The organism is Sphingobium limneticum (assembly GCF_008710165.1).
Taxonomy (GTDB): Bacteria; Pseudomonadota; Alphaproteobacteria; order Sphingomonadales; family Sphingomonadaceae; genus Sphingobium; species Sphingobium limneticum.
Genome location: NZ_VYQA01000022.1, coordinates 1 through 54410, shown reverse-complemented (window position 1 = coordinate 54410; position 54410 = coordinate 1). Strand labels below are relative to the sequence as shown.

Annotated in this window: 54 protein-coding genes and 1 pseudogene; 30 read left to right on the top strand and 25 right to left on the bottom strand. The window is 65.0% G+C overall.

The window, feature by feature from the left end; translation table 11 throughout:
- Positions 1-149: 149 nt before the first annotated feature.
- The 7 genes from F4U95_RS21190 to F4U95_RS21160 all read right to left on the bottom strand — a co-directional run bounded on the left by F4U95_RS21190 (position 150) and on the right by F4U95_RS21160 (position 8745).
- A complete protein-coding gene (locus tag F4U95_RS21190; protein WP_007683327.1) occupies positions 150-1412 on the bottom strand; it encodes a hypothetical protein in 1263 nt (420 codons plus the stop codon).
- Positions 1413-1693: 281 nt separating this feature from the next.
- Complete coding sequence (locus tag F4U95_RS21185; RefSeq protein WP_007406376.1) at positions 1694-2098, bottom strand: copper-binding protein; 405 nt, start codon at positions 2096-2098, stop codon at positions 1694-1696.
- Positions 2095-5238 (bottom strand): efflux RND transporter permease subunit, encoded by a 3144-nt coding sequence (locus tag F4U95_RS21180; RefSeq protein WP_016746446.1) that lies wholly within the window; start codon positions 5236-5238, stop codon positions 2095-2097. The genes F4U95_RS21185 and F4U95_RS21180 overlap by 4 nt, the downstream gene beginning before the upstream one ends.
- The gene (locus tag F4U95_RS21175) at positions 5235-6725 is read right to left on the bottom strand and encodes an efflux RND transporter periplasmic adaptor subunit (protein WP_007406384.1); all 1491 of its coding nucleotides are present in this window, start codon (positions 6723-6725) and stop codon (positions 5235-5237) included. The genes F4U95_RS21180 and F4U95_RS21175 overlap by 4 nt, the downstream gene beginning before the upstream one ends.
- Positions 6722-7984: a TolC family protein gene (locus F4U95_RS21170; RefSeq protein ID WP_029548875.1), complete on the bottom strand. Its 1263-nt coding sequence runs from the start codon at positions 7982-7984 to the stop codon at positions 6722-6724. Before F4U95_RS21170 ends, F4U95_RS21175 begins: the two co-directional genes overlap by 4 nt.
- Positions 7985-8047: 63 nt before the next feature.
- Complete coding sequence (locus tag F4U95_RS21165; RefSeq protein WP_007683334.1) at positions 8048-8305, bottom strand: hypothetical protein; 258 nt, start codon at positions 8303-8305, stop codon at positions 8048-8050.
- Positions 8306-8382: 77 nt separating this feature from the next.
- Complete coding sequence (locus tag F4U95_RS21160; RefSeq protein ID WP_007406428.1) at positions 8383-8745, bottom strand: hypothetical protein; 363 nt, start codon at positions 8743-8745, stop codon at positions 8383-8385.
- Positions 8746-9006: 261 nt separating this feature from the next.
- On the opposite strand from F4U95_RS21160, the gene F4U95_RS21155 reads away from it, so the two are divergent.
- From F4U95_RS21155 to hutC, 20 genes are all read left to right on the top strand, one after another.
- Positions 9007-9345, top strand: a complete 339-nt coding sequence (locus F4U95_RS21155; RefSeq protein WP_007406371.1) for a hypothetical protein — start codon at positions 9007-9009, stop codon at positions 9343-9345.
- 140 nt (positions 9346-9485) lie between these two features.
- Positions 9486-9965 (top strand): heavy metal-responsive transcriptional regulator, encoded by a 480-nt coding sequence (locus F4U95_RS21150; RefSeq protein WP_007406417.1) that lies wholly within the window; start codon positions 9486-9488, stop codon positions 9963-9965.
- On the top strand, positions 9962-10183 hold the full coding sequence (locus tag F4U95_RS21145; RefSeq protein WP_007406426.1) for a hypothetical protein: 222 nt from the start codon (positions 9962-9964) through the stop codon (positions 10181-10183). Before F4U95_RS21150 ends, F4U95_RS21145 begins: the two co-directional genes overlap by 4 nt.
- A 59-nt stretch (positions 10184-10242) precedes the next feature.
- Complete coding sequence (locus F4U95_RS21140) at positions 10243-10563, top strand: hypothetical protein (RefSeq protein ID WP_007406382.1); 321 nt, start codon at positions 10243-10245, stop codon at positions 10561-10563.
- Between the two features lie 23 nt (positions 10564-10586).
- Positions 10587-12497, top strand: a complete 1911-nt coding sequence (locus F4U95_RS21135; RefSeq protein WP_030089529.1) for a 2Fe-2S iron-sulfur cluster-binding protein — start codon at positions 10587-10589, stop codon at positions 12495-12497.
- Positions 12497-13225, top strand: coding sequence for a hypothetical protein (locus tag F4U95_RS21130; protein WP_007406424.1), 729 nt, complete (start codon positions 12497-12499; stop codon positions 13223-13225). The genes F4U95_RS21135 and F4U95_RS21130 overlap by 1 nt, the downstream gene beginning before the upstream one ends.
- Complete coding sequence (locus F4U95_RS21125; protein ID WP_007406380.1) at positions 13222-13944, top strand: hypothetical protein; 723 nt, start codon at positions 13222-13224, stop codon at positions 13942-13944. Before F4U95_RS21130 ends, F4U95_RS21125 begins: the two co-directional genes overlap by 4 nt.
- The gene (locus tag F4U95_RS21120; RefSeq protein ID WP_007406411.1) at positions 13931-14374 is read left to right on the top strand and encodes a DUF1622 domain-containing protein; all 444 of its coding nucleotides are present in this window, start codon (positions 13931-13933) and stop codon (positions 14372-14374) included. The genes F4U95_RS21125 and F4U95_RS21120 overlap by 14 nt, the downstream gene beginning before the upstream one ends.
- Positions 14375-14388: 14 nt before the next feature.
- Complete coding sequence (locus tag F4U95_RS21115) at positions 14389-14829, top strand: four-helix bundle copper-binding protein (RefSeq protein WP_015449267.1); 441 nt, start codon at positions 14389-14391, stop codon at positions 14827-14829.
- A 254-nt stretch (positions 14830-15083) separates the two neighbouring features.
- Positions 15084-16385, top strand: coding sequence for a glycoside hydrolase family 130 protein (locus F4U95_RS21110; RefSeq protein WP_438830636.1), 1302 nt, complete (start codon positions 15084-15086; stop codon positions 16383-16385).
- A gap of 228 nt (positions 16386-16613) precedes the next feature.
- Positions 16614-16904 carry a hypothetical protein gene (locus F4U95_RS21105; RefSeq protein ID WP_007406388.1) on the top strand — a complete coding sequence of 97 codons (291 nt, stop codon included), beginning with the start codon at positions 16614-16616 and terminating at the stop codon, positions 16902-16904.
- A gap of 318 nt (positions 16905-17222) precedes the next feature.
- Positions 17223-17624: a hypothetical protein gene (locus F4U95_RS24975; RefSeq protein WP_015449265.1), complete on the top strand. Its 402-nt coding sequence runs from the start codon at positions 17223-17225 to the stop codon at positions 17622-17624.
- 147 nt (positions 17625-17771) lie between these two features.
- Positions 17772-18101 carry a hypothetical protein gene (locus F4U95_RS21095; protein ID WP_004212674.1) on the top strand — a complete coding sequence of 110 codons (330 nt, stop codon included), beginning with the start codon at positions 17772-17774 and terminating at the stop codon, positions 18099-18101.
- A 252-nt stretch (positions 18102-18353) separates the two neighbouring features.
- On the top strand, positions 18354-19874 hold the full coding sequence (locus tag F4U95_RS21090) for an aldehyde dehydrogenase family protein (protein ID WP_015449264.1): 1521 nt from the start codon (positions 18354-18356) through the stop codon (positions 19872-19874).
- A gap of 26 nt (positions 19875-19900) precedes the next feature.
- On the top strand, positions 19901-20926 hold the full coding sequence (gene adhP / locus F4U95_RS21085; protein ID WP_004212676.1) for an alcohol dehydrogenase AdhP: 1026 nt from the start codon (positions 19901-19903) through the stop codon (positions 20924-20926).
- Positions 20927-20951: 25 nt separating this feature from the next.
- On the top strand, positions 20952-22658 hold the full coding sequence (locus F4U95_RS21080; RefSeq protein ID WP_037486761.1) for a copper resistance system multicopper oxidase: 1707 nt from the start codon (positions 20952-20954) through the stop codon (positions 22656-22658).
- Complete coding sequence (locus F4U95_RS21075) at positions 22655-23641, top strand: copper resistance protein B (RefSeq protein WP_191225256.1); 987 nt, start codon at positions 22655-22657, stop codon at positions 23639-23641. The genes F4U95_RS21080 and F4U95_RS21075 overlap by 4 nt, the downstream gene beginning before the upstream one ends.
- Positions 23635-24876, top strand: coding sequence for an MFS transporter (locus F4U95_RS21070; RefSeq protein ID WP_015449261.1), 1242 nt, complete (start codon positions 23635-23637; stop codon positions 24874-24876). Before F4U95_RS21075 ends, F4U95_RS21070 begins: the two co-directional genes overlap by 7 nt.
- 68 nt (positions 24877-24944) lie before the next feature.
- Entirely contained in the window at positions 24945-25382 is a 438-nt protein-coding gene (locus F4U95_RS21065; protein ID WP_004213035.1) for a DUF411 domain-containing protein, read from the top strand.
- 191 nt (positions 25383-25573) lie between these two features.
- On the top strand, positions 25574-26263 hold the full coding sequence (hutC, locus tag F4U95_RS21060) for a histidine utilization transcriptional repressor HutC (protein WP_230588639.1): 690 nt from the start codon (positions 25574-25576) through the stop codon (positions 26261-26263).
- 3 nt (positions 26264-26266) lie between these two features.
- Here the strand turns inward: hutC and F4U95_RS21055 are convergent, their stop codons facing one another.
- The 4 genes from F4U95_RS21055 to F4U95_RS21040 all read right to left on the bottom strand — a co-directional run bounded on the left by F4U95_RS21055 (position 26267) and on the right by F4U95_RS21040 (position 31720).
- Positions 26267-27001: a PepSY domain-containing protein gene (locus F4U95_RS21055; protein WP_004213137.1), complete on the bottom strand. Its 735-nt coding sequence runs from the start codon at positions 26999-27001 to the stop codon at positions 26267-26269.
- Positions 26998-27702 carry a PepSY domain-containing protein gene (locus tag F4U95_RS21050; protein ID WP_004213138.1) on the bottom strand — a complete coding sequence of 235 codons (705 nt, stop codon included), beginning with the start codon at positions 27700-27702 and terminating at the stop codon, positions 26998-27000. The genes F4U95_RS21055 and F4U95_RS21050 overlap by 4 nt, the downstream gene beginning before the upstream one ends.
- Before the next feature lie 10 nt (positions 27703-27712).
- Positions 27713-30415 (bottom strand): TonB-dependent receptor domain-containing protein, encoded by a 2703-nt coding sequence (locus F4U95_RS21045; RefSeq protein WP_070936263.1) that lies wholly within the window; start codon positions 30413-30415, stop codon positions 27713-27715.
- A 738-nt stretch (positions 30416-31153) separates the two neighbouring features.
- Positions 31154-31720 carry a TetR/AcrR family transcriptional regulator gene (locus F4U95_RS21040; RefSeq protein ID WP_015449258.1) on the bottom strand — a complete coding sequence of 189 codons (567 nt, stop codon included), beginning with the start codon at positions 31718-31720 and terminating at the stop codon, positions 31154-31156.
- Positions 31721-31789: 69 nt separating this feature from the next.
- On the opposite strand from F4U95_RS21040, the gene F4U95_RS21035 reads away from it, so the two are divergent.
- Together F4U95_RS21035 and F4U95_RS25565 are read left to right on the top strand one after the other, a co-directional pair.
- Positions 31790-32620 carry an SDR family oxidoreductase gene (locus F4U95_RS21035; protein ID WP_015449257.1) on the top strand — a complete coding sequence of 277 codons (831 nt, stop codon included), beginning with the start codon at positions 31790-31792 and terminating at the stop codon, positions 32618-32620.
- Between the two features lie 611 nt (positions 32621-33231).
- Positions 33232-33534 (top strand): annotated as a pseudogene (locus F4U95_RS25565) (CorA family divalent cation transporter); the annotation flags it as partial.
- 62 nt (positions 33535-33596) lie between these two features.
- On the opposite strand, the gene F4U95_RS21025 reads toward F4U95_RS25565, so the two are convergent.
- From F4U95_RS21025 to F4U95_RS20985, 9 genes are all read right to left on the bottom strand, one after another.
- Positions 33597-34004 carry a response regulator gene (locus F4U95_RS21025; RefSeq protein WP_016743851.1) on the bottom strand — a complete coding sequence of 136 codons (408 nt, stop codon included), beginning with the start codon at positions 34002-34004 and terminating at the stop codon, positions 33597-33599.
- 81 nt (positions 34005-34085) lie between these two features.
- On the bottom strand, positions 34086-34709 hold the full coding sequence (locus tag F4U95_RS21020) for a response regulator transcription factor (protein ID WP_015449255.1): 624 nt from the start codon (positions 34707-34709) through the stop codon (positions 34086-34088).
- On the bottom strand, positions 34699-36234 hold the full coding sequence (locus tag F4U95_RS21015) for a PAS domain-containing sensor histidine kinase (RefSeq protein WP_030089528.1): 1536 nt from the start codon (positions 36232-36234) through the stop codon (positions 34699-34701). The genes F4U95_RS21020 and F4U95_RS21015 overlap by 11 nt, the downstream gene beginning before the upstream one ends.
- Before the next feature lie 58 nt (positions 36235-36292).
- Entirely contained in the window at positions 36293-36766 is a 474-nt protein-coding gene (locus F4U95_RS21010) for a DUF305 domain-containing protein (protein WP_015449253.1), read from the bottom strand.
- A 90-nt stretch (positions 36767-36856) separates the two neighbouring features.
- On the bottom strand, positions 36857-38044 hold the full coding sequence (locus F4U95_RS21005) for a copper resistance protein B (RefSeq protein WP_015449252.1): 1188 nt from the start codon (positions 38042-38044) through the stop codon (positions 36857-36859).
- Positions 38041-39993, bottom strand: coding sequence for a copper resistance system multicopper oxidase (locus F4U95_RS21000; RefSeq protein WP_015449251.1), 1953 nt, complete (start codon positions 39991-39993; stop codon positions 38041-38043). Before F4U95_RS21000 ends, F4U95_RS21005 begins: the two co-directional genes overlap by 4 nt.
- Before the next feature lie 67 nt (positions 39994-40060).
- Positions 40061-40627 (bottom strand): RNA polymerase sigma factor, encoded by a 567-nt coding sequence (locus F4U95_RS20995; RefSeq protein WP_015449250.1) that lies wholly within the window; start codon positions 40625-40627, stop codon positions 40061-40063.
- Entirely contained in the window at positions 40624-41064 is a 441-nt protein-coding gene (locus F4U95_RS20990) for a periplasmic heavy metal sensor (protein WP_007683368.1), read from the bottom strand. The genes F4U95_RS20995 and F4U95_RS20990 overlap by 4 nt, the downstream gene beginning before the upstream one ends.
- Positions 41064-41336, bottom strand: a complete 273-nt coding sequence (locus F4U95_RS20985; RefSeq protein WP_004212738.1) for a hypothetical protein — start codon at positions 41334-41336, stop codon at positions 41064-41066. The genes F4U95_RS20990 and F4U95_RS20985 overlap by 1 nt, the downstream gene beginning before the upstream one ends.
- 133 nt (positions 41337-41469) lie before the next feature.
- Between F4U95_RS20985 and copC the strand changes: the two genes are divergently transcribed.
- The 4 genes from copC (at position 41470) to cueR (ending at position 45943) form a co-directional block, all read left to right on the top strand.
- Entirely contained in the window at positions 41470-41847 is a 378-nt protein-coding gene (copC, locus tag F4U95_RS20980) for a copper homeostasis periplasmic binding protein CopC (RefSeq protein ID WP_007683372.1), read from the top strand.
- 4 nt (positions 41848-41851) lie between these two features.
- Entirely contained in the window at positions 41852-42796 is a 945-nt protein-coding gene (gene copD / locus F4U95_RS20975) for a copper homeostasis membrane protein CopD (RefSeq protein ID WP_015449248.1), read from the top strand.
- 394 nt (positions 42797-43190) lie between these two features.
- Positions 43191-45548 (top strand): heavy metal translocating P-type ATPase, encoded by a 2358-nt coding sequence (locus F4U95_RS20965; RefSeq protein ID WP_030089527.1) that lies wholly within the window; start codon positions 43191-43193, stop codon positions 45546-45548.
- Positions 45545-45943: a Cu(I)-responsive transcriptional regulator gene (gene cueR, locus F4U95_RS20960; protein ID WP_004212744.1), complete on the top strand. Its 399-nt coding sequence runs from the start codon at positions 45545-45547 to the stop codon at positions 45941-45943. Before F4U95_RS20965 ends, cueR begins: the two co-directional genes overlap by 4 nt.
- A 26-nt stretch (positions 45944-45969) precedes the next feature.
- On the opposite strand, the gene F4U95_RS20955 is transcribed toward cueR, so the two are convergent.
- From F4U95_RS20955 to F4U95_RS20935, 4 genes are all read right to left on the bottom strand, one after another.
- Positions 45970-46605: a response regulator transcription factor gene (locus tag F4U95_RS20955; protein WP_007683376.1), complete on the bottom strand. Its 636-nt coding sequence runs from the start codon at positions 46603-46605 to the stop codon at positions 45970-45972.
- Positions 46606-47167: 562 nt separating this feature from the next.
- Positions 47168-48076 (bottom strand): ribose-phosphate pyrophosphokinase, encoded by a 909-nt coding sequence (locus F4U95_RS20945; RefSeq protein WP_150426830.1) that lies wholly within the window; start codon positions 48074-48076, stop codon positions 47168-47170.
- A complete protein-coding gene (locus F4U95_RS20940; RefSeq protein WP_004212749.1) occupies positions 48073-49611 on the bottom strand; it encodes a thymidine phosphorylase family protein in 1539 nt (512 codons plus the stop codon). Before F4U95_RS20940 ends, F4U95_RS20945 begins: the two co-directional genes overlap by 4 nt.
- The gene (locus tag F4U95_RS20935; RefSeq protein WP_031304554.1) at positions 49608-51056 is read right to left on the bottom strand and encodes an MBL fold metallo-hydrolase RNA specificity domain-containing protein; all 1449 of its coding nucleotides are present in this window, start codon (positions 51054-51056) and stop codon (positions 49608-49610) included. The genes F4U95_RS20940 and F4U95_RS20935 overlap by 4 nt, the downstream gene beginning before the upstream one ends.
- A gap of 252 nt (positions 51057-51308) precedes the next feature.
- Between F4U95_RS20935 and F4U95_RS20930 the strand changes: the two genes are divergently transcribed.
- Both F4U95_RS20930 and F4U95_RS20925 read left to right on the top strand, forming a co-directional pair.
- On the top strand, positions 51309-51572 hold the full coding sequence (locus tag F4U95_RS20930; protein ID WP_007683380.1) for a DUF2933 domain-containing protein: 264 nt from the start codon (positions 51309-51311) through the stop codon (positions 51570-51572).
- A complete protein-coding gene (locus tag F4U95_RS20925) occupies positions 51569-52249 on the top strand; it encodes a methyltransferase family protein (protein WP_004212753.1) in 681 nt (226 codons plus the stop codon). The genes F4U95_RS20930 and F4U95_RS20925 overlap by 4 nt, the downstream gene beginning before the upstream one ends.
- Positions 52250-52358: 109 nt before the next feature.
- Here the strand turns inward: F4U95_RS20925 and F4U95_RS20920 are convergent, their stop codons facing one another.
- Entirely contained in the window at positions 52359-52928 is a 570-nt protein-coding gene (locus F4U95_RS20920) for a hypothetical protein (protein WP_004212754.1), read from the bottom strand.
- 221 nt (positions 52929-53149) lie between these two features.
- Here F4U95_RS20920 and F4U95_RS20915 point away from each other — a divergent pair, with 221 nt between their 5' ends.
- Complete coding sequence (locus F4U95_RS20915) at positions 53150-53911, top strand: helix-turn-helix transcriptional regulator (RefSeq protein ID WP_004212755.1); 762 nt, start codon at positions 53150-53152, stop codon at positions 53909-53911.
- 13 nt (positions 53912-53924) lie between these two features.
- Positions 53925-54263 carry an autoinducer binding domain-containing protein gene (locus F4U95_RS20910; RefSeq protein ID WP_246171671.1) on the top strand — a complete coding sequence of 113 codons (339 nt, stop codon included), beginning with the start codon at positions 53925-53927 and terminating at the stop codon, positions 54261-54263.
- The last annotated feature ends 147 nt before the right edge of the window (positions 54264-54410 follow it).

Below are 54410 nucleotides of genomic sequence, written 5' to 3'. Positions count from 1 at the left end.
ACACCTTCAAAATGCGTAGCCATCGCCGGATAGAACTGAGCCGTCGCCTTTCTGGCGCGACCGTAGAAGGCAGCAACAAGTAAGATCTCGCGCCGGCTATCTGGGCGAGCTTGGCGTAGGATTCCGCCCCCTCCCGCAAACGCCCCCTTTCAGGGAAGGGGGCTTGAGATCGCCTTGATGGCCTTCAATCCCGTTCCAAAACGAGCGATCGCGTCCCTGTTTCTCTCCAGCTCGCCATAGGGCAGATAGGCGAAGTCGAGATCGGCAATACGGCTGAAAGCCGGGCGACGGAGTTGCGCGCGAACGTCCTGCTCGCGCGCATTCGGTGCGACCAGGAATAGCCCGGCGGCAGCGTGCAGATCGCTCCCCGACAGCGCCAGATCGAGCATGCGCACGATCCCCGAGTAGATCGAGGTCGAATGTTCAACCTCGAACGCGGCGGCGACGCCGTCGCCACCCTTCGCCAGCCACAACACGTCGATGAGGCGGATCGAGTCCGCTCCGGGAGAGGTCGCAATTGCGTCTGGAAGGCGCTCGAGGCATCCCTGTCCAAGCGGGCAGCCAGCGTGAAGTCGACCGCGGTCATTGGCGGCGATCCACACATCGTAACCGAGGGCATGGCCGAGGTCGCGCAGCCAGGCCTGGATTTCGGCGTGCGTGCGATCGGTTTCGCCCTGCGCGGCGGCTGTCTTGTCGAGCCGGCTTGCCTCCGCTCTGGCATGTTCCAATCTGCCGAGCCAGTCGTCGGCCGCCGTTGCGTCATCCTCCAGCGGTGGCGCGGGATAGCGGCCCGAGCCAATGTCGAACAACAGTCCGCCGATCGCGCCGAGATCGTTGGAGAGCAACTCGCGGTAACGGTCGTTGAGGTCGAGGATGCCGGCGCGCATGGCGAGAAAATGATCCCATGACCCGAGCTTCACCTTGGCGCCGGTGACGGCATTGTAGCCCTTGACGATCGCGGTATTGAAGGGCGGCACCAGCGTCGGGTGAAGGAAATAGAGCAGGTTGGCCGCCGCCGGCCCCAGCCCCTTGATCTTGAGCGCGTCTATGCTGCGGATGTGGCTGATGATCTCCTCGGCGGTATCGCAGCACGAGCAATTGTCGAGCAGGCGACCGAACGCCCGCTGGTTGTCCGGGCTTTCGTAGATGTCTGGAATGCGCAGCTTGGGCTTCCACAGCCAGGCATGGTCGGCGCCCTTGAAGATCTGCCGCTGTTCGGCGATCGAGTGGACAACCGTTTCCAGTGACGAGCCGCGATAGGCGACGCCGAACCGCCCACTTTCGATTTCTGCGACCACCTGCTGCAGCCCGCGACGGATGGAGCGGAAGTTTTTCAGCCGTTCGTCCCACAGAAACCAGGAGCGATAGGTGGCGCCGGGATCGTCTCGCCAACGACGGACAAGCTCGCTCACGAGATCATGATGTGTCGCGGGTAACAAGGTCATACTGGCTGGGTCATCTAAACTGGGCTCCTTGCCGTTCAGGCTATCGCGAGCAAGGGCGGCTTGCACGTTCAATGTGCGATCCGCGAAGCGTGCTCAAATTGTCGGTGATCGCGCAGGGAAACGCCGCTGGCATTGGGCGTTGCCGGTCGCAACCGTCGACCGGGCGCACAGCCAGGCAGACGGCCGGCACGGGCGTCGCCGCCCGGGAGCGGCGACGCAACCAGCTTTTTCCGGTCGAACTTAGCGGATCACTGCTTTGCGATCGCGGTGACCTCGCCATCGCTGCCCTTGAGCGAGAGGTCGAAATCGACCTTGTCGCCGACCTTGACCGCATCGGTGATCGACGGCGCGGCCTTGAACGCCATCGTCATCGCGGGCCACTTGGCCTCCGGGATCGGACCATGATCGAGCGTGATCGTGCCTGCCGCCTTGTCGATCGCGGTGACGGTGCCATGGCCCTTGGCCTTGATCGCGGCGTTCGCGTCAGGCGCCATCGACATGTTGCCCATGTCGCCGCTCATGGTCGCGGCGGGCGCCGCCTCGTTGGTCTCAGTCGCAACGGGGGCCTCCGCCTTCTTGCCGCACGCGGCAGTCAGGGCGGCGAGGCCGAGGGCAATGGTCAGTCGTGCATGGTTCATCGTCTTCTCCTTCATGATGAAACGGGTTGAGGGATGGGATCGGTCTTGGGCCGGCGCAACAGCAGATAGGCGGCGGGCAGGACGAACATTGAGAGCAAGGGCGCGGTCAGCATGCCGCCGATCATCGGCGCGGCAATCCGGCTCATGACCTCCGAACCCGCGCCTGATCCCAGCAGGATCGGCAGCAGGCCGGCCAGGATCACCGCCACCGTCATCGCCTTGGGACGGACGCGCAGCAGCGCGCCTTCGCGCACGGCGGCCTCGACTTCGGCGGCGTCCGGATTTGCGGTGTGCTCCGCCAGCGCGTTCTTGAGATAGATCAGCATCACCACCCCGAACTCGGCGGAGATGCCGGCGAGCGCGATGAACCCGACCCCGGTGGCAACCGACTGGTTGAACCCCAGCAGATAGAGCGTCCAGATGCCGCCGGTCAGCGCGAACGGCAGCGTGCCCATGATCAGCGCAGCCTCGTCGAAGCGGCCGAAGATCAGGTAGAGCAGCACGAAGATGATCAGCAGCGTCGCGGGCACGACCAGCTTCAACCGGTCGACTGCGCGCTCGAGATATTCGAACTGGCCCGAATAGGCGATGCTGACCCCCGGCGAGAGCCGAACCTGTCTCGCCACCGCGCGTTGCAGATCGCCAACCACCGAGGCGAGATCGCGCCCGCGCACATCGACATAGACCCAGGTCGAGGGCCGGGCATTCTCGGTCTTGAGCATCGGCGGCCCTTCGGCGATCGTGACATTGGCGACCGTGCCGAGGGTGATCTGCTGGCCCGCGGGCGTCAGGATCGGTAGCCCCCGCAGCCCGTCGAGGCTGTCGCGCAATTCGCGCGGATAGCGCACGCTGATCGGGTAGCGGGCGAGGCCCTCGACCGTCTCGCCGATCGTCTCGCCGCCGATCGCGCCGGAGACGATGGCCTGGACGTCGGCGATGTTGAGCCCGAACCGCGCGGCGGCGGCGCGGTCTATGTCGACATCGACATAGCGTCCGCCGGTCAGCCGCTCGGCGAGCGCCGAGCTGACGCCGGGCACGCTCCTGGCCACGGTCTCGACATCATGCGCGATGCGGTCGAGCTCGGCGAGGTCACTGCCCGACACCTTGACCCCGATCGGGCTCTTGATGCCCGTCGCGAGCATGTCGATGCGGTTGCGGATCGGCGGCACCCAGATATTGGCGAGACCCGGAAGCTTCACCCGGCGATCGAGCTCGTCGACAAGGCGTTCGGGCGTCATGCCCGACCGCCACTGGTCGCGGGGCTTGAATTGGATCGTCGTCTCGAACATTTCGAGCGGCGCGGGATCGGTCGCGGTCTCGGCGCGGCCGGCCTTGCCGAACACGCTTTCGACTTCGGGCACGGTCTTGATCAGGCGGTCGGTCTGCTGGAGCAGCTCACTCGCCTTGGCGGCCGAGAGGCCCGGCAGCGCCGAGGGCATGTAGAGCAGGTCGCCCTCGTCGAGATTGGGCATGAACTCGCCGCCGAGCCGGCTGAGCGGCCAGGCCGTGGTGGCGAACACCAGAGCCGCGATCAGCAGCACTGCCTTGGGCCGCTTCATCGTCCAGTCGATCGCGGGCCGGTAGATATTGGTGAGCCAGCGATTGACCGGATTGGCCTGCTCGGCCGGAATGCGGCCCCGGATCAGCCAGCCCATCAGGATCGGCACCAGGGTCACCGACAGGATCGCGGCCGCGCCCATCGCATAGGTCTTGGTGAAGGCGAGCGGCGCGAACAGCCGGCCTTCCTGCGCCTCCAGGGTGAAGACCGGAATGAACGACAGCGTGATGATCAGCAGGCTGAAGAACAGCGCCGGCCCGACCTCGGCCGCCGCCTCGGTGACGACGATCCAGCGCATCTCGCCATCGAGATGTCTGTCCGGGTGATCCTGCTCCCAGCGTTCGATCCTCTTGTGGGCGTTCTCGATCATGACGACCGCCGCATCCACCATCGCGCCGATGGCGATGGCGATGCCGCCCAGCGACATGATGTTGGCGTTCACCCCCTGGAACCGCATTACGACGAACGCGGCCAGCACACCGAGCGGCAAGGTCAGGATCGCGACCAGCGCCGAGCGGACGTGCCAGAGGAACAGGGCGCAGACCAATGCGACGACGATGAACTCCTCGACCAGCTTGCGGGTGAGGTTCTCGACCGCGCGATCGATCAGCTGCGAGCGGTCATAGACCGTGACCACCTCGACGCCCGGCGGCAGGCTTTTCCTGAGATCGGCGAGCTTGTCCTTGACCGCCGCGATGGTCTCACGGGCGTTCTTGCCTGACCGAAGAATAACGACGCCGCCGGCGACCTCGCCTTCGCCGTTCAGTTCGGCGATGCCGCGCCGCATCTCGGGGCCGACCTGGATCGTGGCGACATCGCCGAGCCGGACGGGCACGCCGCCCGCCGCAGTCTTGAGCGGGATTGCCCGGAAATCGTCGAGCGTTTTCAGATAGCCCGAGGCGCGGACCATATATTCGGCCTCGGCCATTTCCAGCACCGAGCCGCCGGCTTCCTGATTGGCTTGGCTGATCGCCTGCACTGCCTGGGCGTGGGTTACGCCGTAGGCCGCGAGCTTCACCGGATCGAGCAGCACCTGGTACTGCTTGACCATGCCGCCGATGCTGGCGACTTCGGCCACGCCGGTCACGGTCTTCAGCTCGTAGCGCAGGAACCAGTCCTGCAACCCGCGAAGCTGCGAGAGATCGTGCCGGCCGGTGCGGTCGACCAGCGCATATTCATAGACCCAGCCGACCCCGGTCGCGTCCGGCCCGAGCGCGCTGCGGGCGCTGGCCGGCAACCGACCCTGGACCTGGTTGAGATATTCGAGCACGCGGCTGCGCGCCCAGTAGAGATCGGTGCCGTCCTCGAAGATCACATAGACGAAGCTGTCGCCGAAGAAGCTATAGCCGCGCACCGTCTTGGCGCCGGGCACCGACAGCATGGTGGTGGTGAGCGGATAGGTGATCTGGTTCTCGACGATCTGCGGCGCCTGACCCGGATAGGAAGTGCGGATCACGACCTGCACGTCGGAAAGATCGGGCAGCGCGTCGATCGGGGTCGAGCGCACCGCCCACAGGCCCGCGCCGACCAGCGCGAGCATGCCGAGCACGACGAAGAAGCGGTTCCTCACCGACCAGCGGATGAGATGGGCGATCACTGGCCCGCCACCTTCGCCATATGCCGCAGCGTCGGTCCCGCCGGGGGCCGGTCGAACCCGAACCGGACCCGGTCACCCGCCTTGAAGCCGCGCGCGATGCCCGGATTGGCGAGCGCGAAGGTCATCGTCATCGCCGGCCAGTCGAGCGCGGGAACGGGCTCGTGGCTGAGCGTCACCGAATTGGCCGTGATCCGCTCGATCTTGCCCGTCGTCTCGTACAGCGTGGCTTTCGACGCCGGCGCGGCGATGGTCGCCGATGCCGCACCGCCGCCGATCGGCCGCGCCTCGATTCCCGACAGGCTCGCCTCGGAATCGATCAGGAACTGCCCCGAGACGACGACGTTCTCGCCGGGCGACAGGCCGGCAAGGATCTCGGTCTCGCCGCCTGCCTCGCGGCCGATGCGGACCTCGGCGGGATGATAGCGCCCGTCGCCTGCGGCCAGCATGACGAGCGTGCGCCTGCCCGTGCGGATCACCGCTTCGCTCGGCACCAGCAGCGCCGGCTTGGCATCGCCGCCAAGCGCGACGCTGGCGAACATGCCCGGCCGCAACCGGCCGTCCCGGTTGGGCAGCTCGATCCGCACGGTGAGCGTGCGGCTGTCGGCCTGCGTGGTCGGCAGGATCGCGATCACCCGGCCGGCGAAGCGCTCGCCGGGGAAGCCCGCCAGCGTGGTGCTGGCATTCTGGCCGACCCGGACATCGCCCGCGCGCGCTTCGGGCACCGCGGCATTGAGCCAGACGGTGCCGAGCCCGCTTACCTGGGCGAGCGTCTGGCCCATGGCGAGCGTCACGCCGGCACGGGCGTCGAGCGTCTGGATCGTGCCCGAGATCGGCGTCGTGATCGTCACCACGCCGTTCGGGCGTCCGCTCCGCTCGACGCTGGCGATGAGGCCGTCGGACATGCCCATCAGCCGCAGTCGCTGGCGCGCGGCCGCGGTGAGGTCGGGCTTGCCGAGCCGCCTGACGCTCAGATATTCGGTCTGCGCGCCGCCCCATTCGGGCAGGAGCAGGTCCGCGATCGGCGCGCCGGCGCGGACCACGTCCCCGGGCGCTCGCGCATAGACGCGGCTCACGAACCCGCCCGAACGCGCCTGGATGACGGCGACGTCGCGCTGGTTGAAGTCGATCGTGCCGGTGACCTCGAGGGCCGAGGCAAGGCTGCCCATCTTCGCCGCGACGACCCGCAATCCCAGGCTCTGCCGCGCGGCGGGATCGACGGCGACCGTGGGGGCCGCGCCGGCGCTTCCTCCGTCCGCGTATCGCGGCACGAGCTGCATATCCATGAAGGGCGACTTGCCGGGCTTGTCGAACTTCTGGTTGGGGAACATCGGATCGTACCAGTAAAGGACTTTGCCTGCCCCGGCGGGCGTGGTCGCCTCCGATTGCGGTGCCTGGCGATGGCCAGCCCAATAGCCTGTGCCGCCGGCCAGCAGCGCGACAGCCAGGATCGATGCGCCCCAGCGCAGCGCGGATTTATCGAGCGTCATGGCCGCTCCTCCCCATAGGTGATAGTGATGCGGACCGCGTCGCGCGCGACGTCGGCTTCGCGGTTGAGCGCCTCGACCTCGGCCTCCGCGAGCCCGAGCGTCGTGAGCAGCGCGGCGCCAAGGTCGAGCTTGCCGGCGCCATAGCTGTCGCGGTCGAGCTCGGCGCGGTGCCTGGCGAGTGGCACCAGCGTCTCGCGGGCATTGCGCAACCGGGAGAGATGCATGGCATGGTCTGCGAGATCGGCGTCGAGCTGCGCCACCAGCTCGCGGCGGATCGCCTCGCGGTCGAACCGACCCCCTTGCGCAAGGCTCTCGCTTGCAGCGATCCTGGGGTTCTGGCGCTTGCCGGCGAACAGCGGCAGGTCGATCGACACGCCGACCGAGGCCATGTCGCCGTACATGGGATCGCGCCGGCCATAGGTGACGCCGACCTTCCAGTCGGGGCGCTTGTCGGCGCGCGCGAGACGCACGTCCGCTTCGGCGACTGCGATCCGCGCGTCCTGCGCGCGCAGGGCGGGAAGCGCATCGATTTCGGCCCGCAGCCGGATCGGATCGACATCGAGCATCGGCGGGTCGCCCGTCGCCTGCGGGTCGGGGTCGCCGGTATAGCGCGCGAGCCGGGCCCGCGCCTGCGCCACCACCGCAGCCATCTCGGCGCGGCGATCGGCGATGGCGGCGCGGAGCTGGTCGGGCTCGAGCGCCTGGCTCGGGCGCGCGCTGCCCGACGCCAGGCGTGCGGTCACGGTCTTCTGCAGGTCGTCGAGGCTGGCATCGAGCAGGTCGAGCTGCCGGAGCCGGCGTTCTCCATAATAGAGATCGACCCAGGCGAGGGCGGTCTCGAGCCGCACGTTGCGGCCTTCGACCAGCTCGCCCGCCTCGGCGATACCGATATCGGCCGCGGCGCGCGCGGCGCGTGCATGGCGCTTGGCGAGATTGGGGAAGGTCTGGCTGAACCCGATCGTCGCCATAGTGAAATCGTCGCGCGTGAAGCTGCCGGCATTGGGGCCGCTCACCGGGAAGTTCTGCAGGCCCAGGTCGAGCGTCGGATCGGGCAGGCGATCGGCCGCGACCGCCGAAGAGCGGGCGCCGGCTGTCGCCGCCGCGCGCGCCTTGAGGCTTGGCGCGTTGGCGGCAGCGAGCCTCACTGCCTGCTCGTAGGTGAGCGGGCCGGCCGACACCGGCACGGCCCAGGCGCTCGCAAGCGTCGCACCGATAGAGAGCAACAGGCGTCGCACAGCGCGCCTCGGCATCATGATCATGGATATCATCCCCTCATGACAGAGGCGGCGCGCCAAGATGTGACGCGCCGCTCCGGAGCGGGTTTAGCCCTTGTCCGACCTGACTGCGCCGCGCATGCAGTCGGCGGCGCTTGCCTGCATCATCGCGCAATCGCAGCTGGCCATGTCCCGGCTGTCGGGCACCCATATGCGGACACGCGCAGGGCCAGTCGCCCGCGGACCATATTGCGGCGCCGACCGCCATTCCCAATGGCCTTGCGGCGTGCGGCTCGCGTCGGTTGCAAGCGCAGGCGCGGCGAGACTGAGGGCCGCCACAAGGGCGGCCGGAAGCAGTTTGATCATCACGAAAACCTTTGACTGAAAAGAAGGAAACCGGGCGCGCACGCATCGATCGATGCGCGCAGCCCGTGCTCGTTCAATCAGGCAAGGCTGGTGGGAGGATCCGGCTCGGGCGCAACCGCCTTGCCGGTCAATATCGTGTCGGTCGTCCAGAAGCTGGGCGCGTCGTAGAGACGCGCAGGCGCAACGCCGCCTGCCAGGTCCGCTGCGACCAGCGGGATCACGCACCCCATCGCGGCGATGCAATCGAGCGTCAGGCCCTTGCAGGGCTTTTCGCTGGGCGCAGGCTGCTGCTTGGCCATCATCGCCATGCAGTCCGCATCCATGCCCTTGGCCAGCGGCGCGCCTGCCGCCTGCGGCACGCTGTGCGCGGCCGCCATCTGGGCTCCGAAGAGACCGGACAGCGCTCCGATGACGAGCAGGAGGGCGAGCAGGCGTTTCACGGGCCTCGATATCTAGCGGGTTTCGCGGGCGCAGCCAACCAAAGTCTCGCGCCGCGCGGATTTTGAAGTGCTGACGGCTGATTCCGTCAACTCCGCGTCAATAAAGATCCGGCCCGGGGAAGAAGATCGGCTGCGGCCTCTACGTATATCGAGGCTGGACCCGGGACCGTAGTCCCAAGCCTGAAGAGACGCTCTTCCCCTCGGCAAAGTCCGGGCGGTGGCTTACCATCCAAGGAGGTGAATATGGTCAGAAAAACTCTCATGGTCGCGCTTGCCGGCATTTCGATGCTTGCTGCCGTCCCCGCTATGGCCCAGGGCATCGGGCACAGCCTGTTCATGCGCGGCTCGATCGTCGACACGGGCAGCAACGGCACGGTCGTCTGCATCGGCAAGGCCGATGGCGCCGAGGTCGGCCAGAAGCTCGAGGTCTATCGCGTCGTGACCCATCCGGGTCCGTCCAAGGGCGTGGCGCCGACCTATCACCGCCAGCTCGTCGGCCATGTGACGATCGACCATATCTTTGACGATCACTTCGCGCACGTGTCCGTCGCCGACGGCACGCCTGCCAGGCACGACATCGTCGAGCTTCGCAAGAACTGACAAGCCGGTGGCCCGGCGGCACGGGCTGCCCTGCGACGCGTCGGGGCAGCGGGCCGCCGGCGACGAGGAGACCGTTCGGGGTCAAAGCGAAACCGCTTGACCCTGGACCATGGTCCAACCGGCATGATCGAGCGGATGACATGGGCAATTTCAAGATCGGCGAACTGGCCGCGGCCGCAGGCGTGGGGCGGGATACGATCCGCTATTATGAGCGGATGGGCCTGCTGCGCGAGCCCGCGCGCACGGCAGCGGGCTACAGGCTCTACGACGCGACCGACCTCGAGCGCGTCAATTTCATCCGCTCGGCGCAGGAGCTTGGTTTCACACTCGAACAGGCCCGGCAGCTGCTGGCGCTCAGGGCGTCGGACACCGCGCATGCCCAGGCCGTGCTCGATATCACGCTTGCCAAGATCGCGGACGCCGAAGCCCGGCTCGAGCGCCTGTCGGATATCCGCGACATGCTGCGGATGCTCGCCGACGAATGCCCGGGCGAAGTGCCGGTCTCCGATTGCCCGATCCTCGCCTTCCTGACGGCGCGGCGGAAAGACCAGCAGCATAACAAGAAACATCAGGCAGCGCAGGACGAACGATCACCACGAGCGAAAGGGGTTTTGTCATGAAGAAAATGCGTTTGATCGCCGTCCTCACGCCGGCGCTGCTTCTAGGCGCCTGTGTGACCACGCGGCCGACCTCGGCGCAGGTCGAGAGTTGCCGGGCGATGGAGGGCAATATGGGTCTCCAGACGCCGCATGATCATGGCGAGATGAAGGGGCAGGGGCGCAACCCGATGAACCTCTCGCACGACCGGTGTCTCCGGATTCTGCGCAGCGCGCAATGAGCCGGTCCGGACGCCAGGGATGGCGCCCGGACACAGTTTTCAAGCCAAGGAGCAAAGCCATGATCGACCATGCGAAGAAAGCCCTTCCACTTGTCGGCGGAAGCCTGTTGCTGGCGCTCGCGCTTTCGGGCTGCGACCGCCAGGCCGACCAGACGGTGCCGCCCGCGGCGAACAGCGTCGCCGCCACTCCGGTCCTGACCGACAGCGGCAACGCTGCAGACGCGGCGCCGATGGACGCGATGAGCAACCAGGCCGAGATGGAGCGGCATCACCGTCAGGCGATGGACCATGACGCGATGCGCGCCGGGGCCGGCAACCAGACCGCGCCGGCACCCGATCCCGCGCCGGGCAATGCGGCGATGCCGATGAAGGATATGTAGGCTCGCACACTAAGGGGATGAGGATGTCCAGGCGGATCAGCCTTCGACGCTTGAGCCTCGGCTGCGCAATCGCTCTCAGCCTGTCCGCGAGCGCGGGCGCGCAGGAGGGCGAGGATCATGCCGCGCATCATGGCGCAGGCATGCCGGCCGGCGGGGGCATGTCCGCACCGGCAGAGCCGGGGTCGTCGGACATGGCGAAGATGATGAACCCCATGATGGATCGCATGATCAATGGGGAAGGGGAGAATGAGCACGGCCACGAATCGCGCCGGACCGGCTTCATCTCGCAGCTGCTCGCCTTTCCCGCGCTTGACGAAGCGGCAAGGCAGCGGGTCGCTGCGCAGGCCGGCGAACGGGTAAGCACGGGTCTGGCGATGATCAACGCCGCCTCGGCCGACGGCGCGCGTGCGACCACGGTCTCGGCCCGGCTCGATGCGGCGCGGCGCCTGCGCGAGGGAACCGACCTGTTCCGCTCCGGCACCGCCGCGCAGGGCGCGATCGGGGGCTTGCAGCCGCCCCGGGAGGTCGGGCTTGCCTGGCTGCGCGATCAGCTCGACATCGACCAGGCCGCGCCCGGCCATGCCGATCACTGGTTCGGCATCTCGCCCTCGCACCTCCTTCTCATGCTGTTCCTGGGGCTGGTGAGCGCCACGCTTATCGCGCTGCAGATCTTCCGCCTGCGGCGGATCGGGGCGATCGCCGGCGGTGTCGCCACCGCCAAGGTTCCAGCAAAGCCGGAGCCGAAGGCTGCCCCTCCCGCTACCAGGGTTGCGCCCGCGCCTGCACCCGTTGCCGACAGCGCCGGGCTCGCGCCGAGCAATGCGGCCGCACCCGCTGGGGCGTCGCTGCGCAAGCCCAAAAGCTGGGCGGGGCAGCTGCGCGTGGTCCAGATCGTGCGAGAGACGCCGAGCGTGCTGACCTTCCGGCTCGCGGACCCGACCGCCGACCGGCTGCCGTTCGACTTCCTGCCGGGCCAGTTCCTGCAGGTCGAGGTAGAGCCCGAAGCGGGCAAGACCGCGCGCCGTTCCTACACGATCGCCTCTTCGCCGACCCAGCGGGCCTATGTCGAACTGACGGTCAAGCGCGAGGAGCAGGGCGTGGTCTCGCGATACCTGCACGACAAGGTCGTCGCCGACGATCTGCTGAAGGTCAGCGGACCGTTCGGCGCCTTCACCTTCACGGGAACGGATGCCCAGAGCATCGTGCTGATCGCGGGCGGGGTCGGCATCACCCCGATGATGTCGGTGCTGCGCTATCTCACCGACACCGCGTGGAAGGGTGATATCTTCTTCTTCTACGGCGCACGGTCGACCGAGGAATTCGTGTTCCGCGACGAGCTCGAGCGGCTCGAACGCCGTTTTCCCAACCTCCATGTCGTCGCCGCGATGCAGCGCGCGCCCGGCACCGTCTGGATGGGCCCCGAAGGGCCGATCACGCGCGAGATGATCCTGGCCGCGGTGCCGGAGATCGCGAGCCGGCGCATCCATATGTGCGGCCCGCCGGCGATGATGGGCGCGATGCGCGGCGTGCTGGCGGAACTCGGCGTCCCCGAAGCGCAGCTGCACACCGAGGCGTTCGGTCCGGCCTCGCTGCCGGCCGACCACGAGGATCTCGAGGTCAAGCCCGCGCCCCCGCCAGCGGATAAGCCGGCCCCGAGCGCCGAGGTGGCGCCGAGCACGGTGACCTTCTCCGTGTCGGGGGTGTCGGCGGCCTTGCCCGCGGACGAGACCGTGCTGGAGGCGGCCGAGGGCGCGGGCGTCGAGATCCCCTATGCATGCCGTGCGGGCACATGCGGCGCCTGCGTGGTCAAGCTGCTGCAGGGCGAAGTGACGATGGAGGTCGAATCCGGCCTTGCGCCCGCCGACAAGGCGCAAGGCTATGTGCTCGCGTGCCAGGCGAAGGGGACGGGCACGCCGCTCGTGGTCGAAGCCTGATGCGCGAACGCAGCGACATTGCCGTGGGCCTGCTGGTCGCGTTCCTGCTGCTGTTCCCGTTCGGCTATCTCGTGCATGTGTCGCCCCGCTTTCCGGGTAGCCTGGCCGGCGGGATCATCGGGATCGCAGCGCTCGTGCTGATGCTGCTGACGCTTCCTTATGTCGCGGCCAAGCACATCGCCTGGGTCGACAAGGCGCTCTCCCGGGTCGTCAGCAAGCCAACCCTGCTCGCCATCCACATCTATGCCGGCGTGCTGGCGCCGATCCTGGGTCTGGTCCACGCCGCGCACAAGCTCGAAAGCCCGGTCGGCCTGCTTCTGACCGTCCTCCTGCTGATGACGGTCATCACCGGCTTCATCGGCCGCTACCTGCTTGCCCAGCTTGGTCGGGCGCTGCGCGGACGCAGGTCAGAACTGGCCTCGCTTCGCGCCGCCTTCCTCGAGGAGCCGGCGGCGCCGACGCAGGCCGATACCGCAGCCCCGCCGCTGTCGGGCTGGAAGCGCTATCTGTTCGTCGCCGGGGATGCGTCCGCGGGCCAGCGCCCCCAGGACAAGGCGGGGATCGCCGCAGCGCTGGCCGATACCGAATTCGCGATCCGTGCCGAAGAGGCAACCAACACCCTGTTCGCGCGGTGGCGGTTCCTGCACATCCTGCTGGGCTGTCTCATCTTCGCGCTGCTCGCGCTCCACGTCGGCGCGGCGATCTATTACGGGCTGCGCTGGCTATGAGCTGGCAGCGTCTTTCCTACGCCGTCTTCATCGCAGCCCTGCTGGTGATGGTCGCCGCGGTCGCGATCCGGATGCGATCGGACGCGCCGAGGGATGCCGGCCTGGTGGCGCAGCTCGTCTCGCCCGGCCCGCTCTCGAGCGCGCACCAGTCCTTTGCCGGCCAATGCACGGCCTGCCACACGCCGGGCAAGGGCGTCGAAACCCGGACCTGTCTCACCTGCCATGCGGGCACCGATTTCGGGACGAAGCAGTCGACGCAGTTCCACGCGAAAGCGACGCAGTGCACCTCCTGCCACGTCGAACATGAGGGAGAGCGCGGCATCATCCGCATGGATCACGCCGCGTTGCTCGACATGGCGAAGTGGCGGCAGCCTTTGGCGGGCATGTCGACAAACACTCGAAGCCTGACCCCCGAGACCGCGCTCAATTGCGCGAGCTGCCATGCGTTCCGCGATCCGCACCAGGGCCTGTTCGGCACCGACTGCGCGAGCTGCCACAAGACCGACAGCTGGAAGATCGCCAATTACCGCCATCCATCGGTCAATTCGACGCAGTGCGCCGAGTGCCACAAGGCGCCGCCGAGTCACTTCATGGAGCATTTCAGCATGGTCTCGCAGCGCGCAGCCGGATCGAAGGCGCGCGTCGACCAATGCTATGCCTGTCACGCCACCGACAGCTTCAACAATATCCGCAAGCGAGGCTGGTATGATCACCATTGAGGCCGACTGGCTGAGCGCCTTCTTCCGGCTCGCGGTGATCGGCCTGGAACTGGCGGGCACGCTGACCATCCTGGTCGGCGCGGGGCTCGCAACCTTTCTGTTTGCGCGGCGGGCGAGGGCGGGCGACCGAACCGAGGCCTATAGCGCGTTCCGCTCGGCGCTCGGCCGCAGCATCCTGCTCGGCCTGGAATTTCTGGTCGCCGGCGACATCGTCAAGTCGCTGGTGATCAACCCAACGCTCGACGATCTCATCGTTCTGGCCGGGCTGGTGCTGGTGCGGACCTTCCTGAGCATCTCGCTCGGGGTCGAGATCAACGGCCACTGGCCCTGGGAGGAAACCCGGATGGCGCGGGAGAAGGCGCGTGCGGCGTCGGATGGGTCGCCTGCGACGGCTGAGGCCGCCGGATGCGGCACAGCGCTCAAGGGATAGCAGATGGGAGGTGCATGATGATCGAGAGACGCGAATTGCTGATGGCCGGCGCCGGCCTTGCCGCCGCCGGAACGCTGGCTGTGCCGGCGGCGGCGCAGCAGCATCGAATGGAAGGGATGGCGATGTCGATGACGGACTGCATCGACGATTGCGTGGCTTCGCACCGCATGTGCCTGGAAACCGCCGCTTGGCTGACGAAGCAAGGCGGCGCGTCAGCTACGGCGTCGCTGATCGCCATGCTGAACGACTGTGCGGAACTGTGCCAGGCGACCGCCAACTCGATGCTGCGGGAATCTGCCCTGCACCGCATCGTCTGCCGCGCCTGCGCCGACGCTTGCGAGCGCTGCGCCGAGGAATGCGGACGCCATAGCGCGGACCAGCGGATCGCGCGTTGCTCGGCCACCTGCAAGAAATGCGCGGCGAGCTGCCGAACGATGGCGGACATGTCGAGCTGAGCGGCGCGCTTCGCACGTGCCCCACATAGTCACGTTCAGGCCAGAGCCCCCGGTCACAGCTTGTGTGTCCGACAACTACGCCAGGACAGCGATCATGGCACGTGGCACAAAGTCCGAGTATCCGGCAACGGCGGAAATCATCGCACCCGCCATCGCCGGAGCCTTCCGTGCCGCCACCCGATAGTCGGGTAATGCCGAGCACCATCTTTACGATTGCGTGAACGCTCCACGGTCGATCTGTATTGGAGAAGTCAGTGTCAACCGCCGAATTTGTCAACCGGCTACCCGAATTGCTCCGCCCCAATCCAGCAAGGGTAGTGATCAGACCCTATATGCCGTCGACGGAAACCTATAAATATGCGGTACCGGATCAGCCACGTGCGCAGCGCATCGCCGACCGCGTCCTGGCGCTCGACCCAGCATCGCTCCACGATGAGTTGCAACGCATTCTTGATGATTTCTCGGGAAGGCATCGTGAGGTTCCGTCCCTGTTTTTGCGGCGGTTCCACGAGGTTGATGGCATCATCGTCTGTGATTGCGAGGTCACCCATGAACAGGCGCTCTTGATCGGTGCCCATTTTTGCAACGAATATTCCTATGAGGCAGCAGCGCTTTTCAATCCGAGCATCGTCCTGCATCCTGATCAGTCTGCTGTACCTGAAAACTCTCTCCGATTCATTCTTTCCCTGCGAGGCGTGGGCGAGGGGCATATCTCCTCCGTCACCTTTCGCACCGGGTTTTGCGCCGCGGACGGAACCATAGCAATCAATCCTCCGAGCCCCATGCCGCTCGTGCTGGAGACTGAAAACATCTCCGGCGAGGACGGGCCGGACGCGGGCATTCGGATCAAGTGCGATGGCAGCCACGATCTCTCGGAGATCGTGATCTTTCCGACAACCCCCAGCCAGCGTGGTGGCATCGAAGACCTTCGCTTGGTCCGCTTCCTGGACGACGATGGCCGAGCCACCTATTTCGGTACATATACGGCATTTAGCGGCCAGTCCGTCCGGCAGGAGTTGTTGTCCACGCCGGACTTCCGGACATTCGAACTCAGACCGCTGCGTGGGGATGCCACCGGTAGCAAGGGCATGGCGCTTTTCCCCCGACGCATTGCCGGGCACTTTGCCATGCTTGGGCGCGAGGATAACGAAAATATCTGGTTCCTGACGTCCGCGGACATTCACGACTGGAGTGGCGGAGCGAAAGCCATCGAACCTCGCTGGCCTTGGGAGTTTGTCCAGATCGGTAATTGCGGATCGCCGATCGAGATCGACGAAGGCTGGCTGGTCGTAACTCATGGAGTCGGCGCCGTTCGGAACTATTGCATCGGGGCGTGCCTGCTGGACCGTGACGATCCCTCGAAGCTGCTGGCGCGGACGAAGCTACCGCTTTTGCGGTCGGACATGGATGAGCGCGAAGGTTATGTGCCAAACGTAGCCTACAGCTGCGGCGCGATGGTACATAATCGGGTGCTGGTACTGCCTTATGCCATTGCTGACAGCTTCACCACTTTTGCCACTATTCCTCTCGAGCGTCTGCTGGCCGCCATGGATTAGTCACTGTTGCCGACCTGTCCTGCTCTCGAGTCCGAACCATAGTTACACATCGGCACAACAACGATGCCAGTGCGATAATTTATGGCCATCTCAGAGACGGACTTCGCACATTACGTATACAGCAAGGCGGAAGGTGACACCATTTCACGGGCAAGCTCCGGAAGGGGCGACAATCGACCGGGCATATGCTCGATCGAACGGGAAACCCAGACTTGAAGGAATGGATACTTGCGCAAGAAGACGGCAATGATCGCTTCGCTCGCAGCTCTCGGCTTCCTCGCCGTCAGTGCCGGACCGGTGCTGGCGGACGGGATGCCGCCGGGCATGCCCGATCTTGAGGAGACCCTCAAGGCCAGGCCGGCGCCTGCCCAGCCCGATCCTGCCCACATGCAGGGCATGGCTCACGGTAAGGAGCAGATGCACGGCCAGATGATGCAGGGCCATCGAATGGCGATGCGGGATTCGCAGGACCAGGACGGCGCCTCCGGCATGTCACACAGGTCGGACGGTGGTTGCTGACCCTGCCATCATTCCATCAGACGACAAGGTTGACGGACAAGATCATGGCCGCTTTCAACCGAAGCCTTGGTCCGCCGTTCCCACGGCGGGCCAATCGCTTTTCTGGCCGGTCTCAGGACGAGAAAACCAGGCCGGGTCACATTTTTGATCGATCCCGGATCATCATTTTACGCGCCTGCTCCAGCAGGCACACGGCCGATCGGATTTCGATTCGTAACTTACGTATACAGACAGCGTCTCGCTAGCAGCATTGAAGCTTCGGAATTGCCGGGATCGGAACGTCGATCGGGCAACAGGAAGAACACTCGGAGACCCTCAATGCGACAGACGACATTTCTCGCGGCGCCCGTCAGCCTCTTCGCGACGCTAACCTTCGCCGCCGGCACCGCTCTCGCCCAGTCGACGCCCGCGCCCGCGCAGGCTGCGCCGGCCCATGCCCACCAGCAGGGCATGGATCATGGCGGGCAGCAGATGCACGATCAGATGATGAAGGATCATCAGGCCGGCGCGCAGAAGCAGCAGGGGCAACCGGCCCAGCAGGATCAACAGGGCATGTCGGGGATGGCCGGCATGTCCGGCGGCTCGCCTGCATCGAACGGCTCGGGCATGGCCGGTAAGGCGAAGAGTGGCTGCTGCAAGATGCCGATGAAGAAGGCCAAGCCGGCGGCGAAGAAGAAGACCGCCAAGCCCATGGCCGACAAGCCGATGAGCGACATGTGAGGTTTCCAGCCCCGAGAACAGACCCCAGGGGCTGAGGGCCCGCCGTTCCCCCGCGGCGGGCCAGTTCTTTGACGATGCCCAGCGTCGCCCCGTGCTCCCAGCTTTCAAAACCGGGTCCGAGCGTCTGACTTGACAGAGGAAACAGCGATGCGAAAACATCTTGGCGTCGGTGCTGCTGTTGGCTTTCTGCTCTTTGGCAGCACGCCGCTCCTCGCACAGGGTATCGGCCATAGCTTGTTCATGCGCGGCAAGATCGTCCGTATGGATGCGGGCGGCACAGTGGCCTGCCTGGGTAAGGCCGATGGCGCGCACATCGGGCAGATACTCGAAGTCTATCACGCAACGCCGCGCCACCGCCGTCTTGTCGGTCATGTCGAAGTCGACCAGATTTTCGACGACCATTATGCTCATTTCCGCGTGAGGGACGGGACGCTTCAGAAAGGCGATTGGGTGAGCCTAAAGCGCGTCCGGGCGTAACGCCAGAATTGGAATGCCAAGCGCCGCCCTCGCCAAAAGAAGACTCGGCCGAGTAACGCCTGTCTCGGCATAATTCCGATCAGGCGTGCGCGAATACGTTCAGGAGTCGATGAATAGTCATCGGCTCTGTTGGCGTGTCTGACCCTCAAGCCCGCGACCCCGATACCAGACTACCTTCTGCGGAACTTACTTATAGGCCACCCGGGCAAAGAGATTACTCCGTCAGGCCATCGATAGAGATGGAGTCAGGTTATGTTCGAGAAGGCGATCGGGACCATTAACGCGGCGGCCTCCTTCCGACACCGCTATGATAATTTCATCGGAGGCCGCTGGAGCGCTCCTGCGGGCGGCGAGTATTTCGCCGACACGAGCCCGATCAATGGCGCCCAGATCGCAGAGTTCGCGCTGTCGACGCCGGAAGATGTCGAGCGCGCGCTCGATGCGGCGCACGCCGCCAAGGATCAATGGGCAAGGATCGCGCCCGCCGAACGCGCCAGGATTCTCAATCGCGTCGCCGACCGGCTCGAAGACAATCTGGAGTTGCTGGCACTTGCCGAGACGATCGACAATGGCAAGCCGATCCGCGAGACGCGCGCTGCCGACGTGCCGCTCGCGATCGACCATTTCCGCTACTTCGCCGGCTGCATCCGGGCGGAGGAAGGCGGCATCTCGACGATCGATGCGGACACCATCGCCTATCATTTCCGCGAGCCGCTCGGCGTCGTCGGCCAGATCATCCCGTGGAACTTCCCGCTGCTGATGGCGGCGTGGAAGATCGCCCCGGCGCTGGCGGCGGGCAACTGCACCGTCATCAAACCCGCATCCCAGACGCCGCTCACCTTGCTGATGTTCGCCGAGCTCACCGCCGACATCCTGCCGCCCGGCGTGCTCAATGTCGTTACCGGCCCGGGACGGACCGTTGGCCAGGCGATCGCCGCCAATCCGCGCATCGCCAAGGTCTCGTTCACCGGCGAGACCGTCACCGGCAAGCAGATCATGCACGCCGCGGCGGACCATCTGATCCCCCAGACGATGGAGCTTGGCGGCAAGTCGCCCAACATCTTCATGGCGGACGTGCTCGACGAGGACGATGCCTTCTTCGACAAGGCGCTCGAAGGCTTTACTTTGTTCGCCTTCAACAAGGGCGAGGTCTGTACCTGCCCGTCGCGCGCCCTGATCCATGAGTCGATCTTCGACCGCTTCATCGAGCGCGCCGTGGCGCGCGTCGCCGCGATCCGCCAGGGCGATCCGCTCGACCCGTCGGTCCAGGTCGGCGCGCAGGCGTCGGAGGACCAGCTCCACAAGATCCTGGGCTATATCGATATCGGCAAGGCCGAGGGCGCGCAGTGTCTGGTCGGTGGCGCCAGGGCGCTGCCGGGCGGTGCGCTCGACCAGGGCTATTTCGTGCAGCCGACCGTGTTCGTGGGTCAGAACCACATGCGCATCTTCCAGGAGGAGATCTTCGGTCCCGTCCTGTCGGTCACCACGTTCAAGACGGTCGAGGAGGCGATCGCACTTGCCAATGACACCGCCTACGGTCTTGGCGCGGGCGTCTGGACCCGGAGCGGCAACACCGCCTACCGGCTCGGCCGCGCGATCGAGGCCGGGCGGGTCTGGACCAACTGCTATCATCAGTACCCCGCCCATGCCGCCTTCGGCGGATACAAGGCATCGGGCTTCGGGCGTGAAAACCACCGGATGATGCTCGATCATTATCAGCAGACCAAGAATCTGCTCGTCTCCTATGACGAGCACGCGCTCGGCCTATTCTGACCCCCCGCTTAAAAGGAGAAACGGACATGGCGAAAACCATGAAGGCGGCGGTCGTCCGCGAATTTGGCAAGCCCCTGGTCATCGAGGACGCGCCGATCCCGACGGTCGGCCCCGGGCAGGTCCTGGTCAAGATTGCGGCAACCGGCGTGTGCCATACCGACCTGCACGCGGCAGAAGGGGACTGGCCGGTCAAGCCCAACCCGCCCTTCATTCCTGGCCATGAGGGCGTCGGGCATGTCGCCGCCGTTGGTGCCGGCGTCACCCATGTGAAGGAAGGCGACCGGGTCGGTGTGCCCTGGCTCTACACCGCCTGCGGGCACTGCGTGCATTGCCTGGGTGGCTGGGAGACGCTTTGCCACGAACAGCAGAACACCGGCTATTCGGTCAATGGCAGCTTTGCCGAATATGTCCTCGCCGATCCCAACTATGTTGGTCACCTTCCCGACAATGTCGACTTCCTCGACATTGCGCCGATCCTCTGCGCGGGCGTCACCGTCTACAAGGGATTGAAGGCCACCGAGGCCCGACCCGGCGAGTGGGTGGTCGTCTCCGGCATTGGCGGGCTCGGCCACATGGCGGTGCAATATGCCCGAGCCATGGGTCTCAATGTGGCCGCGGTCGACATCGACGATAGCAAGCTCGACCTCGCTACACGCCTTGGCGCCACACTGACGGTCAACGCGCGCAACGAGGACCCTTCGGCAGCGCTCAAGAAAGCCATTGGCGGCGCGCACGGGGCGCTGGTGACCGCCGTTTCGCCCAAGGCGTTCCAGCAGGCGCTCGGCATGGTCCGGCGCGGCGGCACGGTCGCGCTCAACGGCCTGCCGCCGGGCGACTTCCCGTTGTCGATCTTCGACACCGTGCTGAACGGCATTACCGTGCGCGGCTCGATCGTCGGCACGCGGCTCGATCTGCTCGAGGCACTGGCGTTCGCCGGCGAGGGCAAGGTCAAGGCCACGGTCCATGCAGACAAGCTGGAGAACATCAACGACGTCTTCTCCCGCATGCATCATGGCGACATCGAGGGCCGGATCGTCCTCGACCTCGCCTGAAGCCGACTTCGCGAAAGTACAGTTCATGTCTCCCTTACATATCCGGCCGATCGCGCGGCGCCGTTTCGTCCAGGGGCTGGCGATCGGCGGCGCGGTCGCCGGTTTCGCCCCGGCGCTTCTCGCGCGATCCGCACCAACCTTGCCCGCTGAGCTGAGCGGGACCGAGTTCGACCTCGAGATCGCCGAGCTGCCGGTCAACTTCACCGGCAAACGCCGTATCGCGACCGCCGTGAACGGCAGCGTGCCCGCGCCGGTCCTGCGCCTGCGCGAAGGCGACACGGTCACGCTGCGCGTACGCAACGGCCTCAAGGAGATGTCGAGCATCCATTGGCACGGCATCATCGTGCCGGCGGAGATGGACGGCGTGCCCGGCATCAGCTTTGCCGGCATCGCGCCGGGCGAGACCTTCACCTATCGCTTCGAGGTCCGCCAGAGCGGAACCTACTGGTATCACGCTCACACGCTCGCCGAGCAGACGGGACTCTATGGAGCGATCATCGTGGAGCCAAAACAGGTGCCGACGGCGCGGGCGCCCGATCGCGACTATTGCATCGTGCTCAGCGACTGGTCGGACGAGCCGCCGCTGCAGATCTTCCTCAATCTCAAGAAGCAGAGCAGCTACTATAATTTTGCGCAGCCGACCGCCGGCGATTTCCTCAAGGATGTCGGCACCATGGGCTTGGGCAAGGCGCTCGAGCGGCGGCGGATGTGGAACAGCTCGCGGATGAACCCGACCGACTACAGCGATGTCTCTGCCGCGACCTACACCTATCTGATGAACGGCGCGCCGCCCGCCGGCAACTGGACCGGTATCGCCGCGCCCGGCGAGCGCGTGCGCCTGCGCTTCGTCGGCGCGGGGACGGCGACGTTCTTCGACGTGCGGATCCCCGGGGTCGAGCTGACGGTCGTATCGACCGACGGGCAGCCGGTCGAGCCGGTCACGGTCGAGGAATTCCGGATCGGCCCGGGCGAGACCTATGACGTCGAGTTCACCATGCCCGAGGGCGGCGCCCGCACCATCTTCGCGCAGGCGATCGATCGGAGCGGCTATGCCCGTGGTACGATCGCACCAGCCCCGGGCATGGCGGCAGCCGTGCCGCCGCTCGAGGCCCGGACCTGGCTCGAGCCGGTCGACATGATGGGCGCGATGGCGACGATGGGCGCAATGGGAGGCGACGCGCATGCCGGGCACGGCATGACCGAGATGGCGGCCAGGGCACGGCACGCCCGCACCGAATATGGCGCCAATACCGACATGCGCGTCGACTATCCGCGCACCAATCTGGACGATCCCGGCGCCGGGCTGCGCCGGCGCGGCTGGCGCGTGCTGACGCTGGCCGATTTGCGCACGCCGGGCGGCGATCCGGACCCGCGCGAGCCCGAGCGCGACATCGAGCTGCATCTGACGGGCAATATGGAACGGTTCATCTGGTCGCTCGACGGCATCAAGCTCAACGATTCCAGGCCGCTCCATTTCAGGCCGAACGAGCGGCTGCGCGTCACCTTCGTCAACGACACGATGATGGCGCATCCGATGCATCTGCACGGCATGTGGAGCGATGTCGAAGGCCCGGACGGCGCCTTCCAGGTCCGCAAGCATACGGTGGTGGTCCAGCCCGCCCAACGGGTGAGCTTCCGCGTCACCGCCGACGCCATGGGCCGATGGGCCTTCCATTGCCATCTGCTCTATCACATGGCGGCCGGCATGTTCCGGGAGGTGGTGGTCGCATGATCCGGATTTTCCCCTCGCGCGGCATCGCTCTTGGCGCTGCCCTCTTCCTGGCGCCGGCGATCACGGCCCCCGCCCTCGCGCAGGATGCCTCGCCCCCGTCGCCCGCCACCACCCCTGCCCAAACGGCCACTCCCGCTCCGCACACTCCTTCCGCGCAAGGCTCTCAGGACCATGCGGGCATGGACATGCCGGGCATGGATATGACCGACACGAAGGCGTCCGGTAACGGCGCCACGATGGACATGGGCTCGATGCAGGGCGGCCAGGCCCCGCCGGACGCGCGCAACTCGGACGATTATGCCGACGGCTACCGCAACTCGACGCTGCCGGGCTATGAGATGGCCGACAAGCTCTCAATCCCCAAGATACTTGTCGATGAGCTTGAGTTCACCAGCGGCAACGAGGGTCAGGGCGTGGGCTGGACCGTGCTCGTCACCAAGGGTCAGGACAATGACAAGCTCTGGCTGCGCAGCCAGGGGCTCAAGAACTCCCGCGACCAACGTCTCGATCCGGAGAGCAGCGTCGAGGCGCTGTGGTGGCACAGCAAGAACCCGTTCTGGGGCACGCTGCTCGGGGTCAGGCAGGATCTCGGCAAGGGTGCGACCACCTGGCTGGCCGCCGGCGTCGAGGGACTGGCGCCCTATTGGTTCGACGTCCAGCTCACCGGCTATGTAGGAACCGATGGGCGTCTCGCGGCGCGCGCCAAGGCGTCCTATGAGGTCTTGTTCACCAATCGGTTGATCCTTACGCCGCAGGTGGAGACCAATATCTATTCGAAGCGGTCGAGCGATCGGCAGCTCGGCAGCGGCTTCAGCAATGTCGAGCTGAGTGGACGGTTGCGCTACGAGGTGTCGCGCAAGTTCGCGCCCTATATCGGCTTCGTCTGGGAGCGCGCATTTGACGGCACGGCCGATTTCCGTCGCCTGCGCGGGGAAGGGCCTTCCGAACACAGGCTGGTGATCGGCTTGCGCGCCTGGTGGTGATCCGCGGATGGCCACTCGAGGGGTCGACCGCGAACGCGCCGCGTGACAAGGCTGGATCGCAAGCCAACGGTCGCTGGCCGGCCTCCTTTTTCGTCTTGTTGCTCGCGGCGGCTGCGGCGTCGGCGGGACAGACGGCCATTCTCGCCTTCCTTCCGGCACTGGTCGACCCGGCTCGTGGCGCGCTATCGTCAAGCGCTCATGATTTTCATGTCGCGAGCCTGACCGCGGTCCATCCCCTGGCAGCCTTGCTGGCGGCGCCGCTCTGGGGCTGGATCGCGGACCGGGTCGACTATCGGGCGATGTTGCGCGCAGCGCTGGTCATCCTCGCCCTGGTGACCGCGCCGATCGGCCTCGTCGGGCTGCCTGAGCTTTATGCATTGCGCCTGGTGGCGGGGATGGCGTCGGCCGCCATCATACCGTTGGGCTTGCTCTGCGCGAGCTTTGCCGCAAACGAGCGCGCGGACCAGGCGCGGCGCTTCACCTGGCTGACCGCCTTCTTGTTTCTGGGCGATCTCGCCGGTCCGCTGGTGGCGGAGGTCTCGGCCGCGATCCTGCCCCGCGCTCCCCTCATGATCCTCGCTTTCGGCATCGGTGCCGTCGGGGCGGCGCTTTGCGCCGTGCGTCTGCCGCGCTGGTGTGCACCTTGCATCGATGGCGGAGACCTGCCCGCGCCGACGCTCGGCGCGACGCTGATCCTGCTTTTCGTCACGATCGTCGCGGGCGGCGGGCTGGCGGCGATGCATGTCAATCTCCTGGTGACGCGGAGCGTCATTTCGCTGAGCCGCGAAGAGATCGCCTGGATGCTCAGTCTCTGCGGATTGGGCATGCTGGCAGCACAGATCTTCCATGCGAGGCTCGATTGGCTGGTGACCATGCCGAGGCGGCTTGCGGGGCTGACGCTCGGCCTGCTGGCTGCGGCGCTCTTCCTGTTCCCTGTCGCCGCGAGCATGGCCGAACTCAGTGGGATCATCGTTGCTGCCGGCTGGAGCTCGGCAACCCTTCGATTGGTCACCAGCTTCTGGATCAGCGGTGCGGCAGCCCCTTCGGGTCTGAAGCTCGGTCTCCAGCATTCCGCCGCCAGCATCGGGCAGGCGCTCGCGCCGCTGGCGATCGCCGTCGTCGCTCCCGGGGCGCAGCACTTAGTCTTGTGGGGGATTGGTGGTCTGTCGCTGGCGCTGCTTGTGTCCTTGCCGCTCGCCTGGAGGCCGCGCGCCATCGTGAAATCTTCAGCGTGATGAGGGGTAGGGGGCATCAATGCGTATAGATCATTAGGAACCCTATCGCATGCTTCCGGGAGCCGTTCATGAAGACCCGTCTTTCTGCCGCCTTGCTGTTCCTCGCCCTGCCCGGCGCAGCGCTTGCGGCGAATGATGTCGTCGTCCACCGGGACCCGGGTTGTGGATGCTGTGAGAAGTGGGCCCAGGCGCTTCGCGCGAAGCTGGGCCGCACGGTCGTCATGCGCGACGATGCGTCGCGCGGGGCGCTTCAGCGGAGGGCCGGCATGCCGGGCACGCTGGCATCCTGCCACAGCGCGATGGTTGATGGCTATCTGATCGAGGGCCATGTCCCGGTCGCCGATATCAAGCGCCTGCTGGCAACCCGTCCCGTAGGCGTCAGAGGCATTGCGGTGGCGGGGATGCCGATCGGCTCGGAGGGCATGGAAGTGGCAGGCGCCGCCCGCCAACCCTATGCGGTGGTGTCGTTCGGCAGTTCGGGCCAGAAGGTCTTCGCGCGGCATTGATCACGCACGCCTCGGCTCTCGCTGGTGATTTCCTGTTTGAATGACTGGGACTTGCTCGCCCCCACCTGTATAGTCATTTGATGCATGCTCCCGCTCGCCCCCATAGCCGCGCATCCGCTCCCCGGACGAAAGCTGCTTCTGTGGGCGAACCCGCGGTCGACGCTGCCGGTGCGGAGAAGCAACCTCGCTATGTGGCGATCAAAGACAGCATTTTCGAGGACATCCGGGAAGGTCGCCTGAAGCCCGGCGACCAGACGCCGTCAGAGGCCGAGCTCGTCGAGACGTTCAAAGTCTCGCGCATGACCGCAAACCGGGCGTTGCGGGAACTGCAATCGGCCGGTGTCGTGGTACGGCGGGCGGGGCGGGGCAGCTTTGTCGCCGAGCCCCGGCCGATCGGGCAGCTGATCGAGATCCGCAACATCGCGGAGGAGGTGCGCGGCAGGGGCCACGCCTATCGCGCGCGCGTCATTTATAATATCGAGATACGGGCTGATGCGGAAAGGGCAGCTCTGCTGGAAGTCGGCTTGGGCACGCGCCTCTTCCATTCGCTTATCGTCCATCACGAGACCGAATTCCCAATTCAGGTCGAGGAGCGCTTTGTACTGGCATCTGCTGCGCCACGCTACGGAGAGAGGGATTTCAGCGCCTCGACGCCGAATGAATATCTGACACGTGTTGCCCCGCTCGAGCGAGTAGAGCACCGGGTGTGCGCGGCGATGCCGGATACAGCCATGCGAACAATGCTGGGCCTCGCTGAAGGAGAACCAGTGCTAATGATGACGCGCAGAACCTGGAGTCGCGGACGTCTCGTATCGCACGCTTGGCTCACGCACCCGGGCAATCGGTTCGAGCTATCGGCGGCTTTTTCTGTTGGGACCTAGCGATCAGCCCGCGCCCAACTTGACGGCCGATTTGCGCCTGCGCCGCAACCATCGCACGTCGGCGCGACTGAAGCTCTTAAACAGCAGGTAGAAGCCCGTCCCCGACAGCCACAAAGTACCGAACGCAACGAAGACGATCAGCGGGTGATTGAAGCTGGTGCGGTTCACATAGTCCATATTGTGGAGCATCCAGAAGAAATCCCAGGTGCGCCATGTGTCGCCGCGCATGACCAGGAATCGGCCGGTGTCGGCGGAGATGTAGGCGCTGCTGTTCTCTGCGTCCGCGAAATCCAGTCGCCACATGGTGCCTTCGTGCTCGCGCGCTTCCACATTCGGTTCGGCGAGCAACGTTGCCTTGCGGATCGGTGCTTCATTCACCATCGTCGCGACGTCGCGCGCGACCTGCTCGTCGACCCGAACCGGGGCGCCGCTCGTCGCGTCGATTAGCCGCGTGCCCGTGGTGGATCGAAGCTCGTAGACGGGGCGTGTGGCAAGGGACCGCAAGGCGATGCCGAGCACGGGACCATCAAGAGCGAGCTTTGCCGGCGCAATATAGTCACCGGCAGGTAGGGCGTGCTGATGGCTGGCCTGCGCACTGTGTCCGCCGACCTTCTCCTGATCGAGCAAGGCCATCATCGAGCCGCTCAGAGCCCAAAGGAGAAACTGCACGCCCAGGATCAGGCCGACCCATTTGTGGATGCGCCGAAAAAAGAGCGGGGTGAACCGGATTTTCTTCATGCCTTCTTCTTCCTGCGCCGCGGGAACGACCAAAGCAGCAGCCAAGCCCCGGCCAGCGCCATGGCAAGGGCACTCCAGGTCGCCACGCGCAGCAGCGGATTGTTGACGTCGGAGCGATCGTCATAGTCCATGATGTGCAGCATCCACGCGAAATCGAACACGCGCCACAGCGCATGGCGGCGCGAGATCAGCTCACCGGTCTGCGGAGAGAGATACAGGGTTGGCCGGTTCCAGGCATCGAATTCGACCTGCCAATAGGGAGGCTTGCGCGCCTGCATTTCCAGTGGCGCCGTCGTCAGCAGCCGGGCTGCGACGATGTCCCCGGTGCCGCTGTAGATGCGCCGAGCGGCGGCGCGGATTTGTGCCTCGCTCAAATCGGGGATGGGCTGTCCCGAACCTGCATCGAAGAGTCTTGGACCACCCGGGGTTTGCGCGCGCCAGACGGGCTGATCCATGAACCGTTGCAGGCGGATCTCGGACGCGTCGGGAGCCGATTGAACAATCCGCGCCGGCGGGACGAAGCTCGCAAGGTCGATGGGGGCGACGACCGGTGGGCGGACCAGATCGTCGCCATGGATGATGTCGATATGGACGGCCACCATATAGAAGCCGGTCAGCGTCCAGAGCAGAACCTGGACGCCGACGATCAGGGCCAGCCACTTGTGCGTCCGGCGGATGACCAAAGGCCAGCGAATTGCCATGTGCTGCCCTTCAGAACGCGGTTCGGAAGCCGGCGTAGAAGCGCCGTCCGAGCAGATCATAGGTCATCGTGTCGGTGTTGGCATCGGTGAAGCTCTGGATATAGGGCGCCTTGCGGTCGAACAGATTATCGGCCCCGATCTGGAAACGTGTCTTCTCGTCGATCGCGAAGGCAAGCTGAAGATTGTGGTAGAAGACGTTCGGCGTGCGGTAGCCGATGTCGCCGGCCGATGCGTTGAAGTCGGTCGCCTTGCCGATCCATTGTGTCGACCAGGTCGCGCTGATGCCGTCCTTTTCCGCCGTCAGCACGCCATAACCACGCCATTTCGGATAGCCGCCATTGCCGCCCCCGATAAACCCGTCGAAATAGATCGGCGCGCCGCCGGGGAAGGGGTTTACGACATATTTGTTGAGATAGGTCATGTTGAGATCCAAGGAGATCTTCACCTCGCCCACCGCACCACTGTACACCAGACCCAGATCGAGACCATTCATCTCCTCGCGGCCGGTGTTGATGGGCTGGGCGGAGAGGTAAGTGACCTCGCCGGTCAGCGCGCTGCGCGTAAAGTCGCTGCAGAACGGGTGCGACAGGTTCTGGCTCGCATAGCAGACTGCGAGCTTGGTCGAGCCGGGAATGGCCCGGATCGCGTCCTTGATCTTGATGTCGAACCAGTCTGCCGTCAGCGACAACCCTGGGATGATGCCGCGCGGCGATATCACCGTACCAACGGTCCAGGTCGTGGAGCTTTCGGGCCGAAGGCTCTGGTTACCGCCCACTGTGGTGAGGATCGTGGTGCCGAGCTGCGTATAGTTGGCCGGCACACCGGACGCCTGACAATTGGCGATCAAGGTCACGTTGCCGCTGGAGGTGTAGCGCGAGCAGGGATCGGTCGTGGTCAGATTGCCTTCCGAGACGCCGCCGAAAAGCTCCGGCACGTTGGGAATGCGAAAGCCCGTCCCATAAGTGCCGCGCAGACGGATGCTGTCATTGACTACCCAGTCGGCACTGAGCTTGTAATTCCAGTCGCTCCCGAAGAGATTATAGTCTGAGTAGCGGACTGCGCCATCGAGCGTGAGCGCCTTGGCGAAAGCTGTGTTGGCAAGCACCGGCACCGATAGCTCGAGATAGGCTTCCTTGGCGGTGCTCGAGCCCGAAATAGGATCCTGCTGATTGACGTTCGCCACGCCGAGCACCGTCAACGGGTCGGGATCGCGCCAGCCTTTTTCGCGCCGATAGACCACGCCGGTGGCGAAGGACACCGCGCCGGCTGGAAGGGAGAAGAGATCGCCGTTGAGGTCAGCCGTGACCGTGCCGAGTTCGTTGCCTCCGCGATCGCGCGAGGTGAACAGAATATAATCCAGAACCTGAGGTGTCAGGTCTCCGAACCCAAGATAGTCACCGCAGGGGATGGCCGCGCCCGCCGTGCTGGAGCATTTGCTCCTGTCGAGCGTGTTCGCGACGCGCTCGAGATTGGCGATGTTGGTCGAGCCGTCGACGGCCGTGTTACGCCCGAAGCTGCCCGCGACTTCCCAGGCCCAGTCGTTCGCCAGCTTGCCGCGCAGCCCGAAGGTGCCTTGCCAGGTATCGGTCTCCTGGAAGAAGTGGCGCGCGCCGGGTTCGGCGAGGCGGCGCTGGGCCAGGACCAGGTTCTGGCCGGTCGGATTGGTCGGATTGCTGGCTGGTATCGAGAGATTGCGCAGCGTGCCGGGTGTCGCGATCTGATTCGACTTGCGGAACGTATAGAGGAACTCGCCGAACGCCTGGATACCGTCGGTCAGCGCATAGTCCGCGAAGAAGGCCGTGCTGACGCGCTCGACTGGGCTGACCGCATTGAGAAACGGGTTCGAGTTGAAGTTGTGCTTGGCGGGACTGTAAGGCTCGTAGAAGTTCCCGTTCCCTCCGGGTACCTGGTTGAAGTTGATCTGTTGGCCGTTGGGCAGCACCGCGCGTCCGCCGATCGTCGAGGCGCTGTTGACGCAGCTCAGCGAGCCCGGCGTCGTTTCAGCGAGCGAGCAGGGCGCACGCGAGGCCATGTTGACGGCGCTGGTCTTCTGGTAGGTGACTGCTGCCATGAACCCGCCACGATCGTTGCGAATGCCCCAAAGTAGGTCCGCGGTGAGATCGGAGCCGTCGCCGCGCTCGGTAATGCCTTGTCGGACGCTGAGACCCAGGCCTTCATAATCGGTGCGCGTGACAAGGTTGACCACGCCGGCCATGGCATCGGCCCCGTAGATAGCGGACGCGCCATCCTTGAGGACATCGGTGCGTGCCAGCGCCACGACCGGGATCATGTTGAGATCGGGTGAGGAATTGGCGCCGGTGCCGCCCGCGACGAGACGTCGGCCGTTGAGGAGCACGAGTGTGCGCTTGATGCCGAGGCCGCGCAGATTGACCTGAGCAGTGCCATAACCGTTGTTGGTCCAGTAGGCCGATGTCTGGTTGCCCGCGAAGCCGGCATTGGCCGGCAAACGCTGCAAGGCGGTTTCGATATTGACGATGCCGGTATTTTGGATCTGCTCGGCGGTGACCACGGTGGCCGGTCCAACCCCGGCCAGATCCTGCCGACGGATTCGTGAGCCGGTAACGACGATGTCGCTGTCATCCCCCAGGACTTGTGCTTTTGGCTGCGGTGTCGGATCGGCCTGAGCGAGAGCCGGCGCGGCGCAGCCCGCGACGATGGCGGCGCTGCCGAGCAGGGCCATCCTGATGGTCATGTGCAATCCCCCTGACGTTTTAGAACAGCCACAGACAACATCAGTTGTATATACAGGTCAACAGTATTTTTCCTGTTTTTCCAATACCTTATTCTCGTGAAATTTAGATATAGATATAGCTATAATACGCACGCCAGACGTCGAACCCTCATGACTGAAGAGATATTTTTGCGAGCGCTCATTTGCAAAGCTGCTGAGATAGGAGATAGAATATCATATGGTAATACAGCCTCGCACGCTTCGATTTGATGATCGGGACATTTGGCCGGCAAGAATGCGAAGCGGCATGATCACATGTTATTGGTGTCGGCGTGATATACCTAGGTATAGCGCTAGAGATGCTCCGGGAACATTAGTCCTTTGCTGAGCTTGCACGCGCCAGGGAAAGTAATACCGATGCGGACCGCATTTGATCCTCGTTTCCTGGATGTGTCGCGCCTTCTTCCGGATTGAGCCGCAGGTTCGCCTTTTGAGGCAGATGAAACGACTCCTGACGAAACGTCGTGCGACGAGTCCGGCGACCTGAGATCGTCGCGCAGCCACTGGGTCACTTGGCGATGATCCAATCCGGTTCGGCAGTGGCGGCGCAGTCCTCGAACGTCGATCGCATCCGCGGAGCCGACGGGCCGGCTTGTGCATGAGCCGCCCTGATTTTGCCGCTGGGCAGTACGGCAGGTTGCGAAAAATGCTTGCTGTGTCCCGGTCGGCGCGCGGGCGTGCAGCTCGCGCCTCGCACGATCACACGCGCAGCAGTCGCCCCACCGCCCGCATGATCGTCGCCCGGCGCGCCGCGTGCTCGGCAGCGTCGCGTGCAGCTCCGGTCATGCACCAGAGCTGGGTGAGGGCGGCGACAAGCCGGACGACATCCAGGGGCGTGAAGTCGGCGACGATCCGCCCCTCGGCCTGCGCCGCTGCGATCCCGTCCAGCTTCTCCCCGAGAAGGACCTCGCCGGCCGGGAGCATCAGAACATCCTGGCCACGCTCCAAATGATGCCAGGTCAGCAGCCTCCACAGGCGCGGGCGTTCGACCAGCAAGTCATAGGTGCGCCCCGCATAACCCTCAAGATCATTGGGATCGAAGCGATCGGCCTGCGCCGCGTCCATCACTTCCTGCGTCAGCGCGGCATCGAAGAGCGCCTCCTTGTCCCCGAAATAGGTGTAGAGCATCGGCTTGCTGATACCCGCCGCCTGCGCAATCCGGTCGATCCGCGCGCCCGCCAGCCCATGGGACGCGAACTCCTCGGTCGCTGCAGCCAGGAGCGTCTCGCGGCTCTGTGCGGCATTCCGCCGGGTTCGTTGCTTCATCACACCTCCAAGCATTGACGCATTCCAGGTTTCAAGTTACCTACCAGTTGGTAATATATGGAGTAACATATGTCCAATCACTGGTTTCTCACGGGCGCGTCCAGCGGCATCGGCCGCCATCTGGCCGAACTGATCCTGGCCGCTGGCGACGACCTTACCGCGACGGCCCGCAAGCCCGAAAGCCTCGATGATCTCGCGGCGAAATATCCGAGCCAGCTGCGCGTCGAAGCGCTCGACGTTACGGTCAAGGACGATATTGCTGCGGTCGTGGCCCGGGCGCAGGCGCGTCGACCCGTCGATATTCTGGTCAACAACGCCGGCGGCGGCGTGATCGGCGCCACCGAAGAGATGTCGGACGCCGAGGTCGAAGGCCAGATCGCGCTCAATCTCATGGCGCCCATCCACATCACCCGCGCCTTTGTCCCCGCCATGCGGCTGCGCGGGAGCGGCCGGATCATCCAGATCTCCAGCGCTAGTGGTCAGGGCTCGCTTCCGACGAGCAGTCTCTATCATGTGGCCAAATGGGGCCTGGAGGGCTTCAGCGAATGCCTCCGCCAGGAGCTTGAACCCTTCAACCTGTTCGTGACACTGATCGAGCCGGGCGGGGCGCGCACCAGCTTCAGCCACAATCTGCAATTCGCCAGCGAGATCGCCGCGTATCGCGATACGCCCGCCGGCCATATCCGCAAGATGTTCGAGACCGCCGGAAACGAGCTCTACACGCTCGACCCGCAAAAGATCGCGCAAGGGATCGTTGATGTCGCAACCAGCGACCATCCGCCGCTGCGCGTGACTCTGGGGGGTGACGCTTTCGGCGTTGTCCAGGCGGCGCTGCAATCGCGGCTCGCCTTTCTGCAGTCCCAGGAAGCGCTCGCGCGCTCGGTCGCTTTCGACAGTTGAGCTTTTCCGTCTTCCAGCTTTCGTCTCCGCGCGGTGCGACGCGCCTCACCGGGGCCCGGCAACCCTGTCGTCAGCGCCGTTATCCGATACTTAGGTATAGTCATCCGACACGATTGCAGAGGCGCCACACGGGCAATCGCTTGGTACCATCGCAAGAGAGGAAAACCCTCGCGGTCGCCAATCAAGGGTGCGCAGACCTTCGCAGTCTGCGTGCCCTTGATGTGGCAGCGCGCCGCCCAGCCACGCGCGTCATGAACGGGAGCGGCCTTCTGCGAAACCCAACGCTCCGCCGCATTTTCTATAAGCTCTCGCTCGAATTGCTGCGCGCCGCCTTCTTCTTCCTGCGATTGGGCTTGAAGAATGACGAGTGTTTGTGCGCGCGTCTCAATAGGCGAGGCACACGGCTTCCGGTCGCCGCCGCCGTTCTTTGTCACAATGGCAAACGGCTACGGCCGGCGACCCTGATCGATCCGGCGTGCGAGCACGTCGGCAAGGATGACTTCGTGTGGATCAAAATGTCCCAGCCCAGCGAAACAGAACTTGCCGACATCGCCGGGAATTACGGCCTTCACCCGCTTGCCATGGAAGGTGCCGACAACGGCCACCAGATTTCGAAGCTCGACGATCACATGCTCAGGGTTGAGAGCGCCATCACCGGCATCCGCGACATCCTGATCTCGGTGTTCGAGGCGAGTCACCTGCTCGAACAGCAGCGCCAAGGTGCGATCACCCGTTAGCTTGCCGCCCGGGCTGCGATCCTCGCGGTGCCTACCGCGATTGCCGGAATCTACGGCATGAATTTCGAGAATATGCCCGAACTGAAGACGCAATGGGGATATTTCGTCATCCTCGGCGTCATCGCTGCGGTCTGCATTGGGCTCTACATCCGGTTCAAACGTAGCCACTGGCTTTGACGGCGCAGATCGGCTTTCCACATCGCGCCGGGCTGAGGCTGCCGGGGGCCGGCCGCCACAATTCAATGCTTTCGAAGCGTCTCGATGCGGTGCCGGTCCAACGCTTCGAGCAAAGCCCTGCCGATCAGCGGCTTTGCGAGAACATGATCGAAGCCCGCCTCAGCGGCCCGCGAGGCCAGCAGCGTGTCATGAAAGCCTGAGATCATGATCGCGCGTCCCGACCATCCGATCTCGCGAAGGTGACGCAGCATCGCGAATCCGTCGATGTCGGGCATGCGATAGTCGAGGATGACGCAGTCTGCCTCCTTCGCGCGGGGGTCGGCCAACAGCGCGTGGCCGGTCGTATATCCCCACACGGCATAGCCGCGCGATCTCAGCAGCAGCTGGAGGCCACGCCGCACGCCGGGATCGTCGTCGGAGACGAGGATGGTGTATCTGCCATCATGCTGAGTGGAACGGACCGATGGCATTGCGAGAAGCGGACACCCGTGTGACGATTGCACCATCGATCGCATATCGCGCCTCGTCCCGTCGCTACGTAGAGGTCGCAGTCACTTCGGCTTGCGGCCCATGCCCGCGGCAAAGGCGATCCGCAGGGCTTCGGACAAATTGCGGACCTCGAGCTTGGCCATCAGGCTCGCGCGATGGACCTCGACCGTTCGCGATGAACAGCCCAGGTCATAGGCGATCGTCTTATTGGGCAGGCCGTTCGCCAGCCCTTCCAGCACTTCACGCTCCCGGGGCGTCAGTGCAGCGACCCGCACGCCGGCTTCAGAGGTTTCCAGAGTGCGAAGGTCGACATCGTCGAGACGCGCGAACGCGCGGCTGACGGCGCCGAGCAGGGCGGCTTTCTCGAAGGGCTTCTCGAGAAAGTCGACCGCGCCGCCTTTCATGGCCTGCACCGCAACCGACACGTCGCCATGGCCGGTCAGGACGATGACCGGCATATTGACCCCGCGTGCTGCCATGGCGGCCTGAATCTCGAGACCGTCCATCTCGGGCATGCGCACGTCGAGGATGACGCAGCCGACGGCCGCCGACTTCGCCTCCTTGAGAAACTCCACGCCCGAGGCATAGGTCACGACGTCGTAGCCCGCGGTCTTGAGCGCAAAGCTCGCCGCCTTGCGGATGCTCTCCTCGTCGTCGACCAGATGGATGACGCGTCTATCCCCCATGTTCCTCCTCCGCCCGCGCATGGATCAAGGTAAAATGAAAGCGCGCGCCGCCGCGGTCGGGGCGCTCCATCCAGATACGGCCCCCATGCGCTTCGATGATGGTCCGGCAGATCGAAAGGCCGAGGCCCATGCCGTCGGCCTTTGTCGACTTGAACGCCGTGAAGAGCTGCTCCCGGACCTCGTCGGCGATGCCGGGGCCGGTATCCTCCACGGTCACCTCGATCAGCCCGTCAGGGCGCAACCTGGTCGCTACCTTGAGGTCGCGAACAGGACACGCCGCCATCGCCTCGATGGCGTTGCGCATCAGGTTGACCAGCACCTGCTGGATCTGCACCCTGTCGACGAGAACCGGCGTCGCGGCGGGATCGACCGCGAAGAAGCTGCGGATGCCGCGCTCGCGTGCACCGACCAGCGCGAGCTCGCTCGCCTCGGCGACAACCTGCGGCAGATCGTGGAGGCTCTTGTCGACCTCGCCGCGGGCGACGAAATCGCGCAGGCGCCGGACGATATGGCCGGCCCGCAGCGTTTCCTGTGCCGCATCATCCATCACCGACCGTAGCGACACGAAGGGTTCGTCGTCCCGCTCGTCGAGCATGTCGCGGATCGTCTCGAGATAGAGCGCGACCGCGGCAAGCGGCTGGTTGAGCTCATGCGCGAGGGTCGAGGCCATCGTGCCCATCGCGCTCAGCCGGGAGACATGGACCAGCTCTGCCTGCAGTTCCTTGAGCCTGAGCTCATCCTGCTCCTTGGCGGTGAGATCCCGGATGAAGCCGGTGAACAACCGCTGCCCGTCTTCACCGGCCTCGCCAACCGACAGCTGCATCGGGAAGGTCGAGCCGTCGCGGCGCTGGCCGACCACGACGCGGCCGAGGCCGATGATCCGGCGCTCGCCGGTCTGGAGATAATGCGCGATATATTCGTCATGCCGGTCGCGATCGGGCTGGGGCATCAGGCAGGAGACGTTGCGGCCGACGAGCTCGGTTTCCGAATAGCCGAACAGGCGTTGGGCGGCCGCGCTGAACGACGTGATGTCGCCGGTCTCGTCGATGATGATCATCGCATCGGGGACGGTCGCCAGGATCGACTGGAGATGCTGCTCGCGGGTCTCGATTGACGCCCGGACCGCCGCCTCGTCGGTGACATCGCGACTGATGCAGGCAAAGCCTCGATGTGCGTCGCCTTCGAACAGGGCGCTGATCGTCAGGCGCGCGAGATACTCCGCTCCGTTCTCGCAGACCCGCCACGCTTCGCGCTCCAGCGTGCCTTCGTGAAGGGCGGCCGCCAGGTCTGCGCACGGGCGGCCGGCCGCAATCTCGTCGGGCGGGTAGAACAGGTCATGGGGCTGTCCCAGGACGCGATCGAGGGGCCAGCATTCGGCACGCTCGCCTTCTTCATTATAGCTCAGCACGATCCCGGCAGGATCGAGCAGCGTCAGGACATGGCCGCCAGCCTGTCGCAGGAACAACGGCGCAAGCCGCACCACCTCCCTGGCAATCTCGTCCGCCCCGCGCCTCGTGTCGACCATCGGCCGGCTCACATACCTGGCCGGGCGCACGTATCCGGGCGTAGCCCGACCGTGCCACTCAGCGCCGCGCGAGTATGGCCTTCATCTCGTCGATTTCCTGCCGCTGCGAGCGCTTGATCGCTTCGCAAAGCCGGATGACTTCCGGATCGCTGAGCTTTGCTTCCTGGCACATCAGGATCGCCCCGGAATGATGCGGGATCATCGAGCGCAGAAAGGCCGTGTCGCCGATCGTGGTCTGGGTGCGGATGAGTGCAAAGCTGCCGAAGAAGGCGACCAGCGACGCGGCGATCAGCGCGATGTTGGCGGCCTTCGACACGAACATGTGTCGCATGGCGAGGATCATCAGCACCACCATCGGTGCGACCATCATCAGCGTCATGTAGAGCATGTTGAGGTTGTTGTAGAAGCTGTCGAGCCCGTCGATCATGACGAACATCACCAGATACATGATGACGCCGCTGATGACGGTCTGAACGGCAAGGCTCCAATAGGCACCCATCTTCCGGGTGTTCATGTGGGACGAATGGTCCATGGCGTATCTCCTTCGCTCGGCGCCGGCCGACCTGGGTATGAGTGTAACGCCCCGCTCTCTTGTTCGCCCCCGCCATCAGCCGTCCTGATGCTAAAACCAGAAGCGAACGCCGGCGACGAAGCTGGTGGCATGGACGTCCTCGCCCGCAAGCCTCGACAGCCGCGCCGTGTCTCCGGCTTTGCGCAGATAGGAAACGCCGATGTAAGGTGCGAACTGGCGGCTGAATTCGTAGCGCAGGCGCGCGCCGAGCTCTATGTTGACCAGCCCCGAACCGATGTCGTTCTCCGGAATATCCTGCGCGGCGAAATTGACCTCGGCGCGCGGCTGCAAGATCAGGCGCTGGGTGATGCGCTGGTCGTAATAGCCCTCGACCCGGCCCAGAACATCGCCCTTGGTCGAGAGGAACAGCGCGCCTTCGACCTCGAACATGCCAGGAGCCAGGCCCTCGACGCCGATCGTCGCGTAGGTGCGGTCGGGCCCGCGGCCGAAGTCCTGGCGGATACCGCCCTGAAGATTGAAATAGGGGTCGATGGCCCGGCTGTAGAGCACCTGCACCTCGGCGCTGTCGATGCCGCGGCCGAACTCGCCTTCGCCCTCGCTCTTGAGCCAGAGGCGGTTGATGTCGCCGCCGTAAAAGCCTTCGCCATCCCAGCGATAGCCATCGCGGCCGCTATGCGCCTGATACTCGAACAGGTTGAGCAGCACCTGCCCGAAATTGTTGCCGCCGCTGTCCTTCATCATGATGTCGCGCGAGCGCGCCATCTCGCCGCCGGGAAAATCCCGATCGGCGAAGTGGTCGCCTGGGGGCGGCGGCGGGGGCGCATTGCCGGCCGGAAGTGCGGTGCCGGTCATTTGCATGCCGGGCATGGCGGGCGTTCCCGGCGTCGCTGTCTGGCCATGCTGCGCATGGTCCATCCCGGGCATGTCGGGCATCGCGCCGTCCTGATGCTGGGAGTGGTCCATGCCCGGCATCTCCGGCATTGCGGGAGACGTGGATTGCGGCTGACCGGCCGCATTTGCTTGCGCCGCGGGAGTGGTCTGGTGCTGCGAATGGTCCATTGCCGGCATGGTGTCCGGCGCTGGCTTCTGAGCGCGCGGCCTGGCAGTGGGCTTGGGGCGCGGCGCGGCGGCCTTGTCCTTCTTTTTCTCCTGCGCCGGCCGCGCCCCGCCCGGCGGCGCCATGCCGGGCATGTCGTGCATCGAATGATCCTGGGCAAAGGCGGGTGCGGCGGCGAGAAGGGCGATCGCGCTCACCAGCGGCGTGAGGATGCGGGTCATTGCGCGTCTCCCTTCGGACGCACGCTCACGACCCGCATCATCCCTGCATGCATGTGGTAGAGGAGATGGCAGTGGAAGGCCCAGTCCCCGACCGCGTCGGCGGTGAAGTCCCAGCTCACCTTGCCGCCGGGCTGGACGATGACGGTGTGCTTGCGCGGCGCATGGTCGCCATGCCCGGTCACCAGCTCGAAGAAATGGCCGTGGATGTGGATCGGATGCCCCATCATCGTGTCGTTGATGAGATTGACGCGCACCCGCTCGCCTTCGATGAACGGGATCGGCTCGTGATGGTCCGACATTTTCTCGCCGTCGAACGACCACATGAACCGCTCCATGTTGCCGGTGAGGTGGATGTCGATGCTGCGGCTCGGCGCGCGCACGTCTGGATTGCGCTCGAGCGCCATCAGATCCTTGTAGACGAGCACCTTGTGGCCGACGTCGGTGAGGCCCTGGCCGGGCTCGCCGGTGCGGTCGACGGGCATCGGCGAGATGGTCTGGACGCTCGGATCGCGCTTCACCTGCGGCGCGTTCGAGAAGTCGCGCATCTTCATCGAACCCATCGCGTGCCCGCCATGATCCATGCCCGCCATCTGGCCATCGGCGCCCATCGCGCCGTGGTCCATGCCGGCCATCGATCCATGATCCATCCCGCTCATCGCGGAATGATCCATCCCCGAATGATCCATGCCCGCCATGGCGCTGTTGTCCATGGTCGCCATCGCTGCCGCCGCGCCGGTCGCGAGGCGCGCGGACGCGTTCTTCTCGGCCGTCGGATCGACGCCCCGCATAGCGCCGCCCGACATGTCCATGCCTTCCATGCCCGGCATCGAGGACATGTCCATGCCCATGTCCTTCATGTCGGCGAGCGGCCGTTTGCGTAAGGGAGGCACCTCGCCAGCCATGCCGGCGCGCGGCGCGAGCGTGGCACGCGCCATACCCGAGCGGTCGATGGCCTCGCCGACAAGAGTATAGGCCTTGTCCTCGCCTGGGCTGACAACGACGTCGTAGGTCTCGGCGACACCGATCTGGAACTCGTCGACGGTGACGGGCACCACATTCTGCCCGTCGGCCTGGACGATGCTGAGCGGCAGGCCGGGTACGCGGACGTTGAAGGTGGTCATCGCCGACGCATTGATGACGCGCAGCCGCACCCGCTCGCCCGGGGTGAAGAGCGCGGTCCAGTTGTCCATCGGACCATGGCCATTGACGAGATAGGTGTAGGTCGATCCGGTGACATCGGAGATGTCGGCGGGGTCCATCCGCATCTGGCCCCAGTCGAGCCGGTCCTTGAGTGGCTGGTCCTTGCCCGAGAGCAGCCCGGCCAGCGTCTGGCGCTGGAAGTTGAAATGGCCGGGGTTGACCTTGAGACGCCGGAAGATCGCCTGCGGCGAGAGTGCGCTGTGATCGGCGAGCACGATGACATGCTCGCGGTCATAGGCGACCGGATCGGCACCGGCGGGGTCGATGATGATCGGGCCGTAATGGCCTTCCTGCTCCTGCAGGCCCGAATGGCTGTGATACCAGTAGGTGCCGCTTTGCACGACGGGGAACTGGTAGAGGTAGTTCGATCCCGGCTTGATGCCCGGAAAAGACACGCCCGGCACGCCGTCCATATTGGCCGGCAGGATCAGCCCGTGCCAGTGGATCGAGCTGTCCTCCTCGAGTTGATTGACGACGTTGAGCCGCACGCGCTGGCCTTCGCGCAGCCGGATCAGCGGGGCGGGGACCGTGCCGTTGAGACCGATTGCGCGGAACTGGCGCCCGTCGATGCTCATCGACTGCCGGGCGATGGTCAGCGTGATGTCTTCGCCCGACACGGTCGGTAGCGTCGGTCGCATCCCCGGCGAGATGGTCTGCGCCCAGGCAGGCAGCCAGGCTGATAATGCGGCGCCACCACCGGCGAGGGCCGCGCCGCGAAGGAACTGGCGGCGGTCGAGGGCAGAAATCATTCGGTTTGTCTCAGCTTGCGGAAAGAGGGCGGACCTATTGGAAATACGCAGCCCACCCGCCTGCCCCTCAAACTTTCTTCAAACTTTCCGCGAGGCGCGCCCGGGCGCGGTAGAGGCGGGTCTCGACGGCCTTCTGGGAGATGCCGAGGATCTCGGCGGTTTCGGCTTCCGATTTCTCGTCGATCGTCCGCAAAATAAGCGTGTCCTTGAGGGAAGACGGCAGGGCAGCAATCGCTTTCATTGCTTGCGCGAGCTGCTGTTCGGCCCCGATCGCCTGATCGGGCAGCGGTGCGTCGTCGGCGACGCCGTCCGCCTCGCCGAGCGGTAGGGCTAGGGCAAAGAAATTTCGAACCGCTCGCCGACGCCGCCAGTCATGGCATTTGTTGATGACAATCCGGGACATCCAGACCTGGAAGGGTCGGGTTACGTCATAGCGGTTGAGTGCGGCAAAGGCCGCGACGAAGCTCGCCTGGGTGACATCCAATGCCTCATCCATAGATCCGACATGGCTGCGCACGAGCCGGTGAACCCAACCTTGATGCCGGCGGACCAGCTCGCCATAGGCCGCTTGCCGGCCTCCAAGCGCCAGAGCCGCGAGCTCCCCGTCCGAGCAGTCGGGGAGGCACGCGGTCATTCGGATTTGGCCGTCAGCGCTTTCACCACGGCGTCGTCGAATTTGTCCGTCTGATCCGGGCGCAGCACGGCCCGCATCGCGAAGATATGCTCAAGTGTTTCTTTCTGCAGCGCGCCCATGGCCTGGTGCGAGCGATCCACCGCAGTTGCGACTTGCGGGCCATAGCCATGCTCCGCTTCGATCGCTTCCGCGAGACGCGCATTGTCGGCGCGCAATTCGGCCTCCAGCGCTTGACGCCGGATCGCGTAGTTCTTCTCGATTGTCTCGAGTCGGCTGTGTTGCGCTGAATTCAGCTTCAGATCGCGATGGAGCAGCTCGTGCAGCTCATTTTCGACCGGGCGCACTGGAACCACATAGACGCGGCCAATGACAACGCCAGCGATCGCCGCGGCGAAGGTCACCAGGACGAGGAGCAGGAGCCGGCGGCGGTCGCGCATCACTGCGAGCTCAGCAGCGTCGAGGGCGCAAGCGCGAGCCGAGCATCGAAGGGCGATAGCGGTTTGGCATCAGCAGACCGTGTCGGAACTGCCGAGCCGGCAATTCCGATGAACAGCGCGGTTGCGGCCGCGATGCCGAACGTCATAGCGCCAAGGCTTGGTATGGCCCGGATGCGCGCTATTTCCGCCATGACCCGGCTTTCCAGGCCGCCGAGCCTGGGATCGAGAGGCGCATCGCGCAACCGCGAGAGCAGGTGGTCAAGTTCATCCATGGTGCTTCTCCGTCTTCATCCTTCAATACGCACGATGGTCCAGGAACCCTTGCTGTAGATTGAAAAGAATAATTGCGAGGGGTGGGGGCTCGGGCTGCGTATTGTCTCATGGGATCTACAGGAGAATGTTCCAATGCGTTTCTTTTCGCCTCTCGCAGTTATCGCCGCCGTCGGCCTGAGTGTTTCTGCTCCGGCCTACGCGCATCCCAAGCTTGTGTCCTCGACGCCCGCCGCGAACGCCAGCGTCTCGGCGCCTTCGCGTATCACGCTCACCTTCAGTGAAGGTCTGATGCCGAAGCTGTCGGGCGCCGAGATCGTGATGACCGGCATGCCCGGCATGCCCAACCACCGCATGGCGGTAACCGGCTTCAAGACGTCCGTCGAAGGCGACAAGACGCTCGTGCTGACGCTCGCCAAGCCGCTCATGGCGGGCAGCTATCAGGTCGCCTGGCACGTCGTCTCGACCGACACGCACCGCATCCAGGGCAATCTCGCCTTTACCGTCAAGTGACGCCATGAACGACGTGGCACTCGTCGCCGTCCGCTGGGCGCTCTACGTCGATCTCGGCCTGTTGTTCGGCCTGCCGCTGTTCGCGCTCTATGCGCCCGGCGGCGGCCGGACGGTACAGCGGCATCTGCCGATGGTAGCAATGGTGGCCGGTCTCGCCTGTCTCGCCCTCCTGCTGTCGGCGCTGGGGTTCGCGTTGCAGGCAGCGGCCATGACCGGACTGCCGCTCACCCAGCCTGATCTTTCCATGGTCGCAGAGCTGTTCAACGGCACGTCCATGGGAACGGCGCTGAAGGCGCGCCTCGTCGCGCTCCTCGTTCTTCTGCTCTCCATCCCCTTCTATCGCCGGCAATCCCGTCCTGCCTTCATCGCCTCCACTCTGGCAGGCGCGGTCGCACTCGCGACCCTCGCCTGGAGCGGGCATGGCGCGGCCGGCGAAGGCGAGGCGGGCTGGCTGCAACTGGGGGCCGATCTCATCCATCTGCTCGCCGCCGGCGCCTGGGTCGGCGCGCTTGCCGCCTTCCTCGCGCTGGTTCTTCCCAGGCTCGCAACCGATGATGTCGCCGCTGAAGACATGGACCAGGTCACACTGGCCGAGGAAGCCCTGCGGGGTTTCTCCCTCGTCGGCACGATCATCGTCGCCCTGCTGATCCTGACCGGGACGGTGAACGGCTGGTTTCTGGTCGGCCCGGGCAACATCGCCTCGCTCGGTCAGTCGAGCTACGGCCTGCTGCTCATCGCCAAGCTGCTGCTCTTCGCCGGCATGCTGGGCCTGGCCGCGCTCAACCGTTATCGCCTGACCCCGGCACTTGCGCAGGCGATCGAGGAAGAGGACGCGCCACGGGCGCAGGCGCTGCTGCGCGCGAGCCTCGTCGTCGAAGGCGGTCTTGCGATCGTCATTCTCGGGCTGGTCGCCTGGCTGGGGACACTGTCGCCACCCATGTCGATGTAGTTTATCGTTTCGAACGCCTCGCGTTGGGAGAAGCCAATGCAATCGTACACCCCGCCGCGCGGGACTGGATCGACGAAAGACTATGATCGCGCGATCCGCCTGTGGGCGCGGGAGAAGCGGTGGCGTGCCGCCATGCTTGCCATGCTGCGCCCGGATTGGCGCCTGGTAATCGCCGATTATGGCCGACAGCACGGGTCTCATGCGGCTCGCCTTCCGCCTGACCGTGCAGCGGCTCGATGGCATCGACGATACCCAGCCCAATGCCGACGGCGTGCTCCCCGGCCTGATGGCGGCCAAGCGAACGGGCCCGCCGATTTGGCCGCTTAGGCGATTACGTATTGACCCTGACACGGTGTCAGACCCTAGATCGTCAGGCGTCGAAAGGAGCGAGGCGATGAACGAGACACATGGAGCGGCGCATGGCGGCGGTTGCTGCGGCGGCCACGGCACCGCTAAAGCGGCGACCGGCGTCAAGGACCCGGTCTGCGGCATGACCGTCGACCCGGCGACCACGGCGCATCACGCCGAGCATAGCGGTGAAAGCTATCATTTCTGCAGCGCGGGCTGCCGGACCAAATTCATCGCCGATCCCGAGCGCTATCTCGGCCCGCCGACGCCGCCGGTCGCGGCGCCCGAAGGCACGATCTGGACCTGCCCGATGCATCCCGAGATCCGCCAGGACCATCCCGGGTCCTGTCCGATCTGCGGCATGGCGCTCGAACCCGCGACCGTGACCGCCGACAGCGGCCCCAGCCACGAGCTAGTCGATTTCACGCGGCGCTTCTGGGTCGGCCTCGTGCTGGCTCTCCCGGTGCTGATCCTCGAGATGGGCGCGCATGTCTTTCCCGCGATCCATCGCCTCGTGCCGATGTCGACCTCGGTATGGATCCAGTTCGTGCTGGCGACGCCTGTCGTGCTCTGGGCGGGCTGGCCGTTCTTCGAGCGTGGCTGGGCCTCGCTCAAGACCCGCAACCTCAACATGTTCACCCTGATCGCGATGGGGACCGGGGTCGCCTGGATCTACAGCGTCATCGCGACGCTCGCGCCTCAGCTGTTCCCGCCGGCCTTCCGCGGCGAGGACGGCATGGTTGCCGTCTATTTCGAGGCGGCCGCGGTGATCACCGTCCTCGTGCTGCTCGGCCAGATGCTCGAACTGCGCGCGCGGGAACGCACCTCGGGCGCGATCAAGGCGCTGCTCAACCTTGCACCAAAGACCGCGCGCCGGATCGGTTCTGATGGGAACGAAGAGGAAATCAGCCTTGATCTGGTTGCGGTGGGCGACCGCCTGCGGGTGCGGCCGGGCGAGAAGGTGCCGGTCGACGGCGTAGTCGAGGACGGCCGCTCCTCGCTCGACGAGTCGATGGTCACCGGCGAATCCATGCCCGTCACCAAGGCAAAGGCCGACACAGTGATCGGCGGCACGCTCAACCAGACCGGTGCGCTGGTGATCGTCGCCGACAAGGTCGGCCGCGATACCATGCTCGCACGCATCGTCCAGATGGTCGCTGAGGCGCAGCGCTCGCGCGCGCCGATCCAGCGCATGGCCGATCAGGTGTCGGGCTGGTTTGTGCCCGTGGTCATCGCGGTCGCGGCCGTCGCGTTCATCGCCTGGGGCATCTGGGGTCCCGAGCCGCGCTTCGCCTATGGGCTGGTGGCGGCGGTCGCCGTGCTGATCATCGCCTGTCCCTGCGCACTGGGGCTGGCAACGCCGATGTCGATCATGGTCGGGGTCGGCCGCGGCGCCGGGCTCGGTGTCCTCATCAAAAATGCCGAAGCACTCGAGCATATGGAGAAGGTCGACACTCTCGTCGTCGACAAGACAGGCACGCTGACCGAAGGCCGGCCTGCCGTCACCCAGGTCGTGCCGGCGCCCGGCTTCGACGAAGCCGAGCTGCTGTGTCTTGCCGCCTCGGTCGAGCGGGCGTCCGAGCATCCGCTCGCGTTGGCAATCGTCGAGGCCGCGAAGGATCGCGGCATCGTCACGAGCGACGTCATCGACTTCGACTCGCCGACCGGGCGCGGCGCGCTCGGCACGGTCGAAGGGCGGCGCATCGTCCTCGGCAATGCGCAGTTCCTTGCCGACGAAGGGGTTGCGACCGATGCGCTCGCCAGCCAGGCCGACGCGCTGCGCCGGGATGGCGCCACCGCGATCTTCATCGGGGTCGACGGCACAGTCGGCGGCGCCTTCGCGATCGCCGATCCGGTGAAGGCCACGACACCAGAAGCGCTCGCCGCGCTCAAGGCGGAGGGCATTCGCGTGGTCATGCTGACCGGCGACAACCGCACGACCGCGGAAGCGGTCGCCCGACGCCTGGGCATCGACGAGGTCGAAGCCGAGGTGCTGCCCGATCAGAAGAGCGCCGTGGTCGCCAGGTTCAAGCGCGAGGGGCGGGTCGTCGCCATGGCCGGCGACGGTGTCAACGACGCCCCCGCGTTGGCCGCCGCCGACGTCGGCATCGCCATGGGTTCCGGCACCGACGTCGCGATCGAGAGCGCTGGCGTCACGCTGCTCAAGGGCGACCTGACTGGCATCGTCCGGGCGCGGCGGCTCAGCCAAGCGACCATGTCGAACATCCGCCAGAATCTCGTCTTCGCCTTCATCTACAATGTCGCGGGCGTGCCCGTAGCGGCGGGTGCGCTCTATCCGCTGTTCGGTATTCTGCTCTCGCCCATTATCGCGGCGGCGGCGATGGCGCTCTCTTCGGTGAGCGTGGTCACCAACGCGCTGCGCCTCAACCGGAAAGCACTGTGAACATCGGCGAGACGTCACGGCAGAGCGGCGTCTCTGAGCGGATGATCCGCCATTATGAAAAGATCGGCCTCATCCCGGCGCCGGCGCGTCGGGGTGCTGGCTATCGTGACTATGGCGAGCGCGACCTCCATCGCCTCCGGTTTATCGCCAATGCCCGCGATCTCGGCTTCCCGATCGAGGAGATCCGCACGTTGCTCAGCCTTTGGGCCAATACCGGCCGTGCCAGCGCGGAGGTGAAGCGGCTTGCCCTTGCCCGCGCCGATGAGTTTCAGCGCAAAGCCGAGGCGTTGACGGCGCTGCGCGACACGCTAATCGACCTGGCCGAGCGCTGCCAAGGCGACGAGCGGCCGGATTGTCCGATCATCGCCGAACTGGCCGCGGCCCGATCCGCATAGCATCCGGCATCGCACGGCCGAGAATTTTAGGGGTGCCCGTTTTCGGTCGATTCGTGCAGGTCGACGGCGAAAGCGATCCGCAACAGGTCGGGCAGGCTTTGCGCGTTGAGTTTGATCATCAGACTGGCCCGATGCAGCTCGACCGTGCGCGACGTGACGCCGAGTTCATCTGCGATAAGGCTATTTGGATAGCCTCGCGAAATTCCTCTCAGAACGGCCCGTTCGCGCTGCGTCAGTCTCGCGGCTTTCGAAAGAGCGTCGGCCTGTTCGGAGGCACGACGGGCTATACTCTCAAGCCAGCTGAAGCCGCGGTCGATCGCGCCGAGCAATGCGGCCTTCTCGACCGGTTTGGCGAGAAAGTCGGCAGCGCCCGCCTTCATCGCCTGTACGGCGAGCGTAGGATCGCCATTGCCCGTCAGCACCACGACGGGCATGTCGATACCGCGTCGCGTCAGCTCCGCCTGAACCTGCAGGCCGTCCATGTCGGGCATGTGCATGTCGAGAACCACGCAGCCTTTCTCGGCGTCCTCTGCGCTCAACAGAAACTCCGGCCCCGAAGCGTAGGCTTCTACGGCAAACCCTGCGGTCCGCAACGTGAAACTTAGTGCTTTTCGTATTGTCTCTTCGTCATCGACGATATGCACGACGCGCTTGTTCCCCATAGCCCCTGAGATCGATCAATACGCAGTGCCGCGAGGGCAGCGCTTCAAGGGATACTTCTCTGCACGTTGGACTATGGTCCCAGGTCAAGAGTAAAAATTTGGCGAGGCAAAACGGCGAAGGACAGCGAAACTGTGAGGGTTCGGCTACTCCGCTCACACCAATGCCGCGGTCGCTGCGGCTCATTGCCGGGTCTCTGCTCCGGACGATGCATGCGAGTTGCCCGCGCCGCCCTCGGCGCGATCGAGCCATCGCTACGCTTCCATCACATCGTCGACCGGCAGCGGGTTACTGGCGCCCGGCGGGCGAGGGGGGCGGGTTGGCCCTTGACGGCTGCGCGATCGGACGCCCAGGATAGCAGGGTGGCGCGCTTTACTTCGGGCTCAAGCTTCAGGTGCCCAGCAACGTCGAGGGGATCGATGAACGAGCGTGTGTGCGACACGACATATCCTCCTTCCCTGCCGCGATTTTCTCCGAAAGGGAGATCTCAGGAGATTGGTTCGGACTCGTTTAGGGTCAATGGATGAGGACGCGCACAGCGTTTGCCGGGCGTTCATTTCCGTCTTAGAACTGACGCGCAGCACGCCATTCAATCCGGTGGCGAACGGCCTCCGCGATCGCTGGCATGACGTCTATATCATTCGACGCATGTGCAACCGCGTTCGTGCTGACGATCCTTTCGACAAGCCCACCCAGAACCTGCGCTGCATCGCCGGCAAAAAGCGGATGCACGACCACGCAATCCGGTCGCGCGAACCCCATGCCGACCAGTTGGCGCGCCGCCTCGGTGAGGGTCCGACCGGATGAGGCGATATCGTCGACCAGCACCGGCTGGCGATCGAGAAACGCTGGGGCATTCGGAATCGAGATGGTGACGTGACGGTCGCCGGATCGGATTTTCTCGCACACGAGAAACGGAGCATCGGCATCGGCCGCCACCTGCGAGACCCACTGTTCGCTTTCCAGGTCCGGACCGATGATCAGCGGGCGAGCGACATTGCGCTTGATCCACGAGGCCAAAAACGGCGCGGCATGAACAACCTGGGCTGGGATGCGGTAGATTTCCGACAATTCATGGTAGCGATGGAGATGCGGATCGACCGTCACCAGCCAGTCGAGATGGCGAGACAGGATCGCAGCAAAGGTTCGCGACGTCACCGCCTCGCCGGCATGGAAGCGTATGTCCTGGCGCATGTAAGCGAGGTAAGGGGCGACGAGCCCGATCCTGCGAGCGCCAAGATCGCGCGCGGTGTCGGCTGCGAACAGCAGCGGCAACAGCTTGGCGTCCGGATGATCGAGACTGGACAGCAGGATGACCTCGCGGTCGCTGACGTCGTTTCCGACCCTGAGATAGGTTTCCCCGTCAGGAAACTGACGATGCTCGATCGTGCCGACCTCTGCATCGAGCGCGGCGGATAGCGGCTGTGCCAGGGCCTCGCTGCCAGGCAGCGCGAACAGGACGGGACGGTTCATAGCGCTTCAATCCCGAAGATCGGCCCGTCGCTCACGGCATAGGCCGCCGCATAGTCGAGCTCGCCCGGGCTCTCGGCATGAATGCTACACAAGGGAGCCCCGGCATCCACCATCTGGTTCAGCCGACACTGCAGTGCGACGCCAGCGGCCTTGGCCACCGGCGCGCCGGCGAGCTTCGCGACCGTCGCGAGCTTGCGATTGTCGATACTCACCAGGCGGCCGCTATAGGGAGCGATCATATCCTGCTGAAACCGGGCGACCGGTGGAGCCCGCATGCCGCCCTGCGCTTCGCAGATACGTTGGAACTTGGCCCAGGCCCCGCCGCTTTCGAGACACGCCCGCGCACGCGCATAGCCTTCGCCGGCCGGGGCCGCGTCAGCGAGCTCAAGCAGTCCTCCCGCCAGCTCGCAGGCCCGGTGGGCGAGATCCTCGGCGCCCGGCTGCCCCTGGAGGACGGCAAGGATATCCTGCGCCTCAAGCGCCGGGCCGATGCCCCGTCCGATCGGCTCCGCGCCGGGGCCGCGCATCACGCGCGTGCGAAGCCCGAAGGCTTGGGCGACCGAGCTCAGCGCGCGCTCGAGCGTATCGGCGGCATCGGTTCCGCGTACCTTGGCGGTCGGCCCGACCGGGATATCGATGACCAGATGGGTCGCACCGGCCGCGATTTTCTTGGACAGCACCGAGGCGACCATCTGCCCTACGGCATCGATATCGAGCACTCGTTCAACGCCGATGATCACATCGTCGGCCGGGCTGAGATTGACGGCGCCGCCCCAGGCGATGCAGCCGCCTTCGCGCTCGACCACCTTGCGGATGGCGGAAACGTCGAGGTCGACAGGTGCAAGCACCTCCATCGTGTCCGCCGTGCCGGCCGGCGAGGTGATCGCCCGCGACGATGTCTTGGGCATGATCAGGCCCTCCGCGGCCATGATCGAGACGATGATCGGCGTGGTGCGATTGCCCGGCAATCCACCGACGCTATGCTTGTCGACGATGACCGCTCCGGACCACTGCAATCGCTCGCCGACATCGACCATCGCCCTGGTCAGGCTGATCGTTTCGTCCGTATCGAGCGGGACCGCTGAGCATGCCGTGATGAACGCCGAGAGATGGACATCGCTATAGCGTCGCTCGGCGATGTCGGTCATGATCGCTGAAAAAGCCCCTTCACTGAGACGATTGCCATAGATGCGCCGACGCACTTCGGCGAGCGAGGCGAGAGGCTGGGCGTGCGCGATCTCGACCGGATCGCCCTCGCTGACGCCGAGCCGCCGCCATGCGGATTCGGACAGGCCGATCTCGCCGGGCGCTGGAGCCTCCGCGGAACTGTGCAGCAGCGAGACGACGATTTCCCGCCCGCCGGCGTGCAGCGCGACCTGCGCGCGCGACGCGAGACCTTCCGAGCGGCAGACGGGACAGTCTTGGCGCATGACCGCGATCAGATCACCTCCGGCAGCCGACAGGCCGAGGCGGTGTGCCCGCAGCGTCGTCGCGACAGGCTCTACTTCGGCGTCCTCGATGATCCCGGGCTTCACGCGAGCATGCCCCAGCTACCCAGCGCCGGTACGCTGCATGCCCAGCCCAGATCCTCCGAGACTCGCTTCGCCAGGACCTGGGCGCCGGTCGGCTCGCCATGCGTGACATAGACATGGCGCGGGGGCTCTTGCAGCGACCCGAGCCAGCGCATGAGCTCGTCGCTGTCGGCATGCGCCGAAAGCATCGTCAGGTTGGCGACATCGGCTTCGACCGGGATATACTCGCCGTGGATCTTGATCGTCCGGGCGCCCCCGATCATGGCGGCGCCGCGGGTGCCCGCCGCCTGGAAGCCTGAGAAGAGGATGAGGTTCTTCCCATCCGGCGCGAAGCGCTTGAGATGGTGGAGCACGCGGCCGCCCGTTGCCATTCCACTGGCCGAGATGATGACCTTGGGAGCGGGGTTGGCGGTGAGTTCCTTGGATTCCTCCACTTCGCGCACATAGTGCGCGACGCTGCACGCCGCTTCGCACTCGGCGCGGGCCAGGCGATGCTCGTCCATGAAATCGCACATCAGCCCGCTCGCGTTGATCGCCATCGGGCTGTCGAGGAAGATCGGGATGTCGCGGAGGCGTCCCTGCGCGCGCAGACGCGAGAAATGATAGAGAAGCGACTGAACCCGTCCCACGGCGAAGGCCGGAATCACCACCGTCCCGCCTCTCTCGACGCATCGTTCGACATGATCTCCAAGCGTCTTTGTCGGATCGACCTGCTCGTGGCGCCGATCGCCATAGGTCGATTCCACTAGGACATAGTCGGCGCGCGCGGGCGGCTCGGGATCCTTCATCACCGCATCGCCGTAACGGCCGATGTCGCCTGAGAAGAGGATTGTCCGCCCCTTCCAGTCGATCTCGATCGACGCCGCGCCGAGGATGTGGCCGGCGCGATGGTAGCGCACCCTGATGCCGTCCGTGACTGCATGCCACGCTCCGAACTCGATCGGGCGGAAGAGCTGCAATGCCAGACGCGCGTCGGCCTGGGTGTAGAGGGGCAGCGCCGGCTGGTGCCTGGAGAAGCCGTGCTGGTTGGCGAACTCCGCATCCTTTTCCTGCAGATGGCCGCTGTCGGGAAGAAGGAGCTCGCACAGGGCCGCGGTCGCCCGCGTGGCAAGGACGGTCCCGTCCCAGCCCAGGCGCGCCATGCGCGGTAGTGCGCCCGAGTGATCGAGATGGGCGTGGGTCAGCAGCACCTGGCCGACATCCGCGACTTCGGGTGGGATCGATGCCCAATTAAGGCGGCGCAGATCCCTGGGTCCCTGAAACAGGCCGGAATCGACCACGATCTGAGTTTCACCATCGTCCACCAGATAACGCGACCCTGTGACCGTTCCCGATGCGCCGAGAAAGGCAACGCCGAGACCATCGGCCGGGCGCTTGGCCAGATCGATCCTTGCTTCACGCTCGAAGATGGTCACGCGGGAATGGTGCCGTTTCTTTCTCTTTTGCATGGACGCGGGCCTGCCTCTCACGATTATGTTCGTGAGCGCAGCATTGGTTCGCGGACGCCGCACGCCTATACGCAAAATCCGCAGCACGACTGCTGCTCCCCGACAGCTGCGTCGCCCGAACGCCGATGGCCGATCCCATCGATCGCCTTACCCATGCCTGCGCGATGCCCGGGGGACTTCGGTCTCTACTTATACCTTGCTCCTTGGACTCGAGCCTATGCTGCCCGGACGTTGACCAGAAGAGGACGGCATATGGGCGAACATGACCATCGCATGCGCAAGCGCGGCAAGATCGTTCTGATCGGCTTCCTGCTCGTCGCTAGCTTCTTCCTCCTCACCGAGCATACCGCGCACTTCCTGGGTGTGCTGCCCTATCTCATCCTGCTCGCCTGCCCGCTCATGCACCTGTTCATGCACCGCGGCCATGGTGGGCATCAGCATGGCCATGAGCCCGGTCAGGCACCCGCCGGCTTACCGGCCAATCCCAACGGCCGCATCGAAGGAGAGTCGCGATGACGCACGCCGACTATGGCTATGGTCTGTGGGGGCTCGCGCTGGTTAACGCCGCCGTTTTCATCCTCTTTGCGTTCAGCTTCTTCAAGCCGGCAACTAAACGAGACTGGCGCAGTTTGGGGGCGTTCAGCGCTTTCATCATAGCGCTCTTCGCGGAAATGTATGGCTTCCCGCTCACGATCTTCGTGCTTTCGGGGTGGCTCCAGTCGTATTTCCCCGCTGTCGACTGGTGGAGCCACGATGCTGGACATCTCCTGGAGATGATGTTCGGCTGGCGAGTTAATCCCCATTACGGTCCATTCCACATCGCCAGCTTTGTGCTGATCGGCGTGGGTTACTGGCTGATCTCGGTTGCATGGACGGCCCTTCACTTGAGTCAGCGCAAACACCAATTGGCCCTTACTGGGATTTATGCCCGGATCCGGCACCCGCAATATGTCGGCTTCATTCTCGTCATGCTCGGCTTTTTGCTACAATGGCCGACCCTTTTGACCCTTGCTATGTTTCCGGTGCTCGTCGTGATGTATATTCGGCTGGCTCGGCATGAGGAAAAGGAGGCGCTAGCCAGCTTCGGCGAGGTTTACCGCGATTATATGGCTCGCGTGCCCGGCTTCATTCCGAATCTGACAATCCATTCGCGTCGAAGAAGGCCATGGCGATCCTTTGACGGGAATGGCTGATGTAATTGCCGGCAAGGGCAATGCTGACGTTCTGACTGGCCTTATTATTCGGACATCGTTACCCGACCTCACAGCACACTACTGCAGCAACCCCGGTTCGACTGCGCAATCATCTTGGGAGGGCAAGTTCGCCTTGCACGGGCAGATTCGGTGTGGAGCTGATGCCCGGCACTAGACGCAGAGCATCGCCGATCAAGGTATAGACGGCGTGGCGCTGGCCGCCACGGTTCCGATGGTCGACGCGATAGCCCTGATAATGTCGGCGGAGCAGGCCTGCATTCACCAGTTCGGAAACGGCGCGACTGAGATTACTCTTGCCGGCTGTGCGAATGCGTGCCCGCATTTCCTCCGCGATCACGCCGCGCCTTTTCTCCAGATCGCCGGGGAGCAGTCCGTTTCTAGCGAGGTCGCTCTCGACCCGCTCGGCCAGCGTAATGCTGCGCGGACCACGCTGGGCCATCGGGGTCAATGCGTCGCATAGCCAATCGCGCAGGGAAACGAGCCCATCGTTCCGCCTGACCCAGGGACCGGCGCTTCCATCTGGCCCCGCCACCTGGGCGATCAGGTTGAGCAGCATGAAGGCATAACGGGGCCGGCTCGATACGGTCGCCAGCGTCTCGAGCACGGCCGCGACATCACAGCCAATGGAGGGTTCAAGAGGCTTGCCTGCATGAAACATAACATGATGGAATCAAGCACAAAGCAGGATCAATGTGAATCCCAAATCGGCGGCCGCAGACGGGTTGTCAGCTATGACACTTTGCCGGCGGATAAAGTGTCATAGGCGATCCATTCTAATCGTAGATTGTTGCGAATCGTTCTCAACTCATCCTGATAATCATGGCGCTCGCCGCTTAGGTCTGGACGAGCCGTCTCCTCGCGGACGAGCTTCCGTCGCCTATGGCGAACAGGATAAAAGACTGCGGCCGCCTTGATGATCTCACGCGCTTTGCGGCGGACTGTCAGCGTGCTGAAACCCTTGGCGATTTACATGGCACGATCGATGCCGCCGTGCGCGATCTTGGCTTCCGCTGGTTCACGCTGCTTCACAATATCGACCTTCGGCGCGGAGGCGAGCAAAGCCTGTTCCTCACAACCTATCCATCGGCCTGGCTCGAGGAAGTTCTCGAAGAACGCCATTATCTCGAAGATCCGATCCATGCGGCCTGCGCTCGCACCCCGTCAGGGCTCGCCTGGGACCGGATCGGCGACGTGCTGGAGCTCACGCCGCGCCAGCGAAGCATCCTCGACCGCGCCAGGGACCATGACCTTGCGTCCGGCTACAGTTTGCCAATCCGGACCCCGGGGGAACCCGAGGCGATCTTTACCGCCGCCCGATCGCGCGACGAGCCGCTCAGCGCAGAGGAGGTTCTGACCGCCCGTCTGCTCGGCTCGGTCGCTTATGATCGGGCGCGCGAGCTGCTTGGCGAAAGGGCAGGGCCATTGGCCTGCGTCCCTCTCAGCCCTCGCCAGGTCGAATGCATCGCGCTCGTCGCGCAAGGCAAAAGCGACTGGGAGATCGGCCAGATCCTCGGCCTCAGCCGCGACACCGTGCACGAATATGTTGAATCGGCCCGCAGGCGTTATGGCGTGCGACGACGCACGCAGCTGGTGCTGCGCGCGGTTCGCGATGGTCATCTCAACATGGAAGCGCTGCTCTGATCTCGCCGGCCATATGATGATCGGGCTTGGGCAAGTTCAGGATTTCTGCGCTGTCGCTGGCGCGATCAAGGACGCTACGGCCTTGTCTGACCTGATGGCCGAAATCACGAAGGCCATGGGCTTTCGGCACTATGCCCTGGTCCATCATGTCGACCTGAAGCCTGCGGTTCGCTCGGTCCACATCGTCGACTATCCGCAAGACTGGGTGGAGCGCTTCCAGGCGAGACGCCTCTATGCGAGCGACCCGATCCACCGCGCCAGCCATCGCACCAATGTGGGCTTTGCCTGGTCGGCGGTTCAGTCGATCATCTCTCTGACGGCCGCCGATCGCTCGATCCTGGCAGAAGCCTAGTTAGCGTCCGCGCTCGTGGTGTAATTTCCGGTGTAGATTGAGGCGATCGCATGGGTGGGGCATGCCCCACCCATGCGAATTCGATCTCGGTGGCCACCGGGCTCATCGGTAAGGTGGAGTTACCACACTTCACACGCCCACCGAGGA

Bases quoted from the DNA above. Each gene is read 5' to 3' on its own strand.
- F4U95_RS21185 (WP_007406376.1), bottom strand. From the start codon at position 2,098: ATGAAGGAGAAGACGATGAACCATGCACGACTGACCATTGCCCTCGGC.
- F4U95_RS21175 (WP_007406384.1), bottom strand. From the start codon at position 6,725: ATGACGCTCGATAAATCCGCGCTGCGCTGGGGCGCATCGATCCTGGCT.
- F4U95_RS21170 (WP_029548875.1), bottom strand. From the start codon at position 7,984: ATGATCATGATGCCGAGGCGCGCTGTGCGACGCCTGTTGCTCTCTATC.
- F4U95_RS21165 (WP_007683334.1), bottom strand. From the start codon at position 8,305: ATGATCAAACTGCTTCCGGCCGCCCTTGTGGCGGCCCTCAGTCTCGCC.
- F4U95_RS21155 (WP_007406371.1), top strand. From the start codon at position 9,007: ATGGTCGCGCTTGCCGGCATTTCGATGCTTGCTGCCGTCCCCGCTATG.
- F4U95_RS21150 (WP_007406417.1), top strand. From the start codon at position 9,486: ATGGGCAATTTCAAGATCGGCGAACTGGCCGCGGCCGCAGGCGTGGGG.
- F4U95_RS21145 (WP_007406426.1), top strand. From the start codon at position 9,962: ATGAAGAAAATGCGTTTGATCGCCGTCCTCACGCCGGCGCTGCTTCTA.
- F4U95_RS21140 (WP_007406382.1), top strand. From the start codon at position 10,243: ATGATCGACCATGCGAAGAAAGCCCTTCCACTTGTCGGCGGAAGCCTG.
- F4U95_RS21135 (WP_030089529.1), top strand. From the start codon at position 10,587: ATGTCCAGGCGGATCAGCCTTCGACGCTTGAGCCTCGGCTGCGCAATC.
- F4U95_RS21130 (WP_007406424.1), top strand. From the start codon at position 12,497: ATGCGCGAACGCAGCGACATTGCCGTGGGCCTGCTGGTCGCGTTCCTG.
- F4U95_RS21125 (WP_007406380.1), top strand. From the start codon at position 13,222: ATGAGCTGGCAGCGTCTTTCCTACGCCGTCTTCATCGCAGCCCTGCTG.
- F4U95_RS21120 (WP_007406411.1), top strand. From the start codon at position 13,931: ATGATCACCATTGAGGCCGACTGGCTGAGCGCCTTCTTCCGGCTCGCG.
- F4U95_RS21115 (WP_015449267.1), top strand. From the start codon at position 14,389: ATGATGATCGAGAGACGCGAATTGCTGATGGCCGGCGCCGGCCTTGCC.
- F4U95_RS24975 (WP_015449265.1), top strand. From the start codon at position 17,223: ATGCGACAGACGACATTTCTCGCGGCGCCCGTCAGCCTCTTCGCGACG.
- F4U95_RS21095 (WP_004212674.1), top strand. From the start codon at position 17,772: ATGCGAAAACATCTTGGCGTCGGTGCTGCTGTTGGCTTTCTGCTCTTT.
- F4U95_RS21090 (WP_015449264.1), top strand. From the start codon at position 18,354: ATGTTCGAGAAGGCGATCGGGACCATTAACGCGGCGGCCTCCTTCCGA.
- adhP (WP_004212676.1), top strand. From the start codon at position 19,901: ATGGCGAAAACCATGAAGGCGGCGGTCGTCCGCGAATTTGGCAAGCCC.
- F4U95_RS21080 (WP_037486761.1), top strand. From the start codon at position 20,952: ATGTCTCCCTTACATATCCGGCCGATCGCGCGGCGCCGTTTCGTCCAG.
- F4U95_RS21075 (WP_191225256.1), top strand. From the start codon at position 22,655: ATGATCCGGATTTTCCCCTCGCGCGGCATCGCTCTTGGCGCTGCCCTC.
- F4U95_RS21065 (WP_004213035.1), top strand. From the start codon at position 24,945: ATGAAGACCCGTCTTTCTGCCGCCTTGCTGTTCCTCGCCCTGCCCGGC.
- F4U95_RS21055 (WP_004213137.1), bottom strand. From the start codon at position 27,001: ATGAAGAAAATCCGGTTCACCCCGCTCTTTTTTCGGCGCATCCACAAA.
- F4U95_RS21050 (WP_004213138.1), bottom strand. From the start codon at position 27,702: ATGGCAATTCGCTGGCCTTTGGTCATCCGCCGGACGCACAAGTGGCTG.
- F4U95_RS21045 (WP_070936263.1), bottom strand. From the start codon at position 30,415: ATGACCATCAGGATGGCCCTGCTCGGCAGCGCCGCCATCGTCGCGGGC.
- F4U95_RS21040 (WP_015449258.1), bottom strand. From the start codon at position 31,720: ATGAAGCAACGAACCCGGCGGAATGCCGCACAGAGCCGCGAGACGCTC.
- F4U95_RS21035 (WP_015449257.1), top strand. From the start codon at position 31,790: ATGTCCAATCACTGGTTTCTCACGGGCGCGTCCAGCGGCATCGGCCGC.
- F4U95_RS21025 (WP_016743851.1), bottom strand. From the start codon at position 34,004: ATGCCATCGGTCCGTTCCACTCAGCATGATGGCAGATACACCATCCTC.
- F4U95_RS21020 (WP_015449255.1), bottom strand. From the start codon at position 34,709: ATGGGGGATAGACGCGTCATCCATCTGGTCGACGACGAGGAGAGCATC.
- F4U95_RS21015 (WP_030089528.1), bottom strand. From the start codon at position 36,234: ATGGTCGACACGAGGCGCGGGGCGGACGAGATTGCCAGGGAGGTGGTG.
- F4U95_RS21010 (WP_015449253.1), bottom strand. From the start codon at position 36,766: ATGGACCATTCGTCCCACATGAACACCCGGAAGATGGGTGCCTATTGG.
- F4U95_RS21005 (WP_015449252.1), bottom strand. From the start codon at position 38,044: ATGACCCGCATCCTCACGCCGCTGGTGAGCGCGATCGCCCTTCTCGCC.
- F4U95_RS21000 (WP_015449251.1), bottom strand. From the start codon at position 39,993: ATGATTTCTGCCCTCGACCGCCGCCAGTTCCTTCGCGGCGCGGCCCTC.
- F4U95_RS20995 (WP_015449250.1), bottom strand. From the start codon at position 40,627: ATGACCGCGTGCCTCCCCGACTGCTCGGACGGGGAGCTCGCGGCTCTG.
- F4U95_RS20990 (WP_007683368.1), bottom strand. From the start codon at position 41,064: ATGCGCGACCGCCGCCGGCTCCTGCTCCTCGTCCTGGTGACCTTCGCC.
- F4U95_RS20985 (WP_004212738.1), bottom strand. From the start codon at position 41,336: ATGGATGAACTTGACCACCTGCTCTCGCGGTTGCGCGATGCGCCTCTC.
- copC (WP_007683372.1), top strand. From the start codon at position 41,470: ATGCGTTTCTTTTCGCCTCTCGCAGTTATCGCCGCCGTCGGCCTGAGT.
- copD (WP_015449248.1), top strand. From the start codon at position 41,852: ATGAACGACGTGGCACTCGTCGCCGTCCGCTGGGCGCTCTACGTCGAT.
- F4U95_RS20965 (WP_030089527.1), top strand. From the start codon at position 43,191: ATGAACGAGACACATGGAGCGGCGCATGGCGGCGGTTGCTGCGGCGGC.
- F4U95_RS20955 (WP_007683376.1), bottom strand. From the start codon at position 46,605: ATGGGGAACAAGCGCGTCGTGCATATCGTCGATGACGAAGAGACAATA.
- F4U95_RS20945 (WP_150426830.1), bottom strand. From the start codon at position 48,076: ATGAACCGTCCCGTCCTGTTCGCGCTGCCTGGCAGCGAGGCCCTGGCA.
- F4U95_RS20935 (WP_031304554.1), bottom strand. From the start codon at position 51,056: ATGCAAAAGAGAAAGAAACGGCACCATTCCCGCGTGACCATCTTCGAG.
- F4U95_RS20930 (WP_007683380.1), top strand. From the start codon at position 51,309: ATGGGCGAACATGACCATCGCATGCGCAAGCGCGGCAAGATCGTTCTG.
- F4U95_RS20925 (WP_004212753.1), top strand. From the start codon at position 51,569: ATGACGCACGCCGACTATGGCTATGGTCTGTGGGGGCTCGCGCTGGTT.
- F4U95_RS20920 (WP_004212754.1), bottom strand. From the start codon at position 52,928: ATGTTTCATGCAGGCAAGCCTCTTGAACCCTCCATTGGCTGTGATGTC.
- F4U95_RS20915 (WP_004212755.1), top strand. From the start codon at position 53,150: ATGGCGAACAGGATAAAAGACTGCGGCCGCCTTGATGATCTCACGCGC.
- F4U95_RS20910 (WP_246171671.1), top strand. From the start codon at position 53,925: ATGATGATCGGGCTTGGGCAAGTTCAGGATTTCTGCGCTGTCGCTGGC.